55 protein-coding genes, 2 tRNA genes, 1 pseudogene and 1 riboswitch (1 of these 59 running past the window's edge) are annotated in these 57,671 nt (G+C 44.7%); of the genes and pseudogenes, 33 read left to right on the top strand and 25 right to left on the bottom strand.

The genetic code is table 11. The features are described 5' to 3' along the window. Positions 1–147 carry the 3' portion of a GntR family transcriptional regulator gene (locus ICN42_RS09565; protein WP_216253901.1) on the top strand. It extends 492 nt beyond the left edge of the window, so the window shows 147 of its 639 coding nt (coding positions 493–639); its start codon lies off the left edge, out of view; it ends in the stop codon at positions 145–147. An 86-nt stretch (positions 148–233) separates the two neighbouring features. Here ICN42_RS09565 and ICN42_RS09560 read toward each other — a convergent pair whose 3' ends face one another. Both ICN42_RS09560 and ICN42_RS09555 read right to left on the bottom strand, forming a co-directional pair. Next, positions 234–578, bottom strand: coding sequence for a cytochrome c (locus ICN42_RS09560; protein WP_216253899.1), 345 nt, complete (start codon positions 576–578; stop codon positions 234–236). Positions 579–595: 17 nt separating this feature from the next. Then, positions 596–961, bottom strand: a complete 366-nt coding sequence (locus ICN42_RS09555) for a cytochrome c (RefSeq protein ID WP_216253896.1) — start codon at positions 959–961, stop codon at positions 596–598. A 166-nt stretch (positions 962–1,127) separates the two neighbouring features. On the opposite strand from ICN42_RS09555, the gene ICN42_RS09550 reads away from it, so the two are divergent. From ICN42_RS09550 to ICN42_RS09540, 3 genes are read left to right on the top strand one after another with little or no spacing between them, the layout of a single operon-like run. After that, the gene (locus tag ICN42_RS09550; RefSeq protein WP_216253893.1) at positions 1,128–1,985 is read left to right on the top strand and encodes a MoxR family ATPase; all 858 of its coding nucleotides are present in this window, start codon (positions 1,128–1,130) and stop codon (positions 1,983–1,985) included. Between the two features lie 33 nt (positions 1,986–2,018). Then, positions 2,019–3,194, top strand: coding sequence for a VWA domain-containing protein (locus tag ICN42_RS09545; protein ID WP_216253891.1), 1,176 nt, complete (start codon positions 2,019–2,021; stop codon positions 3,192–3,194). A 49-nt stretch (positions 3,195–3,243) separates the two neighbouring features. Further along, positions 3,244–3,702 carry a RidA family protein gene (locus ICN42_RS09540; RefSeq protein WP_216253887.1) on the top strand — a complete coding sequence of 153 codons (459 nt, stop codon included), beginning with the start codon at positions 3,244–3,246 and terminating at the stop codon, positions 3,700–3,702. Between the two features lie 2 nt (positions 3,703–3,704). Here the strand turns inward: ICN42_RS09540 and ICN42_RS09535 are convergent, their stop codons facing one another. Then, positions 3,705–4,355: an NTP transferase domain-containing protein gene (locus ICN42_RS09535; RefSeq protein ID WP_216253885.1), complete on the bottom strand. Its 651-nt coding sequence runs from the start codon at positions 4,353–4,355 to the stop codon at positions 3,705–3,707. Positions 4,356–4,420: 65 nt separating this feature from the next. Here ICN42_RS09535 and ICN42_RS09530 point away from each other — a divergent pair, with 65 nt between their 5' ends. After that, positions 4,421–5,380, top strand: a complete 960-nt coding sequence (locus tag ICN42_RS09530) for an XdhC family protein (RefSeq protein WP_216253883.1) — start codon at positions 4,421–4,423, stop codon at positions 5,378–5,380. Between the two features lie 67 nt (positions 5,381–5,447). Here the strand turns inward: ICN42_RS09530 and parC are convergent, their stop codons facing one another. Beyond that, positions 5,448–7,820: a DNA topoisomerase IV subunit A gene (gene parC / locus ICN42_RS09525; RefSeq protein WP_216862487.1), complete on the bottom strand. Its 2,373-nt coding sequence runs from the start codon at positions 7,818–7,820 to the stop codon at positions 5,448–5,450. Positions 7,821–7,894: 74 nt separating this feature from the next. After that, positions 7,895–9,883 carry a DNA topoisomerase IV subunit B gene (locus ICN42_RS09520; RefSeq protein WP_216253882.1) on the bottom strand — a complete coding sequence of 663 codons (1,989 nt, stop codon included), beginning with the start codon at positions 9,881–9,883 and terminating at the stop codon, positions 7,895–7,897. 78 nt (positions 9,884–9,961) lie between these two features. Here ICN42_RS09520 and ICN42_RS09515 point away from each other — a divergent pair, with 78 nt between their 5' ends. The 10 genes from ICN42_RS09515 to ICN42_RS09475 all read left to right on the top strand — a co-directional run bounded on the left by ICN42_RS09515 (position 9,962) and on the right by ICN42_RS09475 (position 19,096). Further along, entirely contained in the window at positions 9,962–11,182 is a 1,221-nt protein-coding gene (locus ICN42_RS09515; RefSeq protein WP_216253880.1) for a CaiB/BaiF CoA-transferase family protein, read from the top strand. Positions 11,183–11,187: 5 nt separating this feature from the next. Then, complete coding sequence (locus tag ICN42_RS09510) at positions 11,188–12,420, top strand: MFS transporter (RefSeq protein ID WP_216253878.1); 1,233 nt, start codon at positions 11,188–11,190, stop codon at positions 12,418–12,420. A 9-nt stretch (positions 12,421–12,429) separates the two neighbouring features. Continuing rightward, on the top strand, positions 12,430–12,564 hold the full coding sequence (locus ICN42_RS11970) for a hypothetical protein (protein ID WP_255539348.1): 135 nt from the start codon (positions 12,430–12,432) through the stop codon (positions 12,562–12,564). A 96-nt stretch (positions 12,565–12,660) separates the two neighbouring features. Further along, positions 12,661–12,735: transfer RNA gene (locus tag ICN42_RS09505), tRNA-Arg, on the top strand. 211 nt (positions 12,736–12,946) lie between these two features. Further along, on the top strand, positions 12,947–13,786 hold the full coding sequence (locus ICN42_RS09500) for an NUDIX hydrolase family protein (protein ID WP_216253876.1): 840 nt from the start codon (positions 12,947–12,949) through the stop codon (positions 13,784–13,786). A gap of 74 nt (positions 13,787–13,860) precedes the next feature. Next, a riboswitch (TPP riboswitch) is annotated at positions 13,861–13,967 on the top strand. Positions 13,968–14,007: 40 nt separating this feature from the next. Beyond that, positions 14,008–15,945 (top strand): phosphomethylpyrimidine synthase ThiC, encoded by a 1,938-nt coding sequence (thiC, locus tag ICN42_RS09495; protein ID WP_216862478.1) that lies wholly within the window; start codon positions 14,008–14,010, stop codon positions 15,943–15,945. Then, positions 15,946–17,106, top strand: coding sequence for an FAD-dependent oxidoreductase (locus ICN42_RS09490; protein ID WP_370626026.1), 1,161 nt, complete (start codon positions 15,946–15,948; stop codon positions 17,104–17,106). Then, positions 17,097–17,294, top strand: coding sequence for a sulfur carrier protein ThiS (gene thiS, locus ICN42_RS09485; protein WP_216253873.1), 198 nt, complete (start codon positions 17,097–17,099; stop codon positions 17,292–17,294). Before ICN42_RS09490 ends, thiS begins: the two co-directional genes overlap by 10 nt. Before the next feature lie 44 nt (positions 17,295–17,338). Next, positions 17,339–18,157 carry a thiazole synthase gene (locus ICN42_RS09480; RefSeq protein WP_216253870.1) on the top strand — a complete coding sequence of 273 codons (819 nt, stop codon included), beginning with the start codon at positions 17,339–17,341 and terminating at the stop codon, positions 18,155–18,157. A 12-nt stretch (positions 18,158–18,169) separates the two neighbouring features. Then, positions 18,170–19,096, top strand: a complete 927-nt coding sequence (locus ICN42_RS09475) for a thiamine phosphate synthase (RefSeq protein WP_216253867.1) — start codon at positions 18,170–18,172, stop codon at positions 19,094–19,096. A gap of 32 nt (positions 19,097–19,128) precedes the next feature. On the opposite strand, the gene thiD is transcribed toward ICN42_RS09475, so the two are convergent. Beyond that, on the bottom strand, positions 19,129–20,013 hold the full coding sequence (gene thiD / locus ICN42_RS09470) for a bifunctional hydroxymethylpyrimidine kinase/phosphomethylpyrimidine kinase (protein WP_216253864.1): 885 nt from the start codon (positions 20,011–20,013) through the stop codon (positions 19,129–19,131). A gap of 21 nt (positions 20,014–20,034) precedes the next feature. Here thiD and ICN42_RS09465 point away from each other — a divergent pair. The 9 genes from ICN42_RS09465 (at position 20,035) to ICN42_RS09425 (ending at position 25,855) form a co-directional block, all read left to right on the top strand. After that, positions 20,035–20,110: transfer RNA gene (locus ICN42_RS09465), tRNA-Asn, on the top strand. Between the two features lie 82 nt (positions 20,111–20,192). Further along, the gene (locus ICN42_RS09460) at positions 20,193–21,209 is read left to right on the top strand and encodes a site-specific integrase (RefSeq protein ID WP_216253861.1); all 1,017 of its coding nucleotides are present in this window, start codon (positions 20,193–20,195) and stop codon (positions 21,207–21,209) included. Continuing rightward, the gene (locus ICN42_RS09455; RefSeq protein ID WP_216253859.1) at positions 21,199–21,804 is read left to right on the top strand and encodes a hypothetical protein; all 606 of its coding nucleotides are present in this window, start codon (positions 21,199–21,201) and stop codon (positions 21,802–21,804) included. The genes ICN42_RS09460 and ICN42_RS09455 overlap by 11 nt, the downstream gene beginning before the upstream one ends. A gap of 152 nt (positions 21,805–21,956) precedes the next feature. Further along, on the top strand, positions 21,957–22,238 hold the full coding sequence (locus ICN42_RS09450) for a hypothetical protein (protein WP_216253856.1): 282 nt from the start codon (positions 21,957–21,959) through the stop codon (positions 22,236–22,238). Beyond that, positions 22,235–22,801, top strand: a complete 567-nt coding sequence (locus ICN42_RS09445; RefSeq protein WP_216253839.1) for a hypothetical protein — start codon at positions 22,235–22,237, stop codon at positions 22,799–22,801. The genes ICN42_RS09450 and ICN42_RS09445 overlap by 4 nt, the downstream gene beginning before the upstream one ends. Position 22,802: 1 nt before the next feature. Then, positions 22,803–24,554: a DNA polymerase gene (locus tag ICN42_RS09440; RefSeq protein WP_216253837.1), complete on the top strand. Its 1,752-nt coding sequence runs from the start codon at positions 22,803–22,805 to the stop codon at positions 24,552–24,554. Positions 24,555–24,616: 62 nt separating this feature from the next. Then, positions 24,617–25,063: a hypothetical protein gene (locus tag ICN42_RS09435; RefSeq protein ID WP_216253833.1), complete on the top strand. Its 447-nt coding sequence runs from the start codon at positions 24,617–24,619 to the stop codon at positions 25,061–25,063. Then, positions 25,032–25,520 carry a P27 family phage terminase small subunit gene (locus tag ICN42_RS09430; RefSeq protein ID WP_216253830.1) on the top strand — a complete coding sequence of 163 codons (489 nt, stop codon included), beginning with the start codon at positions 25,032–25,034 and terminating at the stop codon, positions 25,518–25,520. Before ICN42_RS09435 ends, ICN42_RS09430 begins: the two co-directional genes overlap by 32 nt. Positions 25,521–25,663: 143 nt before the next feature. Continuing rightward, positions 25,664–25,855: a hypothetical protein gene (locus ICN42_RS09425; protein WP_216253828.1), complete on the top strand. Its 192-nt coding sequence runs from the start codon at positions 25,664–25,666 to the stop codon at positions 25,853–25,855. Positions 25,856–26,017: 162 nt separating this feature from the next. Here ICN42_RS09425 and ICN42_RS09420 read toward each other — a convergent pair whose 3' ends face one another. Further along, positions 26,018–26,812: a GntR family transcriptional regulator gene (locus ICN42_RS09420; RefSeq protein WP_216253824.1), complete on the bottom strand. Its 795-nt coding sequence runs from the start codon at positions 26,810–26,812 to the stop codon at positions 26,018–26,020. A gap of 92 nt (positions 26,813–26,904) precedes the next feature. Between ICN42_RS09420 and ICN42_RS09415 the strand changes: the two genes are divergently transcribed. Then, a complete protein-coding gene (locus ICN42_RS09415) occupies positions 26,905–28,362 on the top strand; it encodes a sulfatase-like hydrolase/transferase (RefSeq protein ID WP_255539347.1) in 1,458 nt (485 codons plus the stop codon). Between the two features lie 23 nt (positions 28,363–28,385). Continuing rightward, on the top strand, positions 28,386–29,369 hold the full coding sequence (locus tag ICN42_RS09410; RefSeq protein WP_216253816.1) for a tripartite tricarboxylate transporter substrate binding protein: 984 nt from the start codon (positions 28,386–28,388) through the stop codon (positions 29,367–29,369). A 200-nt stretch (positions 29,370–29,569) separates the two neighbouring features. Here ICN42_RS09410 and ICN42_RS09405 read toward each other — a convergent pair whose 3' ends face one another. From ICN42_RS09405 to ICN42_RS09390, 4 genes are read right to left on the bottom strand one after another with little or no spacing between them, the layout of a single operon-like run. Then, the gene (locus ICN42_RS09405) at positions 29,570–29,956 is read right to left on the bottom strand and encodes a carboxymuconolactone decarboxylase family protein (protein WP_216253814.1); all 387 of its coding nucleotides are present in this window, start codon (positions 29,954–29,956) and stop codon (positions 29,570–29,572) included. Further along, positions 29,953–31,581 carry a GMC family oxidoreductase gene (locus ICN42_RS09400; protein WP_216253812.1) on the bottom strand — a complete coding sequence of 543 codons (1,629 nt, stop codon included), beginning with the start codon at positions 31,579–31,581 and terminating at the stop codon, positions 29,953–29,955. Before ICN42_RS09400 ends, ICN42_RS09405 begins: the two co-directional genes overlap by 4 nt. Next, complete coding sequence (locus ICN42_RS09395; RefSeq protein ID WP_216253810.1) at positions 31,581–33,266, bottom strand: thiamine pyrophosphate-binding protein; 1,686 nt, start codon at positions 33,264–33,266, stop codon at positions 31,581–31,583. The genes ICN42_RS09400 and ICN42_RS09395 overlap by 1 nt, the downstream gene beginning before the upstream one ends. A gap of 9 nt (positions 33,267–33,275) precedes the next feature. After that, a complete protein-coding gene (locus tag ICN42_RS09390; protein ID WP_216253808.1) occupies positions 33,276–34,247 on the bottom strand; it encodes a tripartite tricarboxylate transporter substrate binding protein in 972 nt (323 codons plus the stop codon). Between the two features lie 82 nt (positions 34,248–34,329). Here ICN42_RS09390 and ICN42_RS09385 point away from each other — a divergent pair, with 82 nt between their 5' ends. Then, positions 34,330–35,100, top strand: coding sequence for an IclR family transcriptional regulator (locus tag ICN42_RS09385; RefSeq protein WP_216253806.1), 771 nt, complete (start codon positions 34,330–34,332; stop codon positions 35,098–35,100). Positions 35,101–35,273: 173 nt separating this feature from the next. On the opposite strand, the gene ICN42_RS09380 is transcribed toward ICN42_RS09385, so the two are convergent. From ICN42_RS09380 to ICN42_RS09360, 5 genes are read right to left on the bottom strand one after another with little or no spacing between them, the layout of a single operon-like run. Then, complete coding sequence (locus ICN42_RS09380; protein ID WP_216253804.1) at positions 35,274–36,206, bottom strand: 3-keto-5-aminohexanoate cleavage protein; 933 nt, start codon at positions 36,204–36,206, stop codon at positions 35,274–35,276. Positions 36,207–36,208: 2 nt separating this feature from the next. After that, entirely contained in the window at positions 36,209–36,955 is a 747-nt protein-coding gene (locus tag ICN42_RS09375) for an SDR family oxidoreductase (protein ID WP_216253803.1), read from the bottom strand. A 5-nt stretch (positions 36,956–36,960) separates the two neighbouring features. After that, positions 36,961–37,929 carry a tripartite tricarboxylate transporter substrate binding protein gene (locus ICN42_RS09370; RefSeq protein WP_216253800.1) on the bottom strand — a complete coding sequence of 323 codons (969 nt, stop codon included), beginning with the start codon at positions 37,927–37,929 and terminating at the stop codon, positions 36,961–36,963. Between the two features lie 25 nt (positions 37,930–37,954). Further along, complete coding sequence (locus ICN42_RS09365; RefSeq protein ID WP_216253798.1) at positions 37,955–38,263, bottom strand: hypothetical protein; 309 nt, start codon at positions 38,261–38,263, stop codon at positions 37,955–37,957. A gap of 8 nt (positions 38,264–38,271) precedes the next feature. Then, positions 38,272–39,624 carry an acyclic terpene utilization AtuA family protein gene (locus ICN42_RS09360; protein ID WP_216253795.1) on the bottom strand — a complete coding sequence of 451 codons (1,353 nt, stop codon included), beginning with the start codon at positions 39,622–39,624 and terminating at the stop codon, positions 38,272–38,274. Positions 39,625–39,713: 89 nt separating this feature from the next. Here ICN42_RS09360 and ICN42_RS09355 point away from each other — a divergent pair, with 89 nt between their 5' ends. Continuing rightward, a complete protein-coding gene (locus ICN42_RS09355; RefSeq protein ID WP_216253792.1) occupies positions 39,714–40,610 on the top strand; it encodes a LysR family transcriptional regulator in 897 nt (298 codons plus the stop codon). Positions 40,611–40,684: 74 nt separating this feature from the next. Here the strand turns inward: ICN42_RS09355 and ICN42_RS09350 are convergent, their stop codons facing one another. Both ICN42_RS09350 and ICN42_RS09345 read right to left on the bottom strand, forming a co-directional pair. Continuing rightward, positions 40,685–41,650 carry a tripartite tricarboxylate transporter substrate binding protein gene (locus tag ICN42_RS09350; protein WP_216253789.1) on the bottom strand — a complete coding sequence of 322 codons (966 nt, stop codon included), beginning with the start codon at positions 41,648–41,650 and terminating at the stop codon, positions 40,685–40,687. Positions 41,651–41,686: 36 nt separating this feature from the next. After that, positions 41,687–43,120, bottom strand: coding sequence for a sulfatase-like hydrolase/transferase (locus ICN42_RS09345; RefSeq protein WP_255539346.1), 1,434 nt, complete (start codon positions 43,118–43,120; stop codon positions 41,687–41,689). A gap of 346 nt (positions 43,121–43,466) precedes the next feature. On the opposite strand from ICN42_RS09345, the gene ICN42_RS11965 reads away from it, so the two are divergent. Then, positions 43,467–43,592 (top strand): hypothetical protein, encoded by a 126-nt coding sequence (locus ICN42_RS11965; RefSeq protein ID WP_255539345.1) that lies wholly within the window; start codon positions 43,467–43,469, stop codon positions 43,590–43,592. 386 nt (positions 43,593–43,978) lie between these two features. Here ICN42_RS11965 and ICN42_RS09340 read toward each other — a convergent pair whose 3' ends face one another. Then, positions 43,979–44,818 carry a class II aldolase/adducin family protein gene (locus ICN42_RS09340; RefSeq protein WP_216253786.1) on the bottom strand — a complete coding sequence of 280 codons (840 nt, stop codon included), beginning with the start codon at positions 44,816–44,818 and terminating at the stop codon, positions 43,979–43,981. Positions 44,819–44,970: 152 nt separating this feature from the next. On the opposite strand from ICN42_RS09340, the gene ICN42_RS09335 reads away from it, so the two are divergent. After that, on the top strand, positions 44,971–45,867 hold the full coding sequence (locus ICN42_RS09335; protein ID WP_255539344.1) for a LysR substrate-binding domain-containing protein: 897 nt from the start codon (positions 44,971–44,973) through the stop codon (positions 45,865–45,867). A 103-nt stretch (positions 45,868–45,970) separates the two neighbouring features. Here the strand turns inward: ICN42_RS09335 and ICN42_RS09330 are convergent, their stop codons facing one another. The 5 genes from ICN42_RS09330 to ICN42_RS09310 all read right to left on the bottom strand — a co-directional run bounded on the left by ICN42_RS09330 (position 45,971) and on the right by ICN42_RS09310 (position 53,661). Beyond that, positions 45,971–46,834, bottom strand: a complete 864-nt coding sequence (locus tag ICN42_RS09330; protein WP_216253780.1) for an alpha/beta fold hydrolase — start codon at positions 46,832–46,834, stop codon at positions 45,971–45,973. A gap of 88 nt (positions 46,835–46,922) precedes the next feature. Further along, positions 46,923–48,110: an ABC transporter substrate-binding protein gene (locus ICN42_RS09325; RefSeq protein WP_216253776.1), complete on the bottom strand. Its 1,188-nt coding sequence runs from the start codon at positions 48,108–48,110 to the stop codon at positions 46,923–46,925. A 132-nt stretch (positions 48,111–48,242) separates the two neighbouring features. Continuing rightward, positions 48,243–49,580 carry an NAD(P)H-dependent oxidoreductase gene (locus ICN42_RS09320; protein ID WP_216253773.1) on the bottom strand — a complete coding sequence of 446 codons (1,338 nt, stop codon included), beginning with the start codon at positions 49,578–49,580 and terminating at the stop codon, positions 48,243–48,245. A 56-nt stretch (positions 49,581–49,636) separates the two neighbouring features. Continuing rightward, positions 49,637–52,282, bottom strand: coding sequence for an alpha-ketoglutarate dehydrogenase (mdeB, locus tag ICN42_RS09315; protein WP_216253770.1), 2,646 nt, complete (start codon positions 52,280–52,282; stop codon positions 49,637–49,639). Positions 52,283–52,314: 32 nt separating this feature from the next. After that, complete coding sequence (locus ICN42_RS09310) at positions 52,315–53,661, bottom strand: 2-oxo acid dehydrogenase subunit E2 (protein ID WP_216254508.1); 1,347 nt, start codon at positions 53,659–53,661, stop codon at positions 52,315–52,317. Between the two features lie 88 nt (positions 53,662–53,749). Between ICN42_RS09310 and ICN42_RS09305 the strand changes: the two genes are divergently transcribed. The 3 genes from ICN42_RS09305 to ilvD all read left to right on the top strand — a co-directional run bounded on the left by ICN42_RS09305 (position 53,750) and on the right by ilvD (position 57,036). Beyond that, entirely contained in the window at positions 53,750–54,214 is a 465-nt protein-coding gene (locus ICN42_RS09305; protein WP_216253765.1) for an Lrp/AsnC family transcriptional regulator, read from the top strand. Positions 54,215–54,322: 108 nt separating this feature from the next. Beyond that, positions 54,323–55,084: an SDR family oxidoreductase gene (locus tag ICN42_RS09300; RefSeq protein ID WP_216253763.1), complete on the top strand. Its 762-nt coding sequence runs from the start codon at positions 54,323–54,325 to the stop codon at positions 55,082–55,084. 86 nt (positions 55,085–55,170) lie between these two features. Next, positions 55,171–57,036: a dihydroxy-acid dehydratase gene (gene ilvD, locus ICN42_RS09295; RefSeq protein ID WP_216253760.1), complete on the top strand. Its 1,866-nt coding sequence runs from the start codon at positions 55,171–55,173 to the stop codon at positions 57,034–57,036. A gap of 519 nt (positions 57,037–57,555) precedes the next feature. On the opposite strand, the pseudogene ICN42_RS09290 reads toward ilvD, so the two are convergent. Continuing rightward, positions 57,556–57,671: pseudogene (locus tag ICN42_RS09290) on the bottom strand (IS30 family transposase); the annotation flags it as partial.

Here is a 57,671-nt window from a genome sequence, read left to right as displayed (position 1 = left end):
CGCGATTCATTGAGCAGAACTGGGCGTTTATTAAGCTCCCTAGTTGAGCATCGAGAAATTCTCCAATCCATCCTCAAAAGAGATCCACTGGCTGCTGAGCTGGCCATGCGCAAACACCTCACCAGAGGGCTTGAGGCAACCAAATAAGAGAATGATAGATAGTAGATTCTATAAAGAACAAAGGCCTAGGAGATTAATCTAGGCCTTTTTTTGACTGCTACGAATTACCTGGGCTATTTCTTAATAACGAAATTTCCTGGCAATGTGGCGATATAAGCAGCAATATCGTGCATATCCGCATCAGAGAATGATTGAACTTGGGAGCCCATCACGGCATTATTGCGTCCGTACTGAGCATTTCCATTGCCTACCTTGTAAGCTTTTAAAGCGTAATAGAGGTAGTCAGAATATTGACCGGCTAACTTTGGATAAGCTGGCAGGATTGGTGCATTCAGTCCAGCGCCGTGGCAAGAGGCACAGTTCGCCTTCTCTACGAGTGCTTGACCTTTTTCAGCGCTAGCGGCTTGAGCCATGCCAATGCTGGATAACAAAATGGCGGTAATTAGTGCGAATTTCATAAACGTGCCTCTAAATATCACTTCAATGGGTTATTTGGTGAGCTGGCAGTTTGCGCAGCATAGTATTCGCCAAGGTCAGCCATGTCTTGATCAGACAAGCTGGCGGCGATAGAACGCATCGTTGGATGCTTTCTTTCACCTTTCTTATAGGCAGATAAAGCGCTAGCGATGTAAGCGGCATTTTGACCACCCAACATCGGAACTTTATAGACCAAAGGATAGTCAGCGCGGTAGTCAGGAATGGAATGGCAACCAATACAAAGCCAAACCTTGCCTTGTCCAGCTTGAGCGGAGCCTTTGACATCTTGAGCTTGAGCAGCAAATCCAGCAAAAGCTAGGCCTGCGCAGAGGGTCAATTGGGAAAGAATGAGGTGTTTTTTCATAGAAATCATCATTAACGAGTTTGATTCAGATCAATTTGGAGAGAGTATAGCGGAGACAGACCACTATGCCCCGTTTAAGCCCCTCAAATTAGTGAAAACACTGAAAATAAGAGCCCTTTTACCTATACTTGAATGCTATTTACAGACAAATTGATTGCCCCTGACGATGACTAAGACTAATTCCCGCTTTGATGGCTCACAAAGCTATGTAGCTACTGATGACTTGAAATTAGCGGTAAATGCCGCAATACAGTTGCAACGCCCCCTTTTGATTAAGGGCGAGCCAGGTACCGGCAAAACTATGTTGGCTGAGGAAGTTGCCGCAGCACTGAATATGCCTTTGATGCAGTGGCACATTAAGTCGACCACCAAGGCACAGCAAGGTCTATATGAATACGATGCGGTTAGCAGATTAAGAGACTCTCAGCTTGGTGATGCGAAAGTGAATGACATTCGCAACTACATTGTTAAAGGTGTGCTTTGGCAAGCATTTCAAGCGGATGAGCCGGTTGTTCTGCTAATTGATGAAATTGATAAGGCGGATATCGAGTTCCCAAATGATCTACTGCGCGAAATAGATCGGATGGAATTTTATGTTTATGAAACACGCGAACTGATTAAGGCAAAGCACCGCCCTCTCGTCATCATTACTTCGAATAATGAAAAAGAATTGCCAGATGCATTTTTGCGCCGCTGCTTTTTTCATTACATTTCCTTTCCAAATGCGGGAACGATGCAAAGTATTGTTGATGTCCATCACCCGAACATCAAACAAGAGTTGCTGGATGCCGCCCTGAAATCTTTTTACCAAATACGATCTTTACCCGGCCTAAAAAAGAAGCCCTCCACTTCTGAATTAATTGACTGGTTAAAGCTCTTGCTAGCGGAAGATATTCCAGCGGAGGCACTTTATAGCGATGAGCAAAAAATCGCGATTCTACCACTTCACGGAGCGCTCCTCAAAAATGAGCAGGATATTCACTTGTTCGAGCGCCTAGTGATGATGAATCGCAATCATCGCTGATCTCACACACTTCCATACCGCTATAGCTGAGTCATGTTGATTCAATTTTTCCTAAAGTTAAAAGAGGCCAAGGTGCCTGTTTCTGTTCGGGAATTCTTGACCTTACTTGAAGCTTTGAAGGCAGGTGTCATTGAGCCCTCGATTGATGAGTTTTATCAACTAGCGCGTATGACCTTAGTGAAAGATGAGCGGCACTTTGATCGCTTTGATCAAGTGTTTGGGTCATACTTCAACGGTGTAGAGCAAATCATCGCGCTGGCTCCAGACATCCCTCTAGACTGGCTTGAGAAAAAATTACAACGCGTATTAAGCGATGAGGAAAAGGCTGCTCTCAAAAAGTTGGGCGGGCCTGAGGCATTGCAAAAGCGACTTCAAGAGCTCATGAAAGAGCAAAAAGAATGGCATGGTGGCGGCAATAAATGGATTGGTGCAGGCGGCTCATCACCCTTTGGCCATAGCGGTTATCACCCAGAAGGCATTCGCATTGGCGGGGAGAGTGCTGGCAATCGAACGGCTATCAAAGTCTGGGAAGCGCGAGAATTTAAAGATTACGACAGTGACCTCAGCTTAGGGACTCGTAATATCAAAATGGCGTTACGCCGCTTACGTCGTTTTGCTAGAGAGGGTTCCAGCCTAGAGTTAGATCTCGACAAGACCATTCACTCCACCGCTGCAAATGCAGGGATGCTAGATATCCAAATGCGCCCTGAGCGCCACAATCAAGTTAAGGTCTTGCTATTGATGGATGTCGGCGGATCCATGGATGATCATATCCAACGAATTTCTGAATTATTTACCGCGGTCAAAACTGAATTTAAGCATCTGGAGTATTACTATTTTCATAACTGCATTTATGAGCACCTCTGGCAAAGTAATCGCCGCAGACGAGATCAAGTGACCGCGACTCAAGATGTCATCAATAAGTATGGTCCCGACTATAAGCTTATTTTTATCGGAGATGCCACTATGTCTCCGTATGAAATACTGAGTCCGAATGGGTCCGTTGAATACAACAACCAAGAGGCTGGCGCCACCTGGATTAATCGACTCATCGATCACTTTCCTCACTTTGCTTGGCTCAATCCGGAGCCTGAATCAGTTTGGCAATATCGACAGTCGATCGACATCATGCAGGGTCTCATGAAAGATAGAATGTACCCAGTAACACTCAATGGACTAGAAAGCGCTATGCGTCAGCTTTCCAAGTAAGATTTATTGAACACCCTTGTAACTATTTTTTAATCTGATTGATGCCCCTATGACAAACCACATTAGTGATCGCCTTAAAGCCCTCGGAATTGATTTACCACCACCTGGACCACCCGCTGCAGCCTACGTCATGGCAGCTAGCACTAGCAACACTGTTTTTCTATCTGGGCACATTGCCAAAAAAGATGGCAAACCTTGGGTTGGTAAGCTGGGTTTAGACATGGATACAGAAACTGGTAAAGCCGCCGCTAAATCGATCGCGATTGATTTGATTTCTACTTTGCAAAATCATCTTGGCTCGTTAGACAAAGTAAAGCGTATTGTGAAAGTCATGGGTTTAGTGAACTCAAGTTCTGAATTTACTGAGCAGCACTTAGTGATTAACGGATGCTCTGAGTTGCTTTTTGAGGTGTTTGGTGATGCCGGCAAGCATGCTCGCAGCGCATTCGGTGTGGCTCAAATACCCTTGGGTGCTTGTGTCGAAATCGAATTGATTGCAGAGATTTAAAACTACGTCAGACTTAATTTGTGCTTTTGGATGTCTTCCGATGTGTCGACATCCAATACAAATGCCTGATTGCTAGTATGCATAGTCCTAACTTTGCCAGGATTAACATCCATGAATTCTCGGCAAACCATACCTGGGGTTGCCAGAATATTGAACACCGCTTTATGCGAAAACAACACAGGATTGCCACGCTTCCCATTCACTACTGGCAGAATGATTTCCTCTGAGCCCTCTCGCTTAGAGTACTCATCAAGCAATTCTTGAATTTCCTTTGCACCCACTTCGGGCTGGTCTGATAGCGCGACTAGCAAAACATCAAATTCTTCTTGGATTGACTCAAGCCCCAAGCGAACAGATGAAGCCTGCCCCCTCTCTGGAGCATGGTTTCGAACCGGCCGCATTGGGTAGTCCAAGGACGGATTTATCTTTATCACTTCAGACTCAATCTCCTCAGCATGAAAGCCCGTCACTGAGACACATTGAACTGGTTCAAATTGCTGGATGGCATTACACAAAGCTTGTAGGAGCGTAATACCCTCCTTACGTAACAAAGCTTTGGGATGCACCCCCAGACGACTACCCTCGCCCGCAGCAAGCAACAGAACAGCTAGGCGGAACTTTGGGTTTTGAGTAGATGAGCTTGAACTTGTCATTAGAGAGATAATAGTTAAATTGGCAGTATAAAAATAATAAATACAAAAAATATTAGAGATCAGAAATGAACAGTACCGACTTAAGCGTTTTAAAAGCTGCCGTTGATTGGCTCAAATCTGGTCATCCAGTGGCAATCGCTACTGTAGTGCAAACATGGGGTTCAGCCCCAAGACCGATCGGATCTTGGTTAGCCATCAGAGGTGATGGTCAAGTAACGGGATCAGTTTCTGGTGGATGCGTTGAGGATGACTTAATACGTCGTGTTCAAACCGAAATTCTCACTAAAGAATTGCCGGAGATGGTGGTCTATGGCGTTAGTCAACAAGAAGCGGCTCGCTTTGGTTTGCCTTGTGGTGGAACACTACGCTTGCTTGTTGAGCCAAAACCTGAATTGGCAATCCTAGAAAGCATTCTGAGCTCCATTTCCAATCACCAAATTACCTCGCGCACAGTCAATCTCACTACCGGCAAATCCAAGCTGGAAGCTGGTAATCGTAATGAGGCTTTTGTCTGTGATGATCAGATCATGAAAACCACCTATGGTCCGCGCTGGCGCATGGTCATTATTGGCGCGGGCCAGCTATCTCTTTACACAGCTGACTTTGCGCTGGCATCCGATTTTGAAGTCATCGTGATCGATCCACGTGAAGAGTATGCCGAAGGCATTAATCGCGAGCATATCCAGTTCATTAAGGGCATGCCGGACGATGTGCTATTGGAAATTGGTGTCGACTCACATACCGCTGTTGTTGCCTTAACGCACGATCCCAAGCTAGATGACATGGCCTTAATGGAAGCATTAAAGTCACCCGCTTTTTATGTCGGCGCGCTGGGCAGCAGAGTGAATACCCAGAAACGTAAAGCCCGTCTGCTGGAATTTGATGTGACGCAAGAGGAAGTAGAACGACTTCACGGGCCCGTCGGCTTATTTATCGGCGCTTTAACTCCACCAGAAATTGCCGTATCGATTCTGGCTGAAGTGATTGCGGTGAAGTACGGCGCACCGATCCCTAAGAAACCTTAATACGGAAATAAAAAACCCGATCAGCTACTGACCGGGTTTCTTTTTATGCGCTAACAGGTAAAGCCTCTTAGTTCGCCTTCAGTTTTCCGTCTTTCAGTCTTGGCTCTACAAAGTGGCCCTTACGAGCACGATTGCCTGCAAACGACTTCAAGGTTTTTGCATCGAGACTTAACTCAGTTGGCTTGCCAGCACGTCCAGCACCAGAATACGTAGCGCCATCAGGACCCACAGCAATCGCTGAGGCAAGCTTTTCTTTATCGTCTAGACCCATCAAGATCACACCCTTACCACCCGTAGGTAAACGCTTAAGCTCATCTAATGGGAATACCAATAACTTAGAGCCTTCGGATAGGCAAGCTACCTGCTTCATTCCAGCTGTGACTTTAGCTGCACCAAGAGGAGCATCACCACCAGGGAATTTGCTATCGATACCAACAAAAGATTTACCAGCCTTGTTACGAGTCGTCATATCCGCGACATTTGCCAAGAAACCATTACCAGACCTGGTTGAAATCAATACGAGATCATCGGGCTGACCAGCGTAATAAGCAACCATTTGTGAACCAGCTGCTAGGTTTACAAAACTAGTCAATGGTGAACCATCACCACGAGCGCCAGGTAAATCACTAACAGGCACGGTATAGACCCGACCATCACTACCGAAGCCCTGTATGACATCTACCGTGCGGCATTCAAATGTTCCGTAGAGCGCATCTCCAGCCTTAAAGCCAAACTGGGTAGCATCATGCTCATGGCCTTGGCGAACCCGCACCCAGCCTTTTTGGGACACGATTACAGTCACCGGTTCATCCAACACCTTAGTTTCCGCAACAGCGCGCTTATCTTCCTGAATCAAAGTACGGCGATCATCACCAAAATCCTTCATATCGGATTCGATTTCTTTGATGATGCGTTTACGCAAAATGGTATCGCTTTGTAATAAGCCCTCTAGATCTTCGCGTTCAGACTTCAGCTGCTTTAACTCTTGCTCAATCTTGATGCCTTCAAGTCGAGCCAACTGGCGCAAGCGGATATCTAAAATATCTTCTGCCTGTCGATCACTCAGCTTGAACTCTTTAATAAGGTCCGCTTTTGGCTCGTCGCTATTGCGAATGATCTTAATCACTTTATCAATATTCAGAAGAACGATCAGGCGCCCTTCCAGAATATGCATTCGGTCATTCACTTTTCCTAAGCGATACTGAGTACGTCGTGTAACAGTACCTACTCGGAAAGAAATCCATTCAGAGATGATCTCTTTTAAGCCTTTTTGACGCGGACGACCATCAGTACCAATCATCACTAAGTTCATTGGCGCATTGGACTCTAGCGAAGTATGGGCTAGCAATAAGTTTGCAAACTCGTTGACATCGATATTTTTACTCTTCGGCTCAAATACCAGGCGTACAGCCGCATCCTTACTAGATTCATCACGCACACCGTCCAGCACATTCAAGATCGTGGACTTAAGATTGCTCTGCTCAGGAGTCAAAGTCTTTTTGCCGACCTTAACCTTGGGATTGGTAATCTCTTCAATTTCTTGTAGTACGCGCTGGGATGAAGTGGATGGTGGCAATTCGTTAACTACGATTTGCCACTGACCACGAGCCAACTCTTCGATAGACCAGCGGGCACGAACTTTTAAACTGCCACGACCAGCTTCGTAGATCTGCGCGATCTCCGCTGGAGAAGAAATAATTTGACCACCGCCTGGGTAGTCAGGGCCAGGCATGATTTCGAGGAGTTCTGAAGTACTCATTTTGGGAGACTTCATTAAAGCAATAGCAGCACTAGCGACTTCACGCAAATTATGCGAAGGAATCTCAGTTGCCATACCTACAGCAATACCAGATGCGCCATTCAATAGGACAAAAGGTAGGCGCGCTGGTAATAACTTAGGCTCCTGGAATGATCCATCATAGTTCGGCGCAAAATCTACCGTACCTTCATCAATTTCGCTAAGCAGTAAACCAGCAATTTTGGTTAAACGCGCTTCGGTATATCGCATCGCTGCAGCGCCATCGCCATCACGCGAACCAAAGTTACCTTGACCATCAATCAACGGGTATCGCAAGGAGAAGCTCTGGGCAAGACGCACCAATGCGTCATAAGCAGATTGGTCACCATGAGGATGAAATTTACCCAACACATCACCTACAACACGTGCGCTCTTTACTGGCTTAGCATCAGCACGCAAACCCATCTCACTCATCGAGAACAGAATACGGCGCTGAACCGGCTTCTGACCATCCGATACATCTGGCAAAGCGCGGCCTTTAACCACGCTAATTGCGTAATCCAAGTAAGCGCGCTCAGCGTAGACAGCCAGCGTTAGGCTGTCTTTGTCATCCTCATTGAGCTCTACAATTTTAGGGTCATGAGGATCTTTGGGGCCACCAGCTTCTGGAGCAACAGTCTGCTCAATCTCAACAATATTCATTTCAATTGGCTCAGCAGAAAATAAATCAGCTTGCTCAATTGAGCTTGAATCCCCGGGAGTTTTTTTAGTTGCCATTAGATATCCGCCTCGACTTCATTACCGCGCTCTTCAAGCCAATCACGACGCGCCCCAGATTCGGATTTACCCATCAACATATCCATCGTTTTAATTGTTTCATCTTCCGTCCAAGTGCCCAATGTCACCGGCAATAGGCGACGGGTATCTGGATTCAAAGTGGTATCCCACAATTGCTCAGCACTCATTTCTCCCAAGCCCTTAAAGCGGGAAATTTGCCATGCAGATTCCTTCACGCCATCTTTGCGTAATTTATCTTCGATTGCTTGCAGCTCATTTGCATCTAGAGCGTAAATCTTTTGCGCTGGTTTTTTACCGCGCGCGGGAGCATCAACCCTGAACAATGGCGGTCTGGAAATATGAATATGACCCAACTCAATTAACTTAGGGAAATGCTTGTAGAACAATGTGAGCAGTAAGACCTGAATATGCGCACCATCCACGTCCGCGTCCGATAAGATGCAGACTTTGCCGTAACGTAGATTTGATAAATCAGGCGTGTCATTGGCGCCATGGGGATCCACACCAATAGCAACGGCGATATCATGCACTTCATTGTTGGCGAACAAGCGATCACGCTCTGCCTCCCAGGTATTAAGAACCTTACCGCGTAAAGGCAAAATAGCTTGGTATTCTTTATTACGGCCCATCTTGGCAGAGCCACCCGCTGAATCACCCTCTACGAGGAAAATTTCATTCAGTGTGATGTCTTGACTCTCACAGTCAGTCAACTTGCCAGGCAGAACCGCTACGCCGGAAGACTTTTTCTTTTCTACTTTTTGACCAGCACGGGTTCTTGCTTGAGCCTGCTTAATAACTAAGTCCGCTAATTTGCGACCGTAATCCACATGCTCATTGAGCCAAAGCTCTAGTGCAGATTTTGCGTAACCAGAAACCAAACGCACCGCATCTCTGGAGTTCAAGCGCTCTTTAATTTGCCCTTGGAACTGTGGATCCAAGACCTTGGCAGACAAAATGAATGAGGCGCGCGCAAAGACATCCTCGGGCATTAACTTCACACCCTTCGGTTGTAAGGCATGCATTTCAATAAAACCTTTGACAGCATTAAAGAGGCCTTCGCGTAAACCGCTCTCATGGGTTCCACCCGCTGGAGTTGGAATCAAGTTCACATAACTCTCGCGCACTGGTGCACCATCTTCAGTCCAAGCAACAACCCATGCCGCCCCCTCGCCTTCAGCAAAGGAATCATCATCACCATTGCCAGTAGCGTATTGCTCACCCTCAAATGGTGGAATCACTTCTGCGCCATGACCGGCTTGAGCCATCGCTTCATTTAAGTAACCACGCAAACCTTGGGCATATTGCCAAGTTTGACTCTCACCAGATTTTTCTTGAATCAGGGTAACTTTTACGCCCGGCAACAGCACTGCCTTAGAGCGTAATAAACGAATAAGCTCTGGCATAGGGATAGCAGCGCTATCAAAGTACTTTCCATCAGGCCATGCACGAACGCGTGTTCCGTGTGATTTATCTTCTTTACCAGCAGCGCTAGTTTTGAGCTTTTCAATAACTCTGCCATCAGCAAAGGTCAAAGTAGACACTTGGCCTTCACGCCATACAGTGACTTCTAGCCGCTTAGATAACGCATTCGTTACCGAAACACCAACACCATGCAAGCCGCCGGAGAAGGCATAAGCTCCGCCAGTGCCTTTTTCGAACTTGCCCCCAGCATGCAACTGGGTAAAAACGATTTCTACAACCGGTAATTTCTCGGTAGGATGCATTCCAACCGGAATTCCGCGCCCATCGTCTTCAATGCTCACGCTACTGTCGGCATGCAAAGTCACAATGATTTGTTTGCCAAACCCGCCTAAAGCCTCGTCAGAAGCGTTATCCAACACCTCCTGAATAATATGAAGGGGATTGTCAGTGCGGGTGTACATTCCCGGGCGCTGACGCACGGGTTCAAGTCCTTTTAGGACCTGAATAGATGATTCGCTATATTCGGATGTTTTACGGGTAGCCATGCGCGCAAATTGTAGTCATGTCTAAACTAAAACCCGAATTTTCCTGAATTACCCCTATATTCATGCCAAAATTGCCCTATGGGAGCCTTAAGTCATATTCGCGTTTTAGACCTCAGCCGTGTTCTTGCCGGCCCGTGGTGCGCACAAAACCTCGCCGATCTCGGTGCAGACGTCATTAAAGTGGAGCGCCCAGGCGTTGGGGACGATACCCGTCACTGGGGCCCTCCTTTTGTGAAGGATGCCAAGGGTAATGACACAGTTGAAACAGCCTATTTCATTTGTATTAATCGAAATAAACGCTCAATTACGGTCGATATCAGCAAACCAGAAGGCCAAGAAATCATTCGGCAGCTCGCCAAAGAGTCGGATGTAGTGCTCGAAAACTACAAGGTTGGGGATCTGGCTAAGTACGGACTTGATTATGAAAGCCTCAAAAAGGTCAAATCTGACCTGATTTATTGCTCTATTACTGGATTTGGTCAAAACGGCCCCTACGCCCACCGCCCTGGATATGACTTCATTATTCAAGGCATGGGTGGATTTATGAGCGTGACCGGAGAAGCAGATGATGTTCCAGGAGCCAGCCCACAAAAGGCTGGGGTGGCCATAGCTGATATCTTTACTGGCATGTACGCCACAACGGCTATCTTGGCTGCCGTTGTCCACCGGGATCAGACTGGTCAAGGCCAGTACATTGATATGGCCCTCTTAGATACTCAAATCGCCGTCATGGCGAATGTGTCTAGCGCCTATTTATGCTCAAATCACGTCCCTCGTCGCTGGGGCAACGCTTCCCCCGTTATCGTTCCTTACCAAACCTTCCCCACTTCAGACGGCTGGATGATTGTCGCCGTTGGCAATGATGGTCAATTCAAGCACTTTGTTACAGCTGGCGGAGAAGCCCATTTGGCTGAAAATCCCCATTACATTAATAATCCCCTTCGAGTTGAGAACCGCAAGTCCTTGATACCGTTGCTAGAAGTAATGACTCGGCGCAAAACAAAGGCTGAGTGGATCGAGCTTTTAGAGGCTGATAACGTGCCCTGCGGCCCCATTAACAACTTTGAAGAGGTCTTTGATAATGAGCAAGTCAAGGCTCGAGGCGTCCAAATTAACGTTCCACACCCAACGGCAGGCAATATGAAGCTCGTTGCCAGCCCAATGCGACTTTCAGAAACCCCTGTTGAAGTCCGTATGGCGCCACCTACCCTAGGTCAACATACTGATGAGATTCTTCGGGAGCGCTTGAATCTGGATTCTCAGGCTATTGCTGCCTTGCAAGAAAAGGGCGTCGTTTAAATCACATGTCTTCCACCAATCAAAGTCAAAAACTATCACTCAAACAAGTGCTCATTTTTGGGGGGCTGATGGTGACCTTCTCCATGGGTATCCGCCATGGTTTCGGTCTATTCAATCTTCCAATTACGATGGCGAATGGTTGGGGGCGTGAAACCTTTGCTCTCACTATCGCATTACAGAATCTGATTTGGGGAGCCGTTCAACCCATTACTGGAGCATTAGCCGATCGTTACGGCGCATTCAAAATCATGGTCGCTGGTGGCGCACTTTATGCACTCGGCTTAGCTGGTATGGCAGTCTCGACGGATGCGCTGAATTTTTCTTTAGCCGGTGGATTACTGATTGGCCTTGCACAAACTGCAACTACCTACAGCGTGGTCTATGGAATATTAGGTCGTAACGTTGCTGCGGAAAAACGAGTGTGGGCAATGGGTATTGCAGCAGCAGCTGGATCATTTGGGCAGTTCCTCATGATTCCGGTTGAACAGGGTTTACTCACAGGATTTGGTGCCAATGATGCGTTACTCATGTTAGCGCTCATGGCTAGCCTGATGATTCCGATTGCGTTTATGTTGCGCGAACCGGGTGTCATTAATTCCCACCAAGGAAGCGATCAAACTATTAAACAAGCTCTAAAAGAGGCAATCGGAAATCCCAGCTTTAGATTGCTTACTTTAGGTTATTTTGTGTGCGGATTTCAAGTGGTGTTTATTGCTGTTCATTTAGCGCCCTACCTTAAAGATTTATCTAAAATTTATCCAGATGTGGGTGCTCCTGCCGTAGCAACGACTGCACTTGCCTTGATTGGGCTTTTTAATGTCTTCGGTACCTATAGCGCTGGAATACTGGGACAACGCTTTCCAAAGCGCTACCTTCTATCGGGCATCTATATCAGCAGGTCTGTTGCCATCATGGCTTTTGTTTGGCTACCCCTGAGCCCAACGTCCACTTATATCTTTGCAGCAATCATGGGCTTTCTGTGGCTATCTACTATCCCCCTCACAAATGCAATCGTGGCCCAGATCTTTGGCGTCAAATACCTCACGATGCTATCTGGCTTGGTGTTCTTCTCACATCAATTGGGTAGCTTCTGCGGAGCTTATTTCGGCGGCTATTTATTTGACCGAACTGGGTCCTATCTGATTGTTTGGAATATTGCGATTGCCTTGGGTGTGTTTGCGTTCTTGGTAAATTTGCCAGTAAAAGAGCGAGCAATACATCGTGTTGCAACTGCCTAAATTTTTCTGATGAAAATTTCTATTACGCGTTTGTTTTTATACGTCCTATCGCTATTAATCTTAGGAGTTATTTTCACCGCATACTTTGCGCCAGACTTAACCGTAGCAATTACCAATCAAGTTTGGGCGCTCTGCGGCTGGTAAGTGGTAGTTGCATTGGGATGCGTGGATAATGATTTCGCCAAATACCATTTCTAGAGCTTGTTTGGTATTGATTTGATTTTGAGTAGTTACTTTTTTCTCGCCGTAGCACAATGGATAGTGCACATGCCTCCTAAGCGTGGGATACAGGTTCGATTCCTGTCGGCGGGACCACCCCTCAATTCAAAACTTATCCACAGCTTGTGTGGATAAATACCCAAAAGTTTTCGTAAGTCACAGATTTGTATAGAGTGACCTAGCTTGCTTAAATTATGAGCATCCATCTCTGACAAAAATATAAGTAAAGATCTGTTGACAATTCAACTTCATTTATAGATTTTTAGACTAGTTTTTCAGTATTTTTAATTTCTCTTACACTTAGGGCATGCATAAGCTCACCACCAGCACGATCGCCGCTTTAGAGGAGATGCTCCAAAACACCGCGAGATCCGCTCCACAAGATTTTTTACCCATCCAATTTTTGGGTGGCGCCTCATCTGGCCAAGTGATTGGGCACTTAAACCCCGAATTTATTCCCTATTTGCAAGAATCCTTGGCAAAAAATCCCATTTCTCACGTGGAAATGGATCATGCTCACCTGACTATTGCGCATGCGCGACCTTTAATATTGTCAGAAAGCCTGGCTAAATTAGCCGACCGAATGCACCAAGGTGGCTTTATTCCTGGTTGGCGGCACGAGGACTTCGCCTGGATTGACCAAAATGGCCATGAATACTTCCGCTTAGAACGCTCTGCTTTCCGTACTTTTGGCTTTCGTAGCATGGCAACCCACATTAATGGCTATACCAAAGCTGGCAATCTCTGGCTGGGACGTCGGAGTGAAACCAAGTCTACTGACCCAGGTCGCCTAGATAACCTAGCAGCAGGCGGTATTGGGGCTGATGAGACCCCATGGGTTAACGCTCGCAGGGAGTTATGGGAAGAGGCTGGTGTTCCCCCCCAAATTTCAGACCAAATTGAGCCGGTTGGCCGCATACATATGCGCCGCCCCATTCCAGGCCGGGGTTTTCATGATGAACAGCTCTTTATCTATGACCTAGAGCTGGCGGATAACTTTGTTCCCACCAATCATGATGGTGAAGTCAGTGGTTTTATCGAAATCTCTCTTTCAGAGGCTGCTGCCCGCATTTTGGCCGATGAATTTACCAGCGATGCGGCCTTTGTGACAGCGGATTTCATCCTGCGCAATACAAAAGCTAACTAAATCATCCTGAATCGAATTGACGACTTGATTTTGATCATCCAACTGAAAGTCATTTCGTGGTTAAATTAGCTCTAAGGATGAAACAGGGGTGCCCTTAAAGGTTTTGAACTTTGAGGTGCTGAGAAAGACCCTATAACCCGATCCAGGTAATGCTGGCGTGGGGAGTTTTCCATCAGACCGTCACCCGGTTTCGTCCATCTAAACACAGTCAGGAGATGGACATGAGCGATACCAACAAAAAATCAAAACAAGAAATTCCAAGCTTAAAAAGCTTAGAGCGAGACTTCGGCCAAAAATTTGCCTATCCCGCTTCTACAAAAACCTATTTAGAAGGTTCGCGTCCAGACATCAAGGCCCCAATCCGCATGATTGAACAATTGTCTACGCGCGTTGGCGAAGAGATGGTGCCTAATCCACCGGTACCGGTTTATGACACATCTGGCCCTTACAGCGATCCCGACATTGTGATTAACCTTGAAAAAGGTTTGCCTTTACTGCGTAAGAACTGGATTGAAGAGCGCGGCGATACCGTGCAATTAGCTGGCCCATCCTCTGAATATGGTGTGGCTCGTTCACAAGATGAGGCTACCCAGAGTTTGCGTTTTGCCCACATCAATCCCCCTCGCGTTGCTAAAGCGGGCCAGAACGTTAGTCAGATGTATTACGCCCGCAAAGGTATCGTTACTCCAGAAATGGAATATGTCGCTTTGCGTGAGTCCATGGGCCTTGAGCAACTGCGCAAAAATCCTGAATATAAGCAACTACTCAAGCAACACCCTGGCAAGAGTTACGGCGCCAACCTTCCCGACATTGTTACCGGTGAATTTGTCCGTTCGGAAATTGCTGCTGGTCGTGCGATTATTCCTGCTAATATCAATCATCCAGAACTAGAGCCAATGATTATTGGTCGTAATTTCCGCGTGAAGATTAACGGCAATCTGGGTAACTCCGCTGTGACCTCTTCAATTAATGAAGAAGTTGAAAAAATGGTGTGGTCGATTCGTTGGGGTGCAGACACCATCATGGATCTATCAACTGGCAAACATATTCATGAAACCCGCGAGTGGATTATTCGCAACTCTCCAGTACCGATTGGTACTGTTCCAATCTATCAGGCGCTAGATAAGACCGGTGGTGTTGCTGAAGATCTCACCTGGGAAATGTTCCGCGATACCCTAGTAGAGCAAGCTGAACAAGGCGTGGATTACTTCACCATTCATGCGGGTGTTTTGTTACGCTACGTTCCCCTTACTGCTGACCGAATCACCGGCATTGTGTCGCGCGGCGGCTCGATCATGGCGAAGTGGTGCTTAGCCCACCATAAAGAAAACTTCCTCTATACGAAGTTTGACGAGATTTGCGAAATCATGAAAGCCTACGACGTGTCATTTAGCTTAGGTGATGGTTTGCGTCCAGGCTGTATTGCTGACTCCAATGATGCAGCGCAGTTTGGCGAACTACATACCCTTGGCGAGTTAACCGCCAAAGCTTGGAAGCATGATGTTCAGGTCATGATTGAAGGCCCTGGTCACGTCCCAATGCAGCGCATTGAAGAAAACATGACTGAAGAATTAAAGCATTGCTTAGAAGCTCCCTTCTACACCCTTGGACCATTGATTACGGATATCGCCCCTGGTTACGATCACATTACCAGCGGTATTGGTGCTGCGCAAATTGGTTGGTACGGTACAGCGATGCTTTGCTATGTCACACCTAAAGAGCATTTAGGTTTGCCAGATAAAGAGGATGTGCGCACGGGCATCATTACTTACAAGATTGCAGCCCATGGTGCCGACTTAGCCAAAGGTTTGCCGGGCGCTCAAGTACGCGATAACGCTTTATCAAAAGCGCGTTTTGAATTCCGCTGGGAAGATCAATTTAATCTTGGTTTAGATCCTGAGCGTGCCCGCGAATATCATGATGCGACTTTACCTGCTGAAGGAGCGAAGATTGCGCATTTCTGCTCGATGTGTGGACCGAAATTCTGCTCTATGAAGATCACACAAGAAGTGCGTGATTACGCGGCGACATTAGATGCGGATGGCAATCCTAAAGCGAAAGTGATTCCAATTACTGTCGATGCCTCTACTGATCCAGAAAAGGGAATGGAAGAAATGTCCGCAGAGTTCCGTAAGCGCGGTAGCGAGATATATCAGTAAGTGAAAAACGCATTCTCAAACGGCAAATATGCCATCGTTGGCGCCGGCCTGATGGGCCGGTTGCTAGCGGTCGCACTTGCTAAGCGAGGAGCTCAAGTTGAGCTGTTTGAGAAAGGCGCTTCAGATGCCACCGATTCAGCTGCCCGAATCGCTGCTGCTATGTTGGCGCCACTAGCAGAATCCGCTATTACTGAAAATAACGTGGTTCGTATGGGTGTTCATAGCCTGCCACGCTGGAAACAAATCATCAATGAATTAGCCAAGCCAGTCTATTTTCAGCAAGATGGCACTTTGATCTTGTGGCACCGTCAAGATGCCAGTGATGCAGAACGTTTTGCTTCTCACCTAGAAAGAAATTGCGATCGCAATAATTCACTTTCTAAACCCGTCCATCTCGATGGCCAATCGCTTGCAGAAATCGAACCCGGCGTTGCTGATCGTTTTACTCAAGGCCTGTATCTGCCGAATGAGGGTCAATTAGATAATCGCCAGCTGTTGGAGGCCCTATTAGTAGAGCTCACCTTGATGAAGGTGCCCTGCCATTGGCATCAATCCGTTGATCCAGAGCAACTTCGCTACAAAGACAATGGTTTTGATTGGGTCATCGACTGTCGTGGCCTTGGGGCCAAAAATTCTTGGGGGCACCTTGGTGATGGTGACGCATCCAAAAATTTACGCGGCGTGCGTGGCGAAGTCATTCGTCTTTATGCACCAGAAGTTAAGTTGCGACGCCCTACCCGCCTAATTCATCCGCGCTACCCAATCTATATTGCCCCAAAAGAAGATGATGTCTATGTGGTTGGTGCAACTGAGATTGAGTCAGAAGACCTATCGCCAATGAGCGTACGCTCAGCCATGGAATTACTCAGTGCGGTTTATACGGTGCATAGCGGCTTTGCCGAAGCGCGTATTTTGGAGATGGCAACACAATGTCGCCCCACACTCAAAGATAATCTTCCTGAAATTTGTGTAGAGCAAAAGTCCAACACTGCGAGTTTGATGATGATCAATGGACTGTATCGTCATGGCTTCATGATCTCGCCAGCTGTTCTTGATTGTGCCCTTGAGCTATTGAGCTCTGGTACTAGCCCTACCGCCATGAACTTGGGTTTACAGGTAACAACTGCGACTGCCCATAAGGAGTTAAGTGCATGCGCATAATGGTAAATCAAGTTGCAACAGAGGTGCCAGATAACAGCACGATTGATGATGTTTTATCACTCATCGATGCTCGTCCACCATTTGCGGTTGCCATTAATTATGAATTCGTTCCCAAGACTAGGCATGCTGAAGAAGTGTTGCATGAAGGCGATGAGCTGGAAGTCATCGCGCCAGTAACTGGCGGCTAACTCAGACAAAAATGAAGAAATAAATACACCAGTAATTGATCCACATGACCGCCCGCTTATTAAACCCCTCCCATACAGCAGATCCATTGGTACTGTATGGCGAGACCTTTGCTAGCCGTTTATTGCTTGGGACATCCCGTTATCCATCTCCACAAGTTTTGGAGAATGCTGTAAAGCAATCCAACCCCGGCATGATTACAGTGAGCCTTCGTAGGCAAGGCACGTCTACTGCAGAAGCGCATTCAGGCTTTTGGGACTTGCTCAAAAAAATGGCTGTACCGGTCCTACCCAATACCGCAGGATGTCACAGCCCAAAAGAAGTGATCGCTACTGCGCAGATGGCACGTGAGGTTTTTGAAACCCACTGGATTAAGCTTGAACTCATTGGTGATGACTACACCTTACAACCCGATACCTTGCGCTTAGTCTCTACAGCTGAAACTTTAATTAAAGATGGTTTCAAAGTATTGCCTTATTGCACTGAGGATCTGATTTTGTGTCAGCGCTTAGTTGATGTAGGCTGCCAGGCCGTGATGCCTTGGGCCGCACCCATCGGAACAGGTCAAGGCCCTTTAAATCCTTATGCATTAAAACTCCTACGAGATCGCTTAAATGTGCCTCTCTTGGTTGATGCAGGCCTAGGCCTTCCCTCGCATGCATGCGCTGTCATGGAATGGGGTTTTGATGGCGTGTTATTGAACACCGCAGTAGCATTGGCCGATGATCCCGTAGCGATGGCTAAAGCATTTGCGATGGCAGTAGATGCTGGCCGTAGCGCTTATCTTTCTGGTGCCATGAAAGCCCAGCAGTCGGCTCAAGCCAGCACACCATTAGTTGGCACACCTTTCTGGCATCAAAGTTAACGAGCGAAACTGATGAGCTTAGTTCGCGATCTTGCTGACCAAATTATTGCTGCGCATAGCAAGGAAGATTTATGCATTCCGATTCCAGCATATAGCTTCGCATCTCCACCCCCAAAAATTGATAACGAGCATGCCGCTGATCACTACGAGTTAGCGGGCACAGTTGCTGCAATTGAAATGGGCTTTATAGAATGTGATGCCAAAGTCTTAGGTAAGGCATGGTCTCGCATGGTTCACCAAGATGGTGGATTTAATCCATTTAAATGGCCCTCCAGACCTGAGCATTTTGATTTGCTTCCCTGGACTCGCAATATGAATCCCAATGCCTTTGCGGAGTGTCCTAAGCGTTTAGGTCTATATGCTGTGATGCCCGATGCGGATTGGGTTGAGCGCATGGTCGAGGCTGAAGTGCCAACTGTGCAACTGCGCCTGAAATCGAATGATCAAAAACTCATTCGCAAGCAGATAGCGCAATCTGTTCATGCCGTTAAAGGCAGCAAAACTCTACTCTTTATTAATGATTATTGGCAAGAGGCGATTGAAGCTGGCGCATATGGCATTCACTTAGGGCAAGAAGATTTAGAGACTGCAGATTTGGATGCCATTCGATCAGAAGGTATACGCTTAGGCTTGAGTACACACGGTTATGCTGAGATGGTGTGTGCAGATCGCTTTTGCCCAAGTTATATCGCCATGGGTGCTGTGTTTCCTACCAATCTCAAAAAGATGACTACAGCCCCCCAAGGTTTGGGTCGTCTCTATAAATACGCTAAGCTGATGAATCACTACCCTTTAGTAGCTATTGGCGGTATCGATGAGACCAGTATCCATGCGGTAGCTCAAAGTGGTGTTGGCTCTGTTGCCGTAGTGAGGGCTATTAATGGGGCAAGTGACCCTAAAGAAGCCGTCAAGCGGCTACAAGAGCTGATGAAAACTTAAGTCCAGAGATGCATAGCGTCCTGCTTTAAGTTTTAGTATTTGCCCTCTTCCTCTGGCAACGCCGTTGGATAAAAATCATGCATATGCCACAAGGGTCCAGGACCTTCGCCAATACTTAAGAAACGTCCAGCCTCTAGTCCAGCTTCAACGTAAGAGATTGCCTTGGCAACCGCATGAGTAAGATCATGCCCATCCGCTAAATAGGTCGCGATAGCAGATGCTAAAGAGCAACCAGTGCCATGGGTATTGGCGGTATTCACGCGGTAGTGCTTAAATTCTTTTGACTGAACTACTTCAAGACCATCTTCCATAGTTCGCCACATCAGAAAATCAGTCAGCTGAGTGTGGGTAGCATCCAGATGGCCACCCTTGATCAACACAGCCTGAGGGCCCATATCGAGCAACTCTTCCGCAGCCAACTTAAAGTCTTGCGGCCCTTTAAGCTCCCTACCCAAAAGCAAGGACGCCTCCTCTAAGTTAGGGGTGATCAACGTTGCCATCGGAAATAGATCGGCGATCATGGCTTGGGCGGTATCGTCACCACCAAGACTGGCACCGGAAGTGGCTCTTAATACAGGGTCTAAAACGATTCTTTTGACCCCATGGCGCTTCAGAGCCAAAGCCACAGTTCGAACGATTTCTGGGCTGGCCAACATGCCAATTTTGACGATGTCGACCCCAATATCCATCAATACCGCATCGATCTGAGCCTCAACCACATCAAGGTCGATATCCTGAATGCGGCTCACCCCTAAAGTGTTCTGGGCGGTTATAGCTGTGATGACTGTCATCCCGTATCCGCCCAAGGCTGTAATGACCTTGAGGTCAGCCTGGATGCCTGCGCCACCGCCACTATCAGACCCGGCGATGGTCAATACTTTAGGGATCTGCACAGAACTTGGAGTAGATGATTTCATCTTGCTATAATATCGGCTTATTCCTCGATAGCTCAGTTGGTAGAGCGCCGGACTGTTAATCCGTAGGTCCCTGGTTCGAGCCCAGGTCGAGGAGCCAAATACCTAGTAGTAACGGGACTTTCTAGACTCCCACTTCAGTCCGCCGGTGAAAAGGCGGACGACATAAGTAAGGGTCTAAAATGAATCGTTCTACAACGCCCGCCAGTGGGCCTGCAACAGTGATTTCCGGCACGTTGCAAACTGGCACAAGCAGTCGCCCCGCTCTTTATGAGCGCTCAGGCCTCATAACTATCTTCCAAGCAATTGATGCATATATGGCTGCCTATGAGGGCCGTGACGAGAGTCGCGCCCAGCGCATGGCATGGTGGCAAGCCAAAATTGGCCATCTCACCCTTATAGAGGTTGATGAAGACCATATTTTTTACGCAATTGAGGAGCTCTCGAGCAAAAAACCTCGTTACTACGCAGGCAAAGACGCCGATGGAAATTCCATCTATAAAGCCAAGAATAAACCTTATACCGCCGCCACACTTAATAGATATGTGGCTACCATGGCAGCTCTATTTACTTGGTGCATTAAAAAACGTATAGCCCCAAAAGGCTGGTCCAACCCATGCAAGGGAATTGAAAAATCACCCGAACACAACGAAGTTGTTCGTTTTTTGGATAAAGATGAACGTATTACGTTACTCAATGCATGCAAACAATCTAAGTGGCCAAAACTATACCTTCTAACCCTCTTAGCCCTAACCACTGGGGCTCGTAGCGGAGAATTAAAGCGCCTCAAATGGGGCGATATTGATTGCGAAAGAGCTGAAGCCGCCATTCACAGAACTAAAAATGGCGATAGAAAGACCCTCCCATTAGTTCCAGCAGTATTACAAGAGCTTGAGAAATTTAAAACTACAGAATCCAAACTTGTATTTGCTTCAACTTTAAGGCCGGATGCTGCATACCACTTTGATTGGGTGTGGAGAGAAGCTTTAAAACAAGCAAGGATCAAAAATTTTCGCTTCCACGACCTCAGACATACCTGCGCTTCATATCTTGCTCAAAACGGTGCTACGCTTCTCGAAATAGGTGATGTACTTGGGCATCGTAATCTAAGTGTCACCAAAAGGTATAGCCATCTAGCAACCGAACACAAAAGCGCGCTAGTTAATCGAGTATTAGGAGATATAGGCAATGATTCCTGAGATTTACGAAAAACTTGAACAGGCCTATAAAGCCGCATCTGAACCGATTATTTCAACCCACTTTTTTAGAGGTAGCACGGAATCAAGCAAGAGGCAGATTATTAAGCCACGTGTGCTTCCCAGCTCTGCAGAAGTAAGCTGGGGCACCGCAGAACCAAATGGAATACAGCAGGTTAGTAAATTTATAGATCCGGAACCATACTACATCGCATTCCAGTTTGCCTTCATCAAGAATTCAACAAAGGAATTGTGCGAACTTCTCAATAGCCAAGTTGAGATGCATCCCTCATACATGCCAATTCTTGCCTACATTCTAGAAAATTTCAAATCCTCACTGAAGCAAAAGAAAGGACTGCACCAGCAATTTATTCTTTCCCAGAAGAGAATGATTTATACCCTAGTTACGCGGGAATTAATAAAAGGAAAAGGCAAACTTACTCACGCTCGAGCATTTGAAAATATTCAAAACCGATACAAAATTAACTCATCAGAAATTTCTGAAATTTGGAATGAAATAACCGCTGAAATAATTAAGCTTAAAGGATTTGATCCATTCCCCAAAAGAAAAACTAGACCTACCAAAAATAGGGTTTAGTAGAAAAAGATACCTCCGAAATGCTGCATTTTGATGATATTTAAAACAGCATAAAACTCTTAGGATCACGATGCACCAAGCTAATTAACTAGGTGCCGGGGTCGGAAACCTCGTTACTACAAGGTATTTCTTTTTACACTAAGAGGCATTTAATGTTACATACAAATGATTTAAGTCTATTACAGACACCGAAGGATTACATATCCGATGGTCGCACACATATTTTCCCTAGCGAAGCGAGCCTTCAATGGTTTATCAGGAAAAATAAGAATCTTCTTATTCAAGCTTCAGCCCTCTTATGCCCAACCGGCCGCACATTAATTGATGCAAATCATTTTGATGAGGTGGTTTACGCAGTTGGAACTAATGCATTAAAACAAGAGTCAAGCATTAAACAAGTTGGGGCACTTCTTTCATCTAAGGAGGTCGCATGACACAGAAAGTTAATGAACCTTCTTGGCTCGACAATCTCCGTCTTCCCGATGGATACTCCAATACCATAGGGGGTGTAAAGCTACCAACCAAGCCATCATTTGGCAAATTAAATAAGCACCGATTCTCCAGGGTGCACCCGGATCCAAGCTATCAAGTGCCTGTTTTGATTGTGGAGGATAAGGATAGTGGCGAGACCTATATTGCAACGCATGCTGTGGCAGGTTATTTAGGCAAAGCTGCCACCCCAAAGTTGCTTCGATTGGCAGTGGATAACGCTGGAGTCCCAAAAATCATTGCCCAGCCAATTCCGGAACTTAGTGGGCGGCCGAATCTATGGAATGTGACTTGTATTCAAGCAATACAAATTGCCGAGAATGAGTGGGTTCGTATCGAGTCCGATATGAATGCCCAGCAATACACAATCATTAAGGCGGCAAATAATCTCGGAGACCCCCATTGGCCTGACCAGACAATGCCTGAGCTTATTCAAGCAGTTTTTTTAAATAATGTCATCTCCAGCCCAGATCATCCTTACATCAAGCAATTAGAAGGTAGGGTTTGATATGGGCCTCAATAATCTATCAGACTATGAATTCATCCTCATCGATTTTGAATTCAGGCAAATAGGAGGAATTGAAGGCAATCCCATTCAAGTGATTTGTATGGTTTCCTACAACACTAGTACAGGTGAATATAAGCGTATCTGGGCTGACGAACTCTACGCAATGGATGACCACCCTTTCAGGGAAAATCCAAAAGCAATTTTGGTGGCTTTTTATGCAAGCGCAGAAATGGGTTGTTACGACGCGCTAGGTTGGTCATGGCCAGACTACGTTCTTGATCTGTATACCGAGTTTAGAAACCTCACCAATGGCACCACCCTTCCATTTGGCCGCTCATTATTGGGCGCACTACAGTTCTTTGGGCTCCCCTCAATTGAGGGCACTCATAAAACAGAAATGCGCGATCTTGCGCTACGAGGCAGCCCATTTACAGAGCTTGAAAAGCAACAACTTATTGAATACTGCCAAAGCGACGTAGATTCTTTAAAACATCTTTTAGATGCCATGGCGCCGCTATTAGATTTACCAAGGGCACTATTACGCGGACGATACAACATTGCATTAGCGATCATGGAATCAACTGGTGTGCCGATTGATTTTGAGCTTTATCAAGACCTTTGCGTACATTGGGATGCAATTAAAGCCAAGTTAATTGAAGATATTGACCAAAATTACGGCGTTTACGTAAATGGCAGCTTCAAAGAATCATTATTTGAAGAATATTTAAAGGTGCAGAACATACGCTGGCCTAGATTAGCAAGTGGCAGACTGGCCTTGGATGATGAAACATTCAAAACCATGGCTAAGACCTTCCCTATCTTGGCACCGCTTCGTAACCTGCGCGACAGCCTTGGGAAGATGCGACTTAATGCCTTACAAGTTGGACTCGATGGTCGTAATCGCTGCCTGCTATCGCCCTTTAGCTCTATTACTGGTCGCAACCAACCCTCGACAACAAAATTTATATTTGGATTAAGCAAATGGGCGCGTGGATTAATCCAGCCAAAGCCAGGGCTACCAATCGCGTATATAGATTGGAGTCAGCAAGAGTTTGGGATAGCGGCGGCACTGTCAAATGATGAGAATATGAAAGCCGCCTATATGAGTGGCGATCCCTATCTCGCCTTTGCAAAGCAAGCAGGAGCGGTTCCACAGGATGCAACCAAGAAATCCCATGCTGCTGAGCGCGAGCAATATAAGCAATGTGTCTTAGCAACCCAGTATGGCATGGGTGCAGACGCCTTAGCGCTACGCATTAAGCAACCTAAGATTCGTGCCAAGCAACTCCTTGATATTCATCGTCGTGTTTATTGCAAGTTTTGGGATTGGTCAGATAACTTTTATAACCATACTGTCAGTGCAAACAGGGTTACCACGCTCTATGGATGGAATTTGAATGTTCAATCAGATCTCAATCCACGCAGTCTACGCAACTTCCCTATGCAGGCTAATGCTTCTGAGTTATTGCGTATTGCTTGCATTTTGATGGTGGAAAACGATATTACTTTGTGTGCGCCCGTGCATGATGCAGTTCTCATTCAAGCCCCAGATGACCTGATTGAAGAGCATGTATCCATTGCACAAACCTGCATGAGTTTAGCCAGTCAAAAAATGCTTTCAGGATTTGCGCTATCCAGTGATGCGGCAATTCTGCGTTATCCACAACGATTTCTGGAAGATGGCGCAGCAGAGTTTTGGGAGAAGGTAATGGAAATTCTTCAAATCGTCCAGCACGAGGAGTTAGCAAGTTAACACCATCCTGTTAACTAACTTAACACCTGTCCAATCTATTTATCTTTTATTTAATAATATTTATGCATACAAAATTACACTTATTCACAAAAGGTCCAATACCTTATTGGTGGAGTTATAGGGCAAATCAACTTGGCACTGCAACGGGGGTCATTGCCCAATCGCTTTGGTTTTATGTCGGAATTAATGGTTCGTATACCGTTAAGTTGGATCGCAACATTGACCTACTTTCAGGAATCACTAGGCAATCAAGGCAGCGATGCTTAAAGCGATTGCATGACGCAGGACTAATTGAACTATCTCTACTAAGGGGTGCCTATCCCATCGTTACCCTTCTTGATGTTGGTCAGGCGGGTAGACGCAGCCAAACACCAACCTCCACAACTTTAGAAACTAAAACGCAGCCCAAAAGCACCATAGCAGGTACAGGGGCAAATTTTCGCAAGACCAACTTTGAAAAACAGGGGTATTCCCATCATGAAAAACAAACAACATTTAACTTCAGTTAACCAAGAGCCAGATAACGAGGATGTATTACAAAGAATTCCATTGGCGCGCTGGATTAAGGACCCACAAACCTGGAATAAATATACTTTTATCAACGAAGCTTCTCAGTATCTATGGGATGCATACGGGAGCAGCACAGAGCAGGATAAACACGCGCTAGCCATGCTCGCAGAGGTTCTAGAGACCTTTGTTACCTGTTGCAAAGAAATCTCCACCAACGGGCTTGTAGTGACTCACCACAATGGTGTAACCGGTAAGAATCATCATGTCGACATTCGGGATAAGGCTATTACAAAAGCTGTTTTATTGATGAATGAGCTGGGACTGACGCCGAAGAGTCGATTTCCTCTAAAACCAAAACCAAACCCTGAATTTGAGAGATTTATGCGAGGACCCTATGGATACAGCAATGAACCTAAAGAGCCATTTGACCTAGATAGTGTGCTTGCCAAGAAATAGCCCTAGCCATCTTCATTAACCAACGGACCAACGATCCGTTGGTCACTAGAAAGATTTAAAGCAACTATTGATGTAATGCTATTTTGGTGAATATTAAGTTTTTATCGGCATCAGAATAGAGAATAGAGAACGTGCATTCGACGATGGCAGTTTGGGCAGAGGGCGACCGTATTCTCAAGGCTGCCCTCTACGATTACTCACGACACAAAACAACCGTCATTCCAGCAACCCGAAACTATGTAACATTAGCCTCAAAGACCACTAAGAAGTCGTTTACTGACTTTTTAGAAAAACAGCATGTGATGTTACCCTTGATGCCGGCACTAGAAATTTGAGTGGCCGCACTTTGAACCTTATGACAGTACATCCGTTGGTAATGAAATTAAAAAATATTTGGAGCTCATAACACGACGGTCGTAGGTTCAAATCCCATCCAAGATACCAACCTTGAAATCCACCATCTTTTGGCAGTCAATACTCAGCCCAGAAACGGACAATCAATATCCTTCCAGCCCTTTATCTCGACCATGTGAAGCCAAGTCCAATTTTCTAGAATTAAATGGGATCCATATTTCTTGGTAATACAAAGGTTGATTTTGGCCAATATAAGCAAATACCTGCAAAAATTGGCAAATAACTCCAACCTTGATATTCAGTTTTTGCTGAATATCTTTTGGCGGCAGCTTCATTACGAGGTACTGAACTAGCCTACCGACTGGCTGGTGAGTGCTATTCCAGATAATTTCCTTAAAGTTTTCACCAGATAACTTTTTAAGTGGTAACTTTTTAAAACCCGGAAATTTCTGAGCATCTATCCAAAATGAGCTGTGTACTTGAAATTCATTGCCTATATCAAGTATTCGATCTATCTTATAAAGATCCCTTTTGCCGAGATGCTCACTCCATGGGCCCACTTGATTGGCGGCGCCTTTTGAAAGAACAGTTGAATAAACGGGCAAATATGCTTGTCCAGAGTCATCTATAAACCTGCAATGTAATGGGGCATGCATCCTTCCACTATCAGCGCTAGCTAAAAAGGAGCCTTGCCCCTGACGACGAATAACAACACCTTCATCAACCAACATCCTAAATGCTCGCTGTATCGTTCCAAGTGAAATGGGAAGTTCTTTTGCCCACTCCACTTCGGTCATTAACCGCATTCCAGAAGGCCATGTACCAGTTGATGCCATTTCAATAATTGCATCCCGCAACGCAATATATTTCGGCAATCCTGAGCGTAAGTGCGCACTTAAAACCGGCAAAAAGTCCTTCAAAGCGGGGTTTTTATTCATCAAGTCATTTTATCTGTAATTCAATTGATAGCCAAAAACTATATAGTAATATAGTATTTACAAAAACCACCTCTTACTAAATGAGCAAAAACATGGCAAATAATTTTCTAGTCATCATGTCCGACGAACACAATCCCAAGGTGCTTGGACACTCTGGTCACCCCATTATTCAAACTCCAAACCTTGATGCGTTAGCTAAAAGAGGAACGGTTTTCGAACACACTTATACAACCAGCCCCGTTTGCATACCCGCCAGGGCAGGCTTTGCAACTGGAAAATATATAAATCAAATTGGGTTTTGGGATAACGCCGATGCCTATGATGGCTCCATACCCTCATGGCATCACATTATTCGGAATCAGGGATTTAACGTAACTTCCATAGGAAAGTTGCATTTTAGAGAATACGAAGAAGACCATGGATTTACAGAGGAACAAATTCCTATGCACATTCTCAAAGGTAAAGGTGATTTACTTGGATTGGTTCGCGATGATTTACCAAAGCGTGGCGGATCAAAAAAAATGGCTGCATTAGCTGGACCAGGAGAATCTCAATACACTTTTTATGACAAAGAGATTTGCTCAAAAGCTCAAATTTGGCTTCATGAAAAAGCCGCAAAAGAGGAGGCTGTTGATAAACCTTGGGTTCTGTTCGTTTCTTTTGTTGCCCCGCACTTCCCCCTCACAGCCCCACCAGAACACTATTACAAATATTGGGGTAAAAAGTTACCAATGCCCTTAATGTATGCGCGTGAGGAACGACCCAATCATCCTTATTTAGAAGACTATCGAAATTCATTTTGCTATGACGATTACTTTGAAAACGAAGATCAAGTTAAACGTGCGTTATGCGGATATTTTGGCTTAGTCTCGTATTTAGACGAAAACATAGGAAAGATCCTGACCACTTTGCAAGATCTTGGATTTGCCGAAACTACCAATGTCATTTACACAAGTGATCATGGAGATAATTTAGGTGCAAGAGGTCTTTGGGGCAAATCAACGATGTTTGAAGAAATTGCAGGGGTGCCATTAATCATGGCTGGACCAGACGTTCCAAAAGGGGTTCGAATAGAAACCCCCGTTAGTCATGTTGATTGCTTCCCGACAATTCTAGAAGGAATCGGTATTAATTTTGAATCGGTCAAAGATGGACACCCTGGAGTCTCCTTGTTTGATCTAGCCAAAGGCTATCAACCCGACAGAACGGTTCTCTCTGAATACCATGGAATGGGTTCAACCACTGGAGCGTATGCGATTCGTAACGGGAAATGGAAATACGTTTATTACGCAAAATACCCCGCACAATTATTTGATCTTGAAAACGATCCGAATGAAATAAATGATCTTGGTCAAGATCCTGATTACAAAAATATTCTTGCGGAATGCCATCTGAAGCTTCTTAGCGTATGTGATCCAGATGAAACTGACAGAAGAGCCAAAGCAAGACAGGCTGAAAATTTAGCCGCTAACGGTGGGCGCGAAGCTGTAATTGCTCGAGGAGATATTGGGTTCACCCCTGCCCCTGGCGCTGCTGCTGACTTCCTCTAACACTAAGACTGATTGGATAAATTATGAATGCAACTTCGGCATCAAAATTGATTATCACTTTTGTCACCAGTCTCTTACTAAGCAGTAATGTATTTTCTGCAGTTTGGCCTGATAGGCCGATTAGAATTATTGTTCCTTACCCCCCAGGTGGTGGGGTAGATGCAGTAGCAAGAACTTATGCCCAAAGACTGGGTGACATACTTAATACAAATGTTATTGTAGAAAACAAAGCTGGCGCATCAGGGGCAATTGGCGCTGACCTAGTTGCTAAAAGCGCTCCCGATGGGTATACCCTTTTAATTGCATCGCCTGCAGAAATTGTAGTTGGCCCTAGCGCTGGACAAAAGGTTCCATACGATCCAAAAACGGATCTGACGCCAATCTCACTCATTGGAGAAACTCCTTTAGTAATAGCGGCCCACCCAAATGTTCCAGCAAAAAACCTCTCCGAGTTTATTGTGTTAGCAAAAACCAACCCTGGCAAGTATTCATATGGAACTCCCGGCAATGGAAGTTCGATGCAATTTGCTGGAGAGTCCTTAAATGCTATTGCAGGCATTGATGTTTTGCATGTTCCTTATAAAGGAGCCGCACCCGCATTAGCCGATGCTTTGGGCGGACAAATTCCAATTGCAATAATCGGCATGCCACCAACCATTGCTCATGCAAAAAATGGAAAAATCACCATCCTCGCAGTAACCAGTGAAAAAAGGTCTTCAGCCATGCCAGATGTGATGGCCGTGGCAGAATTACCTAATATGAAGGGATATAGATTTACTAACTGGATGGGGCTTTTTGTTCCCGCCAAAACTTCTAATGAAATCGTCTCTAAGTTGGCAATTGCAACGAACAAGCTAGTAAAGGAGCCAGCCACGCATGATAAATTATTATCGCAGGGGGTTGAACCCATCGGTAGTTCGCCAAAAGAATTCGCCGAATTTTTGAAAAGTGAATATTCGACCTACTCAAAAATTGCCGTTGAGCGTAATATAAAAATGAATGATTAATTACTCAGCGCACTCAAAAGCTATCCTACCCAAAGCATCGGCTAATGTCGCTATGAATTAACGGCTGAGTGTATGCAGAACTTAAAAAAATGAACAAACGCTCCCAAGATGCCAACCTTGATTACCTCCCATATGAGACGAGCGTAAACCGACAAAGACTATAAGGCAGGTCTATTCAGCGCTAGCAGTATCACCAATGCTCAGGAATTTTTCTTGGCATTTTTAAGCTCTTCACACAAAATGGGTACAGCTAAATTGCATGAATGAATACCCATCACAGTGGTTAACTGAATAACCTCCAGTATCTCCTCTGGGGTTGCTCCAGCTTTTAATGCATTCTGCATATGTCGCCTTACTCCAGGTCCGTACATATGTGTAGTTGCCGCATTAATAGCCACCAAAATCAATTCCTTAAACTTCTTTGGAAGAGGACCATTCTTATGAGGGACGCTACGAAACTTTAAATAAGACTCCATAAATTCAGGGTCTAGGATTCGCAGCTGGTCCCATAATGGATTCCAATCACCGCTGGCTATGTGCTCCTCTATTAAAGGCGTTGGATAGGAAGCCTTATCTTTATGTTTCATATTAATTCCTGTGAAGAAAGTATCAGATGAGCAGCCCTCTCGCCAATCATCATTGCGGGTGCATTGGTATTTGACGAGGCCACAGTAGGCATGACCGATATATCAGCAATACGAAGGCGTTTTATACCGTGCACCCTGAGATTGCTATCTACTACTGAATTAGATTCATCCCCCATGCGACATGTGCCTACAGTGTGCCACGCAGTTTGACCAATGGTCTTGATGTAATCAAGGATTTCAACATCTTCAACAATTTCATTTCCAGGTCGAGTTTCATCATCTATTACTAATTGCATTTCCTTGGTTTTGGCAATTCTTCGTATTAATCTAATGAGCTCAATTGTTAACTTTTGGTCTTCTGGATCTTTCAAATAATTTGGCTGGATTTTTGGCGGATGATATGGGTTGGCTGACTTGATGTGTGTGGAACCTCTGGACTTCGGATACAGCAAAAATCCGCCTATAGAAAACCCTGAAAATTGATCGATCCCAGCACCTGGACTTCTAGAGTATCTATCAGCCCCACTTATGTGATAAATACGAATCATTACATTAGGATGACTAAGCCCATGGTTTGTCTTTGTAATAGCATGTGCCGTAGAAGAAGTGTTTGCCAAAAGCCCTTTTCTTGTAAAGATATACTGCAACCCGACCTTCATCTTTACTGCTACGCTATTCATCAAATCATTAATAGTCTCAGAAAGTTTTGATCTATAGGTACACCTCACTTGCAAGTGATCAATCATGTTTTCACCAACCGATGGCAAATGCTTTTTTACCTCTATTCCATAAGTTTTAAGAATATTTTGATCGCCAATTCCCGACAACTCTAATATTTGCGGAGATTGGATGGCGCCTGCAGATAAAATAGTTTCCCGCTTCGCATTAAAACGTAGCTCTTTCCCATCTTTAATGCATTCGACACCCATGCATTCATCACCATTAATAATTAACTTAGTAACAAATGTATTGGTAAGTATTGTTAAATTTCGCCTACCTTTTACTTTAGAGAGATAGCCTTTTGCTGCACTCCACCGAATCCCATTATGAGCACTCTGCTCTAAATACCTCACACCCTCATAATTAATAACGTTATAGTCTGCGGTCGGTTTTATTCCCGTCGCAAGACACCCATTGATAAACGCATCAGATATAGCATCCCGCTCCCTAATAGCCCGGTCAGTAACTTTGATTGGCCCATCCTTTCCTCTTAGCGGGTTTGTGCTGTAGGGATTTGATTCAATTTTCTTGAAAAATGGTAGGAGCTTTTCAAAACTCCACCCAGAAACCCCCAAGCCCTGCCAGCTATCGTATTCCTTAGGATCCCCCCATACATACGCCATACCATTTAATGAGCTTGATCCCCCTAAGGTTTTTCCCCTTGGCCAATAAATACTTTGGCCTTTCATAAATTCTTGAGGTTGAGTTTGAAATGGCCAAGCGTATTTTTTATTTGTAAGCAGCTTGCCCACACCCAAAGGGACATGAATCCATATATTACTGTCTGAACCGCCTCCCTCAATCAATAGGACATTAAAGCGATCATCCTCACTGAGACGCGAAGCTAATACCGACCCTGCTGACCCAGCACCAATAACAATGAAATCAAATTCTTGATCAAGCATTATTTTGCCCGGTGCGCAAATGAATCCCTTCTGAAGCTAAACAATGCATTAGGGTCAACTGAGACATCTATTACTGCCGGGGCATTAGCCGATAGGGCATCAACAAATACTCTTTCAAATTCTTTGATGCTTGATGCTCTATAGCCCTTTGCGCCCCATAGCTCGGCTAATTTATCGTATGGTGGGTTTGGCACATCCGCACCCATATAGCGTTTACCAAAAAAATCTTTCTGGTAGGCTTTTTCAGCTCCCCAACACCCATTATTCATGACAATACAAATTGAATTAATTTGGTATTGTGCGGCAGTTCCAAGTTCACTGGAAGTCATTCCAAAACCGCCATCACCCATAAGACTGATGACAGTTCTATCTGGACATGCTAATTTCACACCCAACCCACAGGCATATGAAAAACCAACCAGACCAAAATCTAAAGGTGTGAATAGGCTTGGTGGCTGAGCATAATTGAGGTTATCGGTAGCCTGCAAACATAAGGTGCCTGCATCCATAGTATATGCAGAGTCTTTTGGAGCTAAGTGCCTAATTGAACGATACAACTGGGCAGGTTGAATTAGGGCACTTGTAGAAGAAAAACTCTCACGCTCCGCTAAAAAATGTTTTCTTTTTTCTAAGAAGTCACTAGTCCAGGAAAAAACTTCTGCTGATCGGTGATGCCCGGCTAACGCATGAATTAAGGAAGATATAAATTCGCCAGAATCTGCATAAATCCCAATCTCTACTGGAAAAAATCTACCAATTGCCAAAGGGTCTAATTCAACCTGAATAATCTTTGCATTTGAATTGATGTTTTCGTAACTATAAAAAGTTGTATTGAACCCAATTCGGGTTCCAATCGCCAAAATGACATCTGCTTTCTTCATTAAATTCGAAGCAACAACATTGCCCCGAGGACCCACTTGTCCAGCATACAAATCAAAATCACAAGATACGGCATCCCCATGACCAGGCGACATTGCCACTGGCGCATACAATAAAGTAGCTAATTTTTCAACTAATTTGGATTGACGACCATTTTTAACTCCACCGCCAACTAAAATTAATGGCGACTTTGCTTTTGAAACAATTTTTACAGCGTTCTCAATAGAGGTTGCAGAAGCCCCACAAATAAAGTCGAATTGCCTACCCTTTGGGATATAGTCTTCGGTCTGAGTAATACTCTTAGATAAAACATCTCGAGGTATATTTAGTGCGACAGGTCCTTGTTTTGGGGTTGTTGCGGTCCGAAAGCCATCCCTCATTAACTCGGCAATCCTATCTGTACTTGGGATCAAAACCGATCGCTTCGTTACTGTTGATAATAATGAAGTCTGATCAACCTCTTGAAATGCATCTCGATATTGATGGGCTGAAGATAGCGAACCTGCAATAGCAACAACTGGCGAAAGCGCAGCTTTGGCTTGAGCCAATCCCGTAACTAAATTTGTAACTCCGGGACCATTTTGACCTGCAATAAATACGCCAGGCTTCCCCGATGCCCTTGCATAACCATCAGCCATATGGGTACCCGTTCGCTCATCCCGAACCCCAATAAACTTGATAGATTTTGCATCATACAACCCATCGAAAATTTCCATACCTGCAGAGCCAATTAAACCAAAAGCGGTATTTACACCTTCCTCTATTAAAGAGTTGACTACAATTTTTCCACCAATAATTTCTTTCATACCCGCCTTTTAGTCTGGTTGAATGCCTGCTGCTTTAATAATTTTTCCAAATTTATTAATTTCAGATCCGATGTACTTATCAAACGCATCCATATATATATCGGATGGCTCTAATCCTTGCGATTCAAATTTAGCAATAATTTCTGGATTCATTGAAATTAACTTAATTTCATTTGCGAATTTATCCATGATATTTTTTGGAGCATTTGATCTCATAACAAACCCATACCAAATGCGATAGTCAAAATCTTTGTACCCACTCTCAGCTACTGTGGGCACATTAGGTAATAAACTAGAGCGTCTAGCCCCAGTATTTGCCAGCGCCCTTATACGTCCGTCATTAATAAATGGCAATGCCAATGCAATCGGAGGGAAAGCAGTATCGATTCGCTGTGCAAAAACCTCGCTAACTGCTTCTTGAACACCTTTATATGGAATATGAGTTAATTTAATGTTTGTTTCCATTAAAAAGTACTCACCTGCCAGATGGGTAGCAGAGCCAATTCCTGCGGATCCGTAATTTAATTTATCTGGATTTTTTTTCGAGTACTCAATTAACTCACCTAAGGTCTTAAATTGCGAATTGGCGTTAACTATTATTAATGCGGGCGAACTTGCTACAAGAGCAACCCCGGAAAAATCCTTTAACGTATTAAATGGAAGCTCTTTCTTTAAGCTTGGGTTAACAGCATGTCCAGACGAAACAAACATAAGCGTATAGCCATCTGCAGGCAATGATTTCAGTATTTTTCCCGCTGTTACACCCCCCGCCCCCGAAATATTTTCGATAATCACCGAAACACCAAACTTTTTACTCAACTCCACACCATACATTCGAGCAATTACATCAGTTAATGCACCCGGGCTAAATGGGATCAAAATCTTAATTGGCTTTGACGGCCAAGATTCCTGCGCTACGGCCGAAGCAGATAAACACAGAAAGGAAAACAACAACCCAATCATAGCAATAGTTTTTCTCATCGTTTTCCCCAAAATTGATGATCAAAGATTATCTGTAATAGTTAAAATATAATTCCGATTATCGGAATTAAAGGTGGCAAGCATGACTGTCAAAAATGTAAAAAATTACAGCTCAACAATTAAAAGCGGTATAGATTTGCTTAGATGTTTTAGCCATTCAGAGCCTGTGATAGGAAATAAAAGGCTGAGTGAATTACTTGATCTTCCACCATCAACAGTAGCCCGCATAACCAATACCCTTTGCGATTTAGGATTGCTTAATAAAGCACCTCATGAAAGAAAGTATCAACTTGGTTATGGAGTGCTAAAGCTGGGCTACCCAGTAATTGCAAATATGCCAGAGAGGCACATTGCAAGAAATTGGATGAAAGAACTCACAGACAAGTCTCTCGGTCAAACCTCTATGGCCGTCCTAGATAATTTTGACGCAGTTTATGTAGAAAGCTTTAGGCCAGAAGAGCAGTGGCTGAGCATACCTGAAATTGGGACCACCAGACCAGTTTTATATACTGCCATCGGTCATGCGCTACTTTATAGCCTTGATAAACAAAAATTTAATTACCTCATGAATATTTTTCAATCGAAATATAAAGGGTCTGCTAATAAAATAATTTCGGATATTAAGGCTTCATTTTCACAAATTAACGAATGTGGCTATTGCATCATAAGAGGAACATATCGAAAGGAACTTCATGCGGTCGGAGTACCCCTAACCCCGCCAAATCACCCTGATCCAATAGCACTAAATCTCAGTTTAAGAGTTCAATCTGGCAGACATCCGAACCTAGAAAAATATGCAAAGCAGTTAATTGAGGTGAAAAATAAGACCTTAGCCGCCCTTCACACCAGCTAAACCCTAAGGACAGAATCCGACCCACAGCCGATATTGACGTATGCCACTTTGCTGGCGAATTTTTAATCCATCGGTCTCAATCTAAGATCTCATTTGATCCGCCAGCATTAATATGTATTACCCCAAGGTGTGCAGTGATTTCTATTTTTTATAGCCGCCTCAGCAACAATGAATTAAAAATTCACCTGGCTTGCTCCCTTTAGCTGAAGTAATAATCGAGCTTCATCAGGAGTTGCAATATCCAATCCAAGAGACTCAAGAATATTGCGAATGAGATGCACTTGATCGGCATTACTTTGAGCCAAACTTCCAGGACCCATCCACAAAGAATCCTCTAAGCCGACACGAACATGTCCACCCTGGGTTGCGGAAATACTGGCAATCCCCATTTGAGATTTTCCAGCCCCTAGTACCGACCAAATAAAATCATCACCAAACAAACGATCAGCTGTTCGCTTTAAGTGGGCGACATCATCTGGGTGTCCACCAATACCACCCAAAATACCGAAGACGGTTTGCACAAACAGCGGTGGCGTAGCAAGTTTACGATCGAGAAAGTGCGCGAGATTATACAAATGCGCGGTGTCATAGCATTCAAACTCAAAACGGGTTCCATTTTCTCTGCCGCACCTTAATACATGCTCAATATCAGCAAAGGTATTTTTAAAAACCAGATCCTTAGTACCGTCAAGAAAAGGTCTTTCCCAGGGGTACTTAAATTCTGTATAACGCTTCAACATAGGAAATAATCCAAAATTCATCGAGCCCATATTCAATGAAGCAAGCTCCGGTTTGAGCTCCAAGGCAGGCTGAAATCTCTCTTCCACCGTCATTGAAGGCGCACCGCCAGTGGTGATATTAATAATCGCATTACTTCGCGCTTTAATATCGGATACAAACTCCCGGAATGCTTGAGGTGTTTGAATTGGCCTGCCATCCTGAGGATTCCTGGCATGCAGATGAACAATGGCGGCGCCAGCATTATGTGCCTCAACCGCTGCGTCAGAAATTTGTTTCGGGGTGATAGGTAGATAGGGTGACATCGATGGCGTGTGAATAGACCCCGTGACCGCGCAGGTAATAATTACTTTTCGTTTATTTGACATAGTTATCTCCCGCCCGATACATCTAGCACCACACCATCAACATAAGATGATGCATCTGAAGCAAGCCATAGGATAGCTTCTGCTACTTCATCGGCGCTTCCATGACGACCCATGGGTACCGCTGTTTTTGCAAGCTCTTGCATATGCGCAATGCCGCCATGCACGTTATGGATCTCAGTTTCGATGAGACCCGGACTTACTGCATTCACCCTAATGCCTTCATGACCAACTTCTTTTGCTAATGCAAGTGTGAAAGTGCTTATTGCTGCTTTAGTTGCAGCATATCCCGATCCACCACCGAGCCCTCCGAGCCTAGCGGCTACCGAACTCAGATTTACAATAACTCCGCCAGCACCCCCATGTTTTGTAGACATCCTCCTGACGGCTTCGCGAGAACAGAAATAAGTACTAAAGACATTAGTTCTGAAAATCTGAGAAACATTTTCATCCGTTACATCTTCTACACGAAAATTTGCCAACATTCCTGCGTTATTTACCAAAACGTCTAGGCGTCCCCATTTCCGATCAACCGCCTTAAACATTCCCTCTGCTGCCTTAAAATCGCCCACATCTGCCTGAATAGCAATAGCTTCCCCACCGGCAGCTTCAATCGCTTGAACCACTTTATTGGCAGAAACTTGATCTTTCACATAATTAATTGCGACTCGATAACCTCGCAGTCCAGCCATGAGGGCAACACTTGCTCCAATTCCACGACTTGCGCCAGTAACTAACATTACTTTCTTCATATTTTTTACTCTGGTTGAATGTTGGCCTCTTTAACGAGGCGAGTCCATTTTGTGATTTCTGTTGAGATAAAAGCCTGCAGCTGATCTGGCCCTAAAGGCATAGGAGATAAACCGATTACAGCCAACTTCTCTTTTATATCGGGCTTTTTAAGGGCGCTCATGGTTGCAGCACTTAGTTTATTAACAACATCCTTGGGAATTCCTGCTGGCCCAACAATAGCAAACCAAGCGGTAATATCAAATCCTGGGAGTGTCTCAGCGATAGCTGGCCATTCTGGGGCGAGTGGAGTTCTTTTGGGTGCGGTAACTCCAAGGCTCTTCATCGTTCCACCCTTAGTCTGTGCAAGTGCATTGCCAATATCAGCAAATGTAAAATCTAGCGCGCCACCCATCACATCGTTAATCGCTAGTGGAATTCCTTTGTAGGGAACTGAAAGCACATCAATGCCGCCCAGTTTATTTAATAAGGCAATACAAACTTGTGAGCTTGAAGAACCGTAACCAGCGCTCATTTTTCCAGGGCTTTGCTTGGCATTTGCTATGAGCTCTTGAAGATTCTTCGCAGGGTTGCTACTTTTGGTAATAAGCACCAACATGTTTTCACCTACCCCTACGATTGGGGTGAAATCTTTAGTGGGATCGTAGGGAATCTTCTTGAGCAAGGCGACATTAGAAGAGATCGCAGAATTGGAGGAGAAAAGAAGTGTGTAGCCATCTGGGTTAGAGCGAATAACCTCCATGGCAGCGATTGATCCTGACGCGCCGGGCTTATTATCGATAACCACTGGCTGCCCGAGTGCGCTGGAGATTTGTTGCCCCATAATTCTGGCGGCCATATCGGTTGCTGACCCAGGTGGAAATGGCACGATCATTTTTATTTGTTTTTGCGGAAAGCTTTGCGCAAGCGCGGCTATCGAAAATATATTGATAGATATTGCCAAAAGTAAAACATTAAGGATTTTTTTATAGCTCATGATGTCTCCTAGGGATTTTTATTTTTTATTCGATTGCCATGCTTAACAAGTGAAATGAAAGTGACTTGCCATGCATATCTAGATTCAAAGAGTCATTCACGCCGCCATCTAGGACATCATGAAGAACAAAGTTCATCGCATGTAATTTAGGAAGTAGATAGCGAGTGACTTTACTGGGGGCACGATCAGAAAATTGCTTGATGACACGTTCTTCCGTTACTTCTCGCACCAAAATCTCATAGTCTTCAGACTTATAAGCAATGAGGCTGATATTGGAGATATTACCTTTGTCACCAGTTCTGGCATGAGCAATTTCATATAGGGTTCTTGTCATCTTTTTCTCTAATTCTGAGTGTTAAAGAAGTAAAAGTTCGCTGGTGCGTGGCTACGATTGACTAAGCACGAACGGGTGGAGAGGCGGCGACGCTTACCAACTCGCACGCCGCCGCCGCCAGCGGGGCCCCCAGTCCATAAGGCAGTTAATTCTCTTAATAAGTGGTCGATCTCATCAAGATCCTGATGTTGCCCTGCCACTCTGAGGCGAATATCTTGGGAATTCGTCATAGGGGTCCGTGCAAGCATATGGTTTTTATCGTCGCCAAGAATGCTAGATACCCCAATTAGGTCGAAGCGGAGGTGCATGATCACCCCCATTCTTTTTTGCAGAATATCCATAGCCAAACGTGCGCGACCTTCTGCATTTTGGCCTGCATAAGAAATTTCTCCCTCACCAAACCAGCCGCCATCAAAGAACACATTCGCCTTAAGGGTGGATGTTTGAGGGCGGCCCTTAACCCCGCTCAGGCGAACTTGATTCCTCCCCAATTCCTCTACCGCTGCCTCAGTGATATCTGCCACAACATCTGGAGTGATATACGCTGCAGGATCGTGAAGCTCATAAAGTAACTGCTCCTTAACTGTTTGCATGCTTACAAGACCGCCAGTGTTGTTGGCTTTAGTGAGAATGCACGAGCCATCCGGAAATACTTCCGCAATTGGAAATCCAACATCGTGCATATCCGGCACCTCCTTTTTGCCGGGGTCTGCGAAATACCCACCACTTACCTGTGCGCCACATTCCAAGAGGTGGCCAGCCATAGTGGCTCCAGCAATTTCATCCCATTGATCTGTACGCCACTGGTAGTGAGCCATAGCAGGACCAACAGTAAGGGATGGGTCGGCCACTCTTCCCGCTACAACAATTTGCGCGCCAGATTGGATAGCTCGAGCAATTTCTAAGGCACCTTGATAGGCGTTTGCGCAGACAAATTTTTTACTATCAAACTCGTCACCCAAATGCTCTTCAATAATTTTGCGACCACGCTCACCAGATAGATCATCGCCCTCAACCACTGCAATACGGGGCTCAGGAAGATTTAACTCTTTTGCAATTTTCAAAATCAACTTAGCGGCGCCTCTTGGGTTAGCCGCGCCAAAATTGCCCACAATAGTGATGCCGTGCCTTAAACAATCGGCCAGAATTGGTTTAATTTCTAACTCCAGTAGCGGTTCATATCCCAGATCAGGGTTCAATTGCTTTGTAAGTTGATGGGTGGCTAGCGTGCGCTCGGCTAAATTCTCAAAAATAATGGCGCTTGGCCCACCTCGCTCAATTAAGGTTTTTACAACGGGTAGGGCTACATCCGTCCTATCACCGGAAAATCCAGCGCCGCAGCCAATCGAAATTGTTTTCATAACCAATCTATTTGATAAAACATCCACTATGCGCCATATATGTTATACATGTAAACTTAATTTATTGAACTAATTATTCCAATTTATTAATGAATATATCCGGACGTTTAATCGATGCATTTTTGGCTTTAGAGGAAACAAGGCGCTTTGCAATTGCCGCGGAGCGTTGCCATGTGTCGCCCTCGGCATTCAGCCAGATGATCACTCGGCTTGAAGAAAAGGTTGGCGCCCGTTTATTTGATCGAGACACTCGAAACGTCTCTTTGACTGCCGAGGGAGAAATCTTCTCAAAAGGCGCCCATCGAATTGCTAACGAAATTACCAATTCAATTGCTGAGTTACGGGATCGAGCCTCTTGTGCCGTTGGAAGAGTGTCTATCGCAGCCCCACCTTCTTTATCTGCTTCCTGGTTACCTAAGCAGATGGCGGAATTTAAGCGAGAGCATCCAGGCATTAACTTGCAATTGCATGATGTCGTTTCGGATCGATGCATCGAGATGGTTGCCAATGGTGAAGTCGACTTTGGTTTAAATGCTCGATCATCCCACGCAAAAGAATTTGATTCTGTTCTCTTGGCGCAAGAAGGGATGTTTTTAATTTGTCGCGCCAATCACTACCTTGCTAAACGCAAATCGCTAAAGCTTAAGGATCTATCCGGCTGCGTGATGGTGAATACAGTTAGATCCGGAAGTGTTTGGCAGCAATTGCAAGAGCTACTCAAATCAATTGATATTAAAGACAGTGGATTTGAGGTATCCCAATTTGGCACTTTGGCAGGCCTGGTGGCTAATGATTTTGGGATTAGTGTGGTGCCACAGTTTGCTATTCAGCTATGCAAGTTACCGGGCTTAGCGGCGATTCCTATTGAGGATCAAAAAGCCGTAAGGCCTATTTATATGTTAAAAAGAAAAGGTCGCAGCTTATCTCCTGCAGCTCAAGCTATGTGGTCAAAATTAGTCAAAAATGCGAGCGACTTAACTATTTAGCTCGTTTTCTAAGAATACAAATCCCATCAAAGAGAATGGTCTACTTTCCTGGCTATTTGCCCGGACTGCACACATTACTCGGGCTTAATCCCTGCAGCCTTAACTAATGGTGGCCACTTTGCTAAATCCTTTAACATAAAACTATAGAAATCTGCCGAGCTGGTATTAAGACTAGCATCAAGACCAATATTTGCTAATCTCTGCCTAACCTCCGGCTCTTTTGAGATCGCATTAATTTCTTGTAACAATTTTTGTTGGATTTGCATAGATAAACCAGCGGGTGCCACCACACCAAACCACTGAAGCGTATATACACCAGGGAGAGTTTCACTTACGGTTGGTGTATTTGGCAAAAGATTTGATCGCTTTTGACCAGTTACAGCGATTGCTTTAAGTTTCCCAGACTTAATATAGGGTAAAGATGGCGCAAGACCAAGCATGCCGAACTTAACCTGACCGCCAACTAAATCAGTTATAGCTTGTCCACCCCCCTTGTAAGGCACGTGCGTTATATCAATGCCTGATTTCAACTTAATCAATTCCATCCCCAAATGCTGAGCAGTGCCTTGCCCTGTAGAAGCATAGGGTTCTCCAGGTTTACTTTTGATGTAATCAATTAGCTCCTTGAGTGTGTTTGGGGGGAAGCTTGGATTGGCAACAATAATATGTTGCCCCTCGGCTATCATTGTGATCAGCGTGAAATCCTTAATTGGGTCCGACCCAAGATTGGCATATAGCGCTGGTGCAATCGTGTTTGAATCCAAAAATATCCCCAGCGTATATCCATCTGGAGTAGCGCGAGCTACATAGTCCGTTCCAACAGTCCCCCCTGCCCCTGGTTTATTTTCAACATAAAAGGTTGAGTCCATTCTTTTTGTAAGGTGCTGCGCATAGAGCCTAGCAACTACATCCGTCACCCCCCCAGATGCAAATGGAACAACTATCGTTACGGGTCTACTTGGATAATCTCTTTGAGCCAAAACGATTAGCGAATAAAAGACAATTACCAAACTGAAAATAATTCGAATAAAAATTTTCATACTGATTTCCTAGTGCTAAAAAGCTTTTAGAGGTCATTAATTAGGGTTAAATTTTTTATCTGCCGGTGTTTCTCCCATATAACCAAGCCCGAAGGCAGCGTCCCCGCCACCATATCTCTTGATTAACTCGTTTTGATCATCTTTTGCAAGGCGATCAATTTTTTCGGGGTCTAATAATTCTCTTAACTCCAATTCAAAGCTGGAAAGAATATCTTTATACGCAGGATCTCCTGCCAAATTTTTCAACTCTTCGGGATCTGACTCAAGATTAAATAACTCAGGTTGATACCCTACGTAATAATGATATTTAAAATTGCCTCGAGTTAGCATGAATGCGGCGGTGTCCGCTCCAACAGCCTCATATTCACTAAAGCCCAATCGACTGGTATCGTCTGCCTGTTCTGCAACCTCAAAAAGAGATTTGCCCGGAAGACTTTCCTCATCTTCACTGAGCTCTATACCCATACAATCCAATATTGTGGGGTATATATCCACTAATCCAACATTTGTATTGCAAACTTTTGACTCAACATCAGGCCCTGCAAGAATCATCGGGATGCCAGTTGACTCCCGATATAGGACATCCTTATTCCATAACCCGCGAGCTCCCAAATTATCGCCATGATCACTGCTGTAAATTATTCGGGTTGTTTGCGACAATCCAGTCGAATCAAGCGTTTCAATAATTCTTCCAATTTGGAAATCTAAGAAACTTATCAACCCAAAATAACAGGCCATTGCCAAACGCCTTTTATCATCAGAATCAAAAGTGGCATCATGATCCCAAAAACTTGCCATTCTTTGCACCCATGGATGACGAATATATCCATTTCTTGGCAATAATTTAGGCATTGGAAAATCTATACTTAGATAGGGATTTACAAACTCCTCAGGCACTACTAACGGCATATGCGGAGCTACAAATCCCACAAATAACGTCCAAGGATTTGGGTCTGGATTATTTGCGCGATCCTTAAGCCAATCTATTGTTAATTGACATATTCTCTGGTCATAACGGTTGTAATTTGAAAGGCCTGGGCCAACTTTGGTGTAAAGCTCAGATAAGCCCGCTTTTTCTGGCATTGGATCGCGAACCGAACCCCAAAGTTGCCCAATTCCATTCAAAATATGCATTGGCTCATGCTGCTTATCAAATCCTGTAGAAAGTTGTGCGTCTTGATAATGCAATTTCCCAATAGACTCAACCCTACAGCCATTTTCTTGAAGTCGATGACCCCAACTTGGTATTCGCCCATCATAAGCAATGGCGTTATCCCAGTAACCAATATCATGGACATATCTACCGGTTGCTAAACTAGCTCGTGTGGGCACGCAAACAGGGCACGATGTCCAAGCATTATTAAATCGAACACCGCGATCTGCTAGGCCATCGATATTTGGGGTTTTAACAAAGGGGTGTCCTGAGCAACCCATATAACGTGGATCATGTTCATCCGAAAAGATAAACAATAAATTCTGCGGTTTGATAATTTACTCTCCCAGTTTTGTAGGTTGCCACGAAGGAAGCTTAGATCGAATTAATGAGTTTTGAGGACACAATACACATAAGATTGTGTGATATCCAAAGAAAAATATGTATCTGAAAATGATGCTATGGCTTTAAAAATCAGCATTAAATGCTGATTAATTGAGTTTTTACAGAATTATATGAAGCCGTAGAGATTTAGCGCGTATCTGCTATTCATAAGATGGCAATCTTCGAACTTAAAGAGTTTTTGTTGTCAAGGACGACTGGCAAAAGGAGCAACAAGCACTAGACATTGAACATAGAGACCAAACTAGAATGATTAAGGCCATGCAATCTAAAGCATTGGTAGAGCTCAATACCTCCACCGTCGCCAAGAGAGCAGAGTTTCTTAATGAAAGTCTAATCGACATCGAATTGACTAAAGAGCAATGCGAGGAATTTAATACGATTTAATGGAATCTACAACTTATCGAAAAGGTTATGGTGACTAAAAAAATTAGCGGTGAAACAAGGTCATCTTCAAAAAATCACGGTGAAGAAGATGACTGGAACAAATCCCGAAACATCCCTCAAAGAAACTTGCAGCGCATATCAAGGTCAAATGCATTAATAGCTTTTGCCCGTTCGGGTCTTACGATTAGAGTTACAACTTTTTGAGCGCGCGTCAACATGCTACCAGATAGTCACCTACGAATCCTGCGCCAAATACATAAATCTTTCGATATTTAAACAATAAAAATTTATCTTGTTAGAAGAAATTTGACTTTGTCATGCACTATGCCTTGATATGAAAAAATCCTAGTGTTTTCTAGGATTTTTTCATACTGACAGACAGGAATTTAAGCAAACATATCTGGCTGATTTTCTTTAAGATAACCCCAGATCGGCTGGAAATGTAGCCAGCCAATATATTCACTGCCCACGTGTTCACGGCTATAGCGCGCTACCTCGGGGGTGAGTAGGTTAGGTTTAATTCCTGTTGCCTCAACCATCATTTGCTGCTTACAGCAACGCTCCAAAGCAATGAACCAGAACGCAGCCGCTTCAATACTGTGACGACTTACCGTTAAAAGACCATGATTGCGATGAATAATCGCCTTCACTTTTTTCAAGGAACCAGCCACGTTATAACCTGCTTTATCTTCTACAGCTACCTGTCCCGCCTGTTCTGCCAGGACCATGTGGTCTTCGTAAAATGCAGCCGCATCTTGAGAAATTGGATCCAATGGTTTTCCAAGTGCCGCAAATGCTGTCCCATAAACCGTATGGGCATGGCACATTGCAACAATATCTGGGTGCTTTTCGTGAACTGCAGCATGTAAAACAAAACCAGCGCGATTTAATGCATGCTTACCTTCCAAAACATTCCCCTCATGATCAGCCAATAGTAAGTTTGATACCTTAACTTGATCAAAATGAACTGCCATTGGATTTGTCCAATATAAATGTGGATGCTCAGGATCACGAACGGTTAAGTGCCCCGCAAAACCATAATCAAACTTTTCCAAAGCAAATGCACGGCAAGCCGCAACCAATCGCTCTTTGCGATATTGACGCTCTTCAGCAAAGCTTTTGAATTTAGGCAGATAAGGAAAAGCTAGACTCTTGTCTTCTGGCTGATAAATCGATTCCCTTCCCCCCAGATCCAATTTACGCTCTCTATCCATCACTTCCGTCATTTTTATCTCCTCATACGGTATTAAGTTATTTTTTGGCGATTTGAATACTTCAAATACGGCCAGAACCCCGTAATCATGAGCTTTTAGACAGGCTTTGACAAACGATAAATATTCATGGGAAGATGAACAACATTCATGTATATTATGTTTACATGAGAAAAATTCCAAATTTTGTCCTATTACGCGCCTTCGAGGTTGCCGCTCGCCTTGAAAGCTTTACCTTGGCCGCGAAAGAACTACACCTCACTCAATCAGCGATTAGTCATCAAATTCGTGAGTTGGAAGACTACTTTGGAAAACCGCTTTTTTTTCGCAAGAACCGCAAAGTAGAGCCGACAGCAGTAGGGCGCCGCTTGCTCGACTCACTTTCAAGGGTATTCGACGTAATTGAAGCAGCTTGCAATGAAGTTGCGCTTGCACCAAACTCACAAGTACTCGCTCTGCATTGTTCCCCTAGTTTTGCAGCCAAGTGGTTAAGCCCGAGACTACCGGAATTCATTAAAGAAAATTCGGACATCGCTATTCGCCTTACCTCCGGTACAGAGCCAATTGATTTGTTACGCAATCAAGAAATTGATATGGCGATCTCTTATCAATCTCGACATGAGGGCCCGGGAATTCACTCAATCTCACTGGGTGAAGAAAAAATTGCTCCCTTATGCTCGCCTCAATTAATTGATCCCAACCTTTCCGTGCAAGAGTTAATGAGTAAATTAACTCTTATTGAATCCTCTCTGAATAACCATACTTGGGAAAAGTGGTTTGAAACTCACGGATTAAAAAATCCTTCCAGTCGCAAGATGGCATTTGATCGTGCAGCCCTCTCAGTATCAGCCGCAGTAGATGGTATTGGCGCGGTACTTGAAAGCGTACGTTTCGCCGAAAGAGAGCTATCCCGCGGAGAGCTAGTAGAGCTTGGTCAAGGCATCTTCGAACCAACCATCGATAGGACTCATTTTTTATCTTATCGATCGAATTCAAAAAACAATCAAAAAATTAAATTGTTTAAAGAATGGATATGTCATAAAGCTGAAGTTCCTGCTGAATAAATTTTCCAATCTCAACTTTCTCCAACACCTTTCATCTAAATTGCACAATTTCTACTCTTGATTTGGTTACCAAATCCGACCAAACCCATTGATATTAGAAAATTTATTTTTTAAGCCAATCAATAATCAACTTGGTTACTACTTCAGCCTGCTCTCGATGCAAAAAGTGCCCTGCGTTATCGATTAACTGAAACTCGTACTCATTATTGAAGTATTGCGACTGCTCCAACATTAATTCGGCTCGCAAATCCTCCCTTCCACAAAGCGCAAGTGTCGGCACATCAATTGAGCGAGCCATCTTCTCTCTCACCAACGTCAGCGCAGGATCGGCTTTGCTTGGATCAAACATGGCGCGATAGTAAGCCAGGGTAGCCGATAGGACCCCAGGTTTTTCCAAGGTCTGTTTAACCGCTTCAATATGCTTTTTATCTTGATGGCTTGGAACCGTCCAATAATTCCAAAGATAATCAATGAACGCCTGATTATTTGCCAAGATAGCCTTCTCTGGCAGGTCCGGTAATTGAAAAAACCACCAATGAAATGAGCGATGAATGTGTTTTGGATTTACCAAGCTTTCAGTCACTTGACCTGGGTGTGGCACAGCCATAACAATCGCGCGAGAAATCAACTCAGGATAAGCGGCCAATACGGCATAAGCAATAATTGCACCCCAATCCTGTCCAACAAGATAAGCGGGCTCATCCCCAGAGAGTTCCTTGATTAAAGTTTTGATATCTTCTACTAGAGTAGCCTTATCATAAAACCCGCCAACTGGAATTTCAGTAGGCGAGTAACCGCGTAAATAAGGCGTTACCACACGATACCCTTGTGTAACAAGCTCAGGAACTTGGTGACTCCAGGTGCTAGCAATATCAGGAAAGCCATGAAGCATTACCACTAAAGGCCCTTGGCCTTGTTCATGGTACGCAAACCGAATACCATTCGCATTAATATATTTTAAGGACATAGTCTTTTAATAAATGTGAAGCACAAAGCAGGACGCCGCTTTTAAGAGCGGCGTCCTTGAAGTTAAAGCATTAATCGATGATTAAAAATTACTTCTTCTTAGAAGTGCTTAGATTTGCATCCTCCGCATTCAGATACTCAACGCGTCCATTTTCAACAACACCCATTACGACATTTTTAGCCTTAATTGCTTCATGATCAGTAGGTGTGTATGGTTTAACGTAAGTTGTAATTACACCCTCAACTGGCGCATTCAAGCCGTTCAATGCCGCTAAGATCTTCGGCCCCTCTGTGCTGTTTGCTTGTTTGATTGCGGCAGCCAGTAAGTAAACAGAGTCATAGCCTTGGGCAGCAGAAACAGCCGAAGGAATCAAACCATTCTTAGGCTTGTACTCAGCTAAATAGGAGTCAATAAATGCTTTGCGCTTTGGCGTATTGCCTAATTGAATAAAAGTTTGAGGCATCATAGCACCGTTACCGTTTTTTCCGGCAGTATCGATAAAGTTAGATAGGGAAAGTGTCCAGCTACCAATCATCGGCTTTTTCCAACCCAGCTTCGCCATACCGTTAGCAATTTGCGCTAACTCAGGTCCAATTGCGTAAGTCAAAATCACTTCAGCGCCAGCATTCTTGGCGGACAAGATTTGAGAGGTCATATCGACATCGCCAATATTAAATTTCTCTGAAATAACTGGAGTAACACCATAGCTCTTGAGAGCCTTTTCCATATCTTCTCGACCTAGCTGGCCATAGTTTGTAGAATCTGCCAAGATCGCAACCTTCTTAAATCCACGCTTTTCAACTGCTTCTTTTGCAATTAATGGCGCTTGAATGCTATCAGCGGCAGAGATTCGATAAATATAATTTTCAGGCGCATTGGGAAATTGCTTGGTAATCACAGAGCCAGAGGCCATAGTAATAACTGGAATTTTGGCATCCTGATAGAAGCGAGAAGAAGCTAAAACTACTCCAGTATTAATAAATCCTAAGGTAGCGGATACCTTTTCATTATTAATAAATTCTTGCGAGATCTGTACACCACGCTCATTCTTAGCTTCATCATCACGCTCAACCAACACGATCTTATTGCCATTGATACCGCCTGCGGCGTTAATCTCTTTAACTGCCAAGCGTATGCCACCGCGGTTACTAACACCCATAGGTGATGAGCCGCCAGTAAAGGGACCAATGACACCAACCTTAATATCAGCCGCATAAGCACCCGAAGCTAAGATTGTCGCGACTGCTGCCGCATAAATATGATGACGAATTTTCATAATGCCTCCTAATAAATTTTTAATACAAACCATTTTTATCAAAACAACTCTTACAGATGGTGCAGCCAACAAAAAAATAAAAATCTTTTTTAACCTGGAGATAACGCTAGCCCCATGACGAGAAAAGCCTCACTAACTAAATGCCCTCTCCATTTCCCGACGGAATGCGATAGCTTGCTTGGTGGCATCGTAATCCACATCAGTCCAGCAAACTGGACTACCCACAGGAATGTCATTTTTCAGAACCATATTGTGAGCCAAGCCAATTGGTAAGGCGCCCAGCTTTAATGAATCCACAGCTGTCATGAGCTTTCCGTAAACCGTAAAGCCGCCCTCACCATCTAATTTCTCTCCCGCCTTTAACGTCCGCTTAGCAGTAGCAACGACATCACCTCTCCACTCGCCAGTTGCCCCAGTAGCTTCGCCGCGAACCGCAATACTTGCAACGGAAATACCAAGCTCCAACCCAATTAAGTGATAAGGCTTATACATCGCTGCGTATTTACCGGTGCTGTCAGTTTTTAAACCGTACTGAGAAAAACAATCAATTACATATTGACTGGGGGCCTCGAAAACAGCGAATACGCCCCAACGCAAATCCCTAAATACAGGACGACCATCTCTCTCTACAGAAGACACCACTTCAACCGTTCCTTTTTGATTCAGAATCCCACCTTCCGAAATCGGGCGAAAGATATGAGGCAAGTCATCCACTCCACATGGAGGAAACGCTAAGCCCTTGCTTGGCGGAGTTAAATCACAAGCATTGGATACAGCAGCCATCTCGAGAGCAGACTTAGTACCATCCAAAAATGAATTGAACATTTGTGCATTAAAATCACCACCAGCAACCTGCCCTTTTGAAAAACCATAGTGTCCCCATACGGTATCGGGGGTGGATTGATGGTAGATGGGTAAATACTTTGTACCTTTACCCGCACAAACGACTTCCAGCCCGATAGTTCGCGCCCAATCAACCAACTCTGCAATCAGAGCAGGTTGATCACCAGAAGCCATGGAATAAATCACGCCAGCTTCTGCCGCCTTACGCGCAAGCAGAGGCCCCGCCAACACATCAGCTTCAACATTCACCATAATGATGTGTTTATGGTGATCAAAACAGAGTAAAGCATGGCGAATACCAGCAGCTGGGCTACCGGTCGCATCGATCACGATATCAATGTGCTCACTGGAAATCATCTTCTCCGCATCGTCCGTTACAAAAGTAGCGCCTGACTTAATGGCATCTTGAAATGAGGTTGCACTGTAACGAGGCGCATCCCAACCAACGCGAGCAAGTGATTCTTTTGCACGATCAGGAGAAAGATCCGCAACTGCAACCAAATGAATTCCCGCAGTTCGTGGCGCTTGCGATAGATACATTGAACCAAATTTACCGGCACCAATAATGCCTACACGCACAGGGTTATTATTTACCGCGCGCGCTTTAAGCTTCTGAATAAGGGACATCTAAAAATCTCCAGTTGTTTTAATGGTAATAAATTCGCAGTCTTCAAAAAATTATTTTAAGAGTATTTTTTCAAAGACCCCTTTGCTACCTTGCTAATACTATCTGCATTGACTCCGAAATACTCACGTAACGCAGCGCGAGTATCACTCCTGCCAAAACCATCAGTACCGAGAGTAACGTAATCCCTACCCCCCGGAATATAAGCACGAATACTTTCTGGCAGGGCATGTACATAATCGGTCGCAGCAATAATCGGACCCCTGCTTTGCTCAAGCACTTGGGTAATAAATGGCTTCCCAATGCCCTTATTTCCAGCAAATCTTGCCTGCTCCTTAGTTTTGCCATCCCTTGATAACTCACTCCAACTGGTCACACTAAAGATGTCCACATTAACACCAGCGTTAGCTAATTCATCAGCCGCCTTTAATACTTCCGTCATGATGGCTCCAGAGCCCAATAAGGTCACACATGACTTGCTGGCGCCATTTTTAGCCTTAATAGTTTTTAGCTTGTAGCATCCCCGTATTACCCCCTTCGCAGCATTTTCTGGTAAATCAGGCTGCGCATAGTTTTCATTCATGAGTGTGATGTAGTAGAACAAGTCTTTTTGATCTACCAACATGTCGCGCATGCCTTGATCCACAATGACCGCCAACTCACCCGCAAATGCTGGGTCATAGGCCTTACAGTTAGGAATTGTTGCTGCAACCAACTGGCTACTGCCATCCTGATGCTGTAGACCTTCGCCACCTAAGGTTGTTCTTCCAGAGGTTGCTCCCAGCAAAAATCCTCGGGCCCGCTGATCTGCCGCCGCCCAAATCGCATCACCAATTCTCTGGAAACCAAACATTGAGTAGTAAATGTAAAAAGGCAGCATTGCGACACCATGCACGCTATAACTCGTAGCGGCCGCCGTCCAACTCGCAATGGCACCGGCCTCACTAATACCCTCCTCTAATATTTGCCCGTCCAAAGCTTCGCGATAGCTTAAGACGGAGCCAATATCCTCAGGCTCATAGTGCTGGCCAACGCTCGAGTAAATTCCAATCTGCTTAAATAAATTAGCCATACCAAAGGTGCGCGCTTCATCGGCAACAATCGGAACCACTTTGGAGCCAAGCTCCTTATCTTTCAGTAGATTACCGAGCATGCGTACAAAAGCCATCGTGGTCGACATCTCTTTTTCTTCAGCTTTAATGGCAAATGCTGCATATGAGCTGATGTGTGGAACGCTGACTTTGTCGCAAGTCGAATACCGTTTAGGTAATTGACCGCCCAACTTGATACGCCGCTCCTTGAGATATTGCAACTCATGACTATCCTCCTCGGGTCTAAAGAAGGTGAGGTTAGTTGCCTGCTCATCGGTTAACGGTAAATTAAAACGATTGCGATACTCTATTAAAGCTTCATCATCTAACTTCTTCTGACTATGAGTGGTCATCTTTCCCTGACCAGCATTACCCATGCCATACCCTTTTTTGGTATGCGCCAGGATTACCGTGGGCTGACCCACATGGTTTGCGGCGGCATGATAGGCGGCATAAATTTTGACGAGATCATGACCGCCTCGTTTGAGTCGGTCAATCTGTTCGTCCGTCATACCTTGCGCTAAACGGGCGAGCCCTTCATTTTGGCCAAAGAAGTTTTTACGATTAAAACTGCCATCCTTTGCGGCAAAGGTTTGCATTTGTCCATCAACAGTTTGCGCAAACGCTTTAACCAAGGCCCCGGTAGTGTCTCTTGCGAACAAACCATCCCAATCACTACCCCAAACTAACTTAATCACATTCCAACCTGAGCCCCGAAAGAGCTTTTCAAGCTCATCAATAATCCTTCCGTTGCCACGCACAGGCCCATCCAAACGTTGCAAGTTGCAATTAACCACCCAAACCAAGTTATCGAGCTTTTCACGTGATGCCAAAGTCAATGCACTCATGCTTTCTGGCTCATCCATCTCGCCATCACCAAACACGCCCCATACTTTTCTGATGGTACAGTCCAATAATTTGCGATCTGTGAGGTAGCGCATAAAGCGCGCGTGATAAATCGAACTAATCGGGCCGATCCCCATTGAGCCTGTTGGGAATTGCCAAAAATCGGGCATCAACCAAGGATGGGGATAACTAGATAAGCCCTTTGCTCCAGATTCAGGCGCAGTGATTTCTCGCCTATAGTGGGCAAGATCATTCTCAGTCAACCTTCCTTCCAAATACGCACGGGCATAAACTCCCGGGGCGCTATGGGGCTGGAAGAACACTAAATCACCGCGATCCTTGGAATCCCCGCCCTCACTTCTAGCGCGAAAAAAATGATTGAAACCCACTTCAAATAAATCAGCAGCACTTGCGTAGCTGGCAATATGACCACCCAACTCACCATATGCTTCATTAGCTTTAGCCACCATCGCCAGGGCATTCCAACGCATGAGTGAGGCCAACTTTTCTTCTGTTGCCAAATCGCCAGGAAATTCAGGTTGCTCGTCAACTGGAATGGTGTTGATATAGGGCGTTACTAAATCTGGAACCCAATTTACCTGGTTCTTATTCGCTAACTTAAGCAAATTATCCAAAATAAATTTAGCTCGCTCGCTATCACCAGATGCGAGAAGATCCATAAACGCCTCGTTCCACTCCGCTGTTTCTGCGGGATCCGCATCAATGTGTTCAAGGTTTAAATGTTTTTTAATATTTGGTGCATTCATAAATATTCCGGAAAGCTATCTCTGTTCTAGTTTTATAAAACTACCTTGCGAAAATCAGTCAACAGCTGAGTGAGGTATGTAGTGAAGTGAGTTGCTAAGGCGCCATCAATCACGCGATGATCCGCGGTCATGGATAGCGGACAAATGAGGCGAGGAACAATCTGGGCCCCGTCCCAGACCGGTTTTATAACGGACTTATTTACGGCCAAAATAGCCACCTCAGGGGCATTTATAATCGGCGCACAGTATGTGCCACCAATGCCGCCCAATGAAGAAATCGTAAAGCTTGCCCCCTGCATTTGGTCAGGCTTCAACCTTCCTTCGCGAGCTAGCTTAGCTAGGGAAGCAGTCTCCTGCGCAATTTCCAAAACTCCTTTTTGATCCACGTCACGAACCACCGGCACGACCAAGCCATTCTCTGTATCCGCAGCAAATCCAATATGAAAATATTTCTTCAGAATGAGATCATCACCATCAAGAGATGCATTGAATGTGGGGTATTTTTTTAATGCAGAAACAACGGACTTAATTAAAAAGGCTAATAACGTAAGTTTTACGCCATCTTTTTTAGATTCTTGATTAAGCTGAATTCGGAATGCCTCAAGATCAGTAATATCTGCATCATCGTGATAAGTGACCGCCGGAATCATGACCCAATTGCGAGCCAGATTTGCGGCGGAAACCTTCTGAATACGAGTTCTTGATTGACACTCAACCTCTCCAAACCTTGTGAAATCTACCTTAGGCCAAGGGAGTAAGTCTAGGCCTGAAACCCCTGCCCTATGAGCTTCAGGAGTTTTTCCAGTAGAAGACATAATGTCTTTAATGAATTTCTGAATATCCTCTTTAGTCACTCGACCATTGAGACCGCTACCTGAAATATTATTAATATCAGCACCAAACTCACGGGCAAATTTTCTAGCTGAAGGACTGGCCCAAGACCCTCTATTTTTAGCGTCATCATTTGAATTTGACTTTACCTCCTGAGCTAACTCGGGAGGAGTACTCAACACTTCAGTTGCTTTGGCTTTATTGATTGCCTCTATAGCGCTTAGCTCAATTCTTAGCAACTCATTGCTTTCAACGGCTATTGAAGTAGATTCTTCAAGAACGATAGCGGGGGCGCCTTGGGAAATCAGGTCACCAATCTTTACCTTAATCTCTTTGACAATACCAGCATGAGAAGAAGGCACATCCATTGTTGCCTTGTCCGACTCTAACGTCAAAATGGCTTGCTCTTTTTCAATCTGGTCACCAATCTGCACCAAGACCTCAATCACAGGAATGTTTTGATAGTCCCCAATATCGGGAACAACAACTTCTATAGCCAAAGCCCCCCCAACAAATAACAAAAGTGAATATGGGAGATATTTTGAAATATTCCAGTCAAAATAGGATGCTAATTATTGGTACAAATTGTTTATTTTCAGCATAAAATGCTGATAAATTAACTTTTTAAGGAATTATATGAAATTAGATACCATAGATATCAGAATATTAAATGAACTACAAAATGACAGCTCCCACAGCAATGTAGAGTTGGCAAAACGTGTGCATTTATCCCCGTCGCCCTGCCTTATGCGCGTCAAAGCACTGAAAGACAAAGGGGTTATCAGAAACTATGTTGCACTAGCCGACCCCAAGGTTCTAGGTCTTGGTCTCAATGTCTTTATTTCAATTAGCTTAAAAGAGCAATCCAAAGAAGCGTTAGCAGAATTTGAGAAACGCATCTCGGAGCATGATGAAGTTATGGAGTGCTACCTCATGACTGGAGATAGTGACTATCTCATTCGTGTAGCGGTTGCTGACATGGGCACCTTGGAAAAATTTATTCTAGAGCAACTCACACCCATATCCGGCATTGAGAAGATTCGCTCAAGCTTTGCGCTAAAACAAGTTCGCTACAAAACTGCTTTACCATTACCAAAATGAAGCCGAGTAAATTTACATCACACATAAGGTATTCATTAACTTAGGTTTGTCATAGCTTTTGCTTTAACAATATAAAATTTATTTGAGACAAAATTTAGAAAGACCAACATGAATCAAGCAAATACTAAAGTCGCACTAGTTACCGGAGCAGGCGTAGGAATTGGCAGAGCAGCTGCCAAAGCCTTATTACATGGTGATTACAAGGTGGTACTGACTGGACGTAATCTAGAAAAGCTACAAAAGGCAATCACCGATATTGGCGGTTCGTCAGAAGACTGCTTAGCTCTATCTTGCGATGTCGGAAACCCTGACCAAGTTAAAAAACTGTTTGCCACCATCAAAGATAAATTTGGTCGCATTGATGTTCTTTTTAACAATGCCGGCATCGGCGCCCCAGCTATTCCCATGGAAGATTTGACGTATCAACAATGGATGGATGTAGTGAATGCAAATTTATGTGGCGCTTTTCTATGTTCGCAAGAAGCGATCCGCATGATGAAAGCACAATCCCCCCAAGGCGGCAGAATTATTAACAATGGCTCTATCTCCGCTCATGCCCCCAGGCCAATGTCTGCGCCCTACACAGCCACTAAACACGCCATTAGCGGCCTAACTAAAACTATTGCACTCGATGGGCGCCCTTTCAATATCGCTTGCGGTCAAATTGACATTGGCAACGCCGCGACAGAAATGACAGAACGTATGGCCGCTGGAATCCTGCAAGCCGATCAATCTATCAAGGTCGAACCGCGTATGGATGTAGATCATGTAGGAGAAGCTGTGTTGCACATGGCACAACTGCCGCTTGAGAGCAATATCCTCTCCATGACCATCATGGCGACGAACATGCCCTTTGTCGGCAGGGGCTAATGCGCTTTTTAGACGTGCCACCAAAATTTAAAACCTCCACACTCTCTTAGAATTTTCCTATAAACCTTTAATTTTTATTAAATCAAATGCCTGCATATCGCTCACGCACTACTACACATGGCCGAAATATGGCTGGAGCCCGCTCACTCTGGCGCGCTACCGGAATGAAGGATGGCGATTTCGATAAGCCAATTATTGCCATAGCCAATTCATTTACTCAGTTCGTCCCTGGTCACGTGCACTTGAAAGATCTAGGTCAATTGGTTGCTCGTGAAATCGAAGCTGCTGGCGGGGTTGCAAAAGAATTTAATACCATCGCAGTAGATGATGGCATAGCAATGGGGCATGATGGCATGCTCTATAGCCTGCCAAGCCGTGACTTAATTGCCGATAGCGTTGAATACATGGTGAATGCTCATTGCGCAGATGCGCTTGTCTGCATCTCTAATTGCGACAAAATTACGCCTGGAATGTTAATGGCGGCAATGCGCCTTAATATTCCCGTAATTTTTGTATCGGGCGGCCCAATGGAGGCTGGCAAAGCCACCTTAACCAACCCCAAAACCCAAACCATTGAAATGGTAAAGCTCGACTTAATTGACGCGATGGTGATGGCTGCTGATTCCAACGTATCTGATGCAGATCTAGCCGAAGCAGAGCGCTCTGCTTGTCCAACTTGTGGTTCCTGCTCGGGTATGTTTACCGCAAATTCGATGAACTGCCTAACTGAAGCACTAGGGCTTTCATTGCCAGGAAACGGAACGGTAGTGGCTACTCATGCTGATCGAGAGCAATTATTTAAACAAGCAGGTCATCGTATTGTTGCATTAGCCAAGCAATATTACGAGCAGGATGATGCATCCATATTACCGCGCTCAATGGGCGTAAAGGCTTTTGAAAATGCGATCGCCTTAGATATTGCAATGGGAGGCTCGACCAATACGATTCTGCATTTACTTGCAATAGCTCAAGAAGGTGAAATTAATTTCACCTTGGCTGATATTGATCGCATATCAAAAACTATTCCGCAACTATGTAAAGTTGCTCCAAACACCAATAAATATCACATTGAAGATGTGCATCGCGCTGGCGGCATCATGGCCATCTTGGGTGAGCTTGATCGTGCAGGAAAACTTCACGCCGATGTCCCCACCGTGCACACCAGAACCCTAAAAGATGCTTTAGACCAATGGGATATTGCGCGCAACCCAAGTGATAAAGTTAAAACTTTTTACATGGCGGGTCCTGGAGGGGTTCCTTCACAGGTGGCATTTAGCCAACATACTCGTTGGCCTAATCTAGATTTAGATCGTACCGAGGGTTGTATTCGCTCCCTCGAAAATGCATACAGCAAGCAAGGTGGTTTAGCTGTTCTTCGCGGCAATATTGCGCTTGATGGTTGCGTTGTTAAAACGGCAGGGGTCGACGACAGCTTGCTAGTTTTTGAAGGTTCGGCCCATGTCGTCGAATCCCAAGAAGAGGCAGTAGAAAATATCTTAAAAGACAAGGTTATCGCCGGAGATGTTGTTGTAGTTCGCTATGAAGGACCGAAGGGCGGTCCCGGGATGCAAGAAATGCTCTATCCCACAAGCTATATCAAATCGAAAGGTCTAGGCAAGACATGTGCATTACTAACTGATGGCCGCTTCTCCGGAGGGACATCGGGCCTATCTATTGGCCATTGCTCCCCTGAAGCCGCTGCCGGTGGTGCCATTGGTCTAGTACGTAATGGTGATCGCATTCGGATTGACATACCCAATCGCACCATCAATCTATTGGTAAACGATGATGAATTAGAAAAACGACGGGGCGAGCAAGATAAATTGGGTTGGAAACCTAAAAATCAACGCCCCCGCAAGATTTCATCAGCGTTAAAGGCTTATGCATTCTTTGCTACCTCAGCCGACAAGGGGGCGGTACGCGATATATCCAAACATTACACCTTGGATTGATATTTAGTACTATCTGTCCTTGACCAATGTTGATGCCTCTAGATGAATCGTGATCTAAGAATGTAAGCCCCTGTCAAATATTGGTTAACTAAATTTAATTTGGCCAGGGCCACCTTCCCCTTAAAAATTCTTCTGACCAGTTCAGAAATTAATCGTTGTCAATCTGCGTAAATCCGTGTAAGAATGAGCGCTCAGGAGTCAAGAAAGTGACTGTTAATCCGTAGGTCCCTGGTTCGAGCCCAGGTCGAGGAGCCAAATAAGTAAAAGCCTTCAGAGTTAATCGCTCCGAAGGCTTTTTTACTTTCTGGCCCACAGACAACGTATGGACAACATCAAGCTCATGACGGCAATCATCTAAAAGTTACCTCATTGAGATTAAATGCAAGAAATACCTGTGATTTAGTTCTCTGGCATTAAGGCATGGGGGGTGGGCTAAAACCCTTCCATTTATATAGCTGCACCAGCCAGTATTTACAAAAAAGATCTTTTAAAAATGAGTGACAGCTACCGACCTTGATTTCAACCCGTCGATGCAACAGATTGGGCAAAACGTTCTGCCGGTGTTTGATAGTTTAGTGTTTTTCTAGGTCGTTCATTGAGTTGTCTTGCCACTGCATTGAGCTTGGCTTGAGAGT

The organism is Polynucleobacter sp. 71A-WALBACH (assembly GCF_018882365.1).
GTDB lineage: Bacteria > Pseudomonadota > Gammaproteobacteria > Burkholderiales > Burkholderiaceae > Polynucleobacter.
Note: the sequence above shows the minus strand (reverse complement) of the source record. Positions and strands in the feature narration are given on the sequence as shown.

What these genes read in the sequence shown, in the direction of transcription:
- ICN42_RS09500 (WP_216253876.1), top strand. Translation starts at nt 12,947, where the DNA reads ATGCATAAGCTCACCACCAGCACGATCGCCGCTTTAGAGGAGATGCTC.
- ICN42_RS09405 (WP_216253814.1), bottom strand. Translation starts at nt 29,956, where the DNA reads ATGAAACATAAAGATAAGGCTTCCTATCCAACGCCTTTAATAGAGGAG.
- ICN42_RS09325 (WP_216253776.1), bottom strand. Translation starts at nt 48,110, where the DNA reads ATGAAAATTCGTCATCATATTTATGCGGCAGCAGTCGCGACAATCTTA.
- ICN42_RS09550 (WP_216253893.1), top strand. Translation starts at nt 1,128, where the DNA reads ATGACTAAGACTAATTCCCGCTTTGATGGCTCACAAAGCTATGTAGCT.
- ICN42_RS09410 (WP_216253816.1), top strand. Translation starts at nt 28,386, where the DNA reads ATGAATGCAACTTCGGCATCAAAATTGATTATCACTTTTGTCACCAGT.
- ICN42_RS09380 (WP_216253804.1), bottom strand. Translation starts at nt 36,206, where the DNA reads ATGTCAAATAAACGAAAAGTAATTATTACCTGCGCGGTCACGGGGTCT.
- thiS (WP_216253873.1), top strand. Translation starts at nt 17,097, where the DNA reads ATGCGCATAATGGTAAATCAAGTTGCAACAGAGGTGCCAGATAACAGC.
- ICN42_RS09540 (WP_216253887.1), top strand. Translation starts at nt 3,244, where the DNA reads ATGACAAACCACATTAGTGATCGCCTTAAAGCCCTCGGAATTGATTTA.
- ICN42_RS09375 (WP_216253803.1), bottom strand. Translation starts at nt 36,955, where the DNA reads ATGAAGAAAGTAATGTTAGTTACTGGCGCAAGTCGTGGAATTGGAGCA.
- ICN42_RS09300 (WP_216253763.1), top strand. Translation starts at nt 54,323, where the DNA reads ATGAATCAAGCAAATACTAAAGTCGCACTAGTTACCGGAGCAGGCGTA.
- ICN42_RS09515 (WP_216253880.1), top strand. Translation starts at nt 9,962, where the DNA reads ATGGGAGCCTTAAGTCATATTCGCGTTTTAGACCTCAGCCGTGTTCTT.
- ICN42_RS09450 (WP_216253856.1), top strand. Translation starts at nt 21,957, where the DNA reads ATGTTACATACAAATGATTTAAGTCTATTACAGACACCGAAGGATTAC.
- ICN42_RS09395 (WP_216253810.1), bottom strand. Translation starts at nt 33,266, where the DNA reads ATGAAAGAAATTATTGGTGGAAAAATTGTAGTCAACTCTTTAATAGAG.
- ICN42_RS09360 (WP_216253795.1), bottom strand. Translation starts at nt 39,624, where the DNA reads ATGAAAACAATTTCGATTGGCTGCGGCGCTGGATTTTCCGGTGATAGG.
- ICN42_RS09560 (WP_216253899.1), bottom strand. Translation starts at nt 578, where the DNA reads ATGAAATTCGCACTAATTACCGCCATTTTGTTATCCAGCATTGGCATG.
- ICN42_RS09520 (WP_216253882.1), bottom strand. Translation starts at nt 9,883, where the DNA reads ATGGCTACCCGTAAAACATCCGAATATAGCGAATCATCTATTCAGGTC.
- parC (WP_216862487.1), bottom strand. Translation starts at nt 7,820, where the DNA reads ATGAATATTGTTGAGATTGAGCAGACTGTTGCTCCAGAAGCTGGTGGC.
- ICN42_RS09530 (WP_216253883.1), top strand. Translation starts at nt 4,421, where the DNA reads ATGAACAGTACCGACTTAAGCGTTTTAAAAGCTGCCGTTGATTGGCTC.
- ICN42_RS09385 (WP_216253806.1), top strand. Translation starts at nt 34,330, where the DNA reads ATGACTGTCAAAAATGTAAAAAATTACAGCTCAACAATTAAAAGCGGT.
- ICN42_RS09445 (WP_216253839.1), top strand. Translation starts at nt 22,235, where the DNA reads ATGACACAGAAAGTTAATGAACCTTCTTGGCTCGACAATCTCCGTCTT.
- ICN42_RS09555 (WP_216253896.1), bottom strand. Translation starts at nt 961, where the DNA reads ATGAAAAAACACCTCATTCTTTCCCAATTGACCCTCTGCGCAGGCCTA.
- ICN42_RS09350 (WP_216253789.1), bottom strand. Translation starts at nt 41,650, where the DNA reads ATGAAAATTTTTATTCGAATTATTTTCAGTTTGGTAATTGTCTTTTAT.
- ICN42_RS09365 (WP_216253798.1), bottom strand. Translation starts at nt 38,263, where the DNA reads ATGACAAGAACCCTATATGAAATTGCTCATGCCAGAACTGGTGACAAA.
- ICN42_RS09480 (WP_216253870.1), top strand. Translation starts at nt 17,339, where the DNA reads ATGACCGCCCGCTTATTAAACCCCTCCCATACAGCAGATCCATTGGTA.
- ilvD (WP_216253760.1), top strand. Translation starts at nt 55,171, where the DNA reads ATGCCTGCATATCGCTCACGCACTACTACACATGGCCGAAATATGGCT.
- ICN42_RS09440 (WP_216253837.1), top strand. Translation starts at nt 22,803, where the DNA reads ATGGGCCTCAATAATCTATCAGACTATGAATTCATCCTCATCGATTTT.
- ICN42_RS09320 (WP_216253773.1), bottom strand. Translation starts at nt 49,580, where the DNA reads ATGTCCCTTATTCAGAAGCTTAAAGCGCGCGCGGTAAATAATAACCCT.
- ICN42_RS09400 (WP_216253812.1), bottom strand. Translation starts at nt 31,581, where the DNA reads ATGCTTGATCAAGAATTTGATTTCATTGTTATTGGTGCTGGGTCAGCA.
- ICN42_RS09340 (WP_216253786.1), bottom strand. Translation starts at nt 44,818, where the DNA reads ATGACGGAAGTGATGGATAGAGAGCGTAAATTGGATCTGGGGGGAAGG.
- ICN42_RS09510 (WP_216253878.1), top strand. Translation starts at nt 11,188, where the DNA reads ATGTCTTCCACCAATCAAAGTCAAAAACTATCACTCAAACAAGTGCTC.
- ICN42_RS09370 (WP_216253800.1), bottom strand. Translation starts at nt 37,929, where the DNA reads ATGAGCTATAAAAAAATCCTTAATGTTTTACTTTTGGCAATATCTATC.
- ICN42_RS09460 (WP_216253861.1), top strand. Translation starts at nt 20,193, where the DNA reads ATGAATCGTTCTACAACGCCCGCCAGTGGGCCTGCAACAGTGATTTCC.
- ICN42_RS09545 (WP_216253891.1), top strand. Translation starts at nt 2,019, where the DNA reads ATGTTGATTCAATTTTTCCTAAAGTTAAAAGAGGCCAAGGTGCCTGTT.
- mdeB (WP_216253770.1), bottom strand. Translation starts at nt 52,282, where the DNA reads ATGAATGCACCAAATATTAAAAAACATTTAAACCTTGAACACATTGAT.
- ICN42_RS09355 (WP_216253792.1), top strand. Translation starts at nt 39,714, where the DNA reads ATGAATATATCCGGACGTTTAATCGATGCATTTTTGGCTTTAGAGGAA.
- ICN42_RS09335 (WP_255539344.1), top strand. Translation starts at nt 44,971, where the DNA reads ATGAGAAAAATTCCAAATTTTGTCCTATTACGCGCCTTCGAGGTTGCC.
- thiC (WP_216862478.1), top strand. Translation starts at nt 14,008, where the DNA reads ATGAGCGATACCAACAAAAAATCAAAACAAGAAATTCCAAGCTTAAAA.
- ICN42_RS09535 (WP_216253885.1), bottom strand. Translation starts at nt 4,355, where the DNA reads ATGACAAGTTCAAGCTCATCTACTCAAAACCCAAAGTTCCGCCTAGCT.
- ICN42_RS09455 (WP_216253859.1), top strand. Translation starts at nt 21,199, where the DNA reads ATGATTCCTGAGATTTACGAAAAACTTGAACAGGCCTATAAAGCCGCA.
- ICN42_RS11965 (WP_255539345.1), top strand. Translation starts at nt 43,467, where the DNA reads ATGCAATCTAAAGCATTGGTAGAGCTCAATACCTCCACCGTCGCCAAG.
- ICN42_RS09330 (WP_216253780.1), bottom strand. Translation starts at nt 46,834, where the DNA reads ATGTCCTTAAAATATATTAATGCGAATGGTATTCGGTTTGCGTACCAT.
- ICN42_RS09435 (WP_216253833.1), top strand. Translation starts at nt 24,617, where the DNA reads ATGCATACAAAATTACACTTATTCACAAAAGGTCCAATACCTTATTGG.
- ICN42_RS09420 (WP_216253824.1), bottom strand. Translation starts at nt 26,812, where the DNA reads ATGAATAAAAACCCCGCTTTGAAGGACTTTTTGCCGGTTTTAAGTGCG.
- ICN42_RS09390 (WP_216253808.1), bottom strand. Translation starts at nt 34,247, where the DNA reads ATGAGAAAAACTATTGCTATGATTGGGTTGTTGTTTTCCTTTCTGTGT.
- ICN42_RS09475 (WP_216253867.1), top strand. Translation starts at nt 18,170, where the DNA reads ATGAGCTTAGTTCGCGATCTTGCTGACCAAATTATTGCTGCGCATAGC.
- ICN42_RS09305 (WP_216253765.1), top strand. Translation starts at nt 53,750, where the DNA reads ATGAAATTAGATACCATAGATATCAGAATATTAAATGAACTACAAAAT.
- ICN42_RS09430 (WP_216253830.1), top strand. Translation starts at nt 25,032, where the DNA reads ATGAAAAACAAACAACATTTAACTTCAGTTAACCAAGAGCCAGATAAC.
- ICN42_RS09415 (WP_255539347.1), top strand. Translation starts at nt 26,905, where the DNA reads ATGGCAAATAATTTTCTAGTCATCATGTCCGACGAACACAATCCCAAG.
- ICN42_RS09425 (WP_216253828.1), top strand. Translation starts at nt 25,664, where the DNA reads ATGGCAGTTTGGGCAGAGGGCGACCGTATTCTCAAGGCTGCCCTCTAC.
- thiD (WP_216253864.1), bottom strand. Translation starts at nt 20,013, where the DNA reads ATGAAATCATCTACTCCAAGTTCTGTGCAGATCCCTAAAGTATTGACC.
- ICN42_RS11970 (WP_255539348.1), top strand. Translation starts at nt 12,430, where the DNA reads ATGAAAATTTCTATTACGCGTTTGTTTTTATACGTCCTATCGCTATTA.